At 56.5% G+C, this 57,671-nt stretch carries 47 protein-coding genes (2 of these 47 only partly in view); 27 read left to right on the top strand and 20 right to left on the bottom strand.

What is annotated here, in order from left to right; genetic code table 11:
* The 4 genes from RUDLU_RS0102495 to RUDLU_RS0102480 all read right to left on the bottom strand — a co-directional run.
* A protein-coding gene (locus RUDLU_RS0102495) for an AfsR/SARP family transcriptional regulator (protein WP_019986767.1) crosses the window boundary here: on the bottom strand, positions 1-596 show its beginning. The gene continues 877 nt to the left of window position 1, outside the view; the window shows 596 of its 1,473 coding nt (coding positions 1-596); its start codon is at positions 594-596; its stop codon lies beyond the left edge, outside the window.
* 61 nt (positions 597-657) lie between these two features.
* Positions 658-1,422: a malonate transporter subunit MadM gene (gene madM / locus RUDLU_RS0102490; RefSeq protein WP_019986766.1), complete on the bottom strand. Its 765-nt coding sequence runs from the start codon at positions 1,420-1,422 to the stop codon at positions 658-660.
* Complete coding sequence (gene madL, locus RUDLU_RS0102485) at positions 1,397-1,792, bottom strand: malonate transporter subunit MadL (protein WP_019986765.1); 396 nt, start codon at positions 1,790-1,792, stop codon at positions 1,397-1,399. The genes madM and madL overlap by 26 nt, the downstream gene beginning before the upstream one ends.
* A gap of 125 nt (positions 1,793-1,917) precedes the next feature.
* On the bottom strand, positions 1,918-3,408 hold the full coding sequence (locus RUDLU_RS0102480) for an acyl-CoA synthetase (protein ID WP_019986764.1): 1,491 nt from the start codon (positions 3,406-3,408) through the stop codon (positions 1,918-1,920).
* Positions 3,409-3,465: 57 nt separating this feature from the next.
* On the opposite strand from RUDLU_RS0102480, the gene RUDLU_RS0102475 reads away from it, so the two are divergent.
* Both RUDLU_RS0102475 and RUDLU_RS0102470 read left to right on the top strand, forming a co-directional pair.
* Positions 3,466-3,645: a hypothetical protein gene (locus tag RUDLU_RS0102475; RefSeq protein WP_019986763.1), complete on the top strand. Its 180-nt coding sequence runs from the start codon at positions 3,466-3,468 to the stop codon at positions 3,643-3,645.
* A gap of 10 nt (positions 3,646-3,655) precedes the next feature.
* Positions 3,656-4,012, top strand: coding sequence for a type II toxin-antitoxin system VapC family toxin (locus RUDLU_RS0102470; RefSeq protein WP_169578021.1), 357 nt, complete (start codon positions 3,656-3,658; stop codon positions 4,010-4,012).
* A gap of 10 nt (positions 4,013-4,022) precedes the next feature.
* Here the strand turns inward: RUDLU_RS0102470 and RUDLU_RS0102465 are convergent, their stop codons facing one another.
* The 4 genes from RUDLU_RS0102465 to RUDLU_RS0102450 form a co-directional block, all read right to left on the bottom strand.
* A complete protein-coding gene (locus RUDLU_RS0102465; protein WP_019986761.1) occupies positions 4,023-5,321 on the bottom strand; it encodes an MFS transporter in 1,299 nt (432 codons plus the stop codon).
* A gap of 48 nt (positions 5,322-5,369) precedes the next feature.
* Positions 5,370-6,479: a 5-methyltetrahydropteroyltriglutamate--homocysteine S-methyltransferase gene (locus RUDLU_RS0102460; RefSeq protein WP_019986760.1), complete on the bottom strand. Its 1,110-nt coding sequence runs from the start codon at positions 6,477-6,479 to the stop codon at positions 5,370-5,372.
* 481 nt (positions 6,480-6,960) lie between these two features.
* Complete coding sequence (locus tag RUDLU_RS0102455; protein WP_019986759.1) at positions 6,961-7,527, bottom strand: hypothetical protein; 567 nt, start codon at positions 7,525-7,527, stop codon at positions 6,961-6,963.
* A gap of 96 nt (positions 7,528-7,623) precedes the next feature.
* Entirely contained in the window at positions 7,624-10,032 is a 2,409-nt protein-coding gene (locus tag RUDLU_RS0102450) for a TonB-dependent receptor (RefSeq protein ID WP_157580071.1), read from the bottom strand.
* Positions 10,033-10,217: 185 nt separating this feature from the next.
* On the opposite strand from RUDLU_RS0102450, the gene RUDLU_RS0102445 reads away from it, so the two are divergent.
* Positions 10,218-11,477 carry an Hsp70 family protein gene (locus RUDLU_RS0102445; protein WP_019986757.1) on the top strand — a complete coding sequence of 420 codons (1,260 nt, stop codon included), beginning with the start codon at positions 10,218-10,220 and terminating at the stop codon, positions 11,475-11,477.
* Between the two features lie 171 nt (positions 11,478-11,648).
* On the opposite strand, the gene RUDLU_RS0102440 is transcribed toward RUDLU_RS0102445, so the two are convergent.
* From RUDLU_RS0102440 to RUDLU_RS0102430, 3 genes are all read right to left on the bottom strand, one after another.
* A complete protein-coding gene (locus RUDLU_RS0102440; protein WP_019986756.1) occupies positions 11,649-13,292 on the bottom strand; it encodes a M1 family metallopeptidase in 1,644 nt (547 codons plus the stop codon).
* Between the two features lie 279 nt (positions 13,293-13,571).
* Positions 13,572-15,788: a S9 family peptidase gene (locus RUDLU_RS0102435; protein ID WP_019986755.1), complete on the bottom strand. Its 2,217-nt coding sequence runs from the start codon at positions 15,786-15,788 to the stop codon at positions 13,572-13,574.
* 144 nt (positions 15,789-15,932) lie between these two features.
* The gene (locus RUDLU_RS0102430) at positions 15,933-16,817 is read right to left on the bottom strand and encodes an AraC family transcriptional regulator (protein WP_019986754.1); all 885 of its coding nucleotides are present in this window, start codon (positions 16,815-16,817) and stop codon (positions 15,933-15,935) included.
* A 173-nt stretch (positions 16,818-16,990) separates the two neighbouring features.
* On the opposite strand from RUDLU_RS0102430, the gene RUDLU_RS0102425 reads away from it, so the two are divergent.
* The 3 genes from RUDLU_RS0102425 (at position 16,991) to RUDLU_RS0102415 (ending at position 20,320) form a co-directional block, all read left to right on the top strand.
* Entirely contained in the window at positions 16,991-17,905 is a 915-nt protein-coding gene (locus RUDLU_RS0102425) for a dihydrodipicolinate synthase family protein (protein ID WP_027302688.1), read from the top strand.
* Positions 17,906-18,068: 163 nt separating this feature from the next.
* Positions 18,069-19,073, top strand: a complete 1,005-nt coding sequence (locus tag RUDLU_RS0102420; protein WP_019986752.1) for a 4-hydroxyproline epimerase — start codon at positions 18,069-18,071, stop codon at positions 19,071-19,073.
* Positions 19,070-20,320, top strand: a complete 1,251-nt coding sequence (locus tag RUDLU_RS0102415) for an NAD(P)/FAD-dependent oxidoreductase (RefSeq protein ID WP_019986751.1) — start codon at positions 19,070-19,072, stop codon at positions 20,318-20,320. Before RUDLU_RS0102420 ends, RUDLU_RS0102415 begins: the two co-directional genes overlap by 4 nt.
* Before the next feature lie 323 nt (positions 20,321-20,643).
* Here RUDLU_RS0102415 and RUDLU_RS30240 read toward each other — a convergent pair whose 3' ends face one another.
* Both RUDLU_RS30240 and RUDLU_RS26820 read right to left on the bottom strand, forming a co-directional pair.
* Complete coding sequence (locus RUDLU_RS30240) at positions 20,644-20,841, bottom strand: alpha/beta hydrolase family protein (RefSeq protein ID WP_245581613.1); 198 nt, start codon at positions 20,839-20,841, stop codon at positions 20,644-20,646.
* Complete coding sequence (locus RUDLU_RS26820; protein WP_245581612.1) at positions 20,829-21,623, bottom strand: alpha/beta hydrolase; 795 nt, start codon at positions 21,621-21,623, stop codon at positions 20,829-20,831. The genes RUDLU_RS30240 and RUDLU_RS26820 overlap by 13 nt, the downstream gene beginning before the upstream one ends.
* 176 nt (positions 21,624-21,799) lie before the next feature.
* On the opposite strand from RUDLU_RS26820, the gene RUDLU_RS0102405 reads away from it, so the two are divergent.
* The 3 genes from RUDLU_RS0102405 to RUDLU_RS0102395 all read left to right on the top strand — a co-directional run bounded on the left by RUDLU_RS0102405 (position 21,800) and on the right by RUDLU_RS0102395 (position 28,969).
* Positions 21,800-24,307, top strand: coding sequence for a glutaminase family protein (locus tag RUDLU_RS0102405; protein WP_019986750.1), 2,508 nt, complete (start codon positions 21,800-21,802; stop codon positions 24,305-24,307).
* Between the two features lie 472 nt (positions 24,308-24,779).
* Entirely contained in the window at positions 24,780-26,141 is a 1,362-nt protein-coding gene (locus RUDLU_RS0102400; protein WP_019986749.1) for a sigma-54-dependent transcriptional regulator, read from the top strand.
* 41 nt (positions 26,142-26,182) lie between these two features.
* Complete coding sequence (locus tag RUDLU_RS0102395; protein WP_019986748.1) at positions 26,183-28,969, top strand: PAS domain S-box protein; 2,787 nt, start codon at positions 26,183-26,185, stop codon at positions 28,967-28,969.
* 131 nt (positions 28,970-29,100) lie between these two features.
* On the opposite strand, the gene RUDLU_RS0102390 is transcribed toward RUDLU_RS0102395, so the two are convergent.
* The 3 genes from RUDLU_RS0102390 to RUDLU_RS0102380 form a co-directional block, all read right to left on the bottom strand.
* On the bottom strand, positions 29,101-30,297 hold the full coding sequence (locus RUDLU_RS0102390) for an efflux RND transporter periplasmic adaptor subunit (RefSeq protein WP_019986747.1): 1,197 nt from the start codon (positions 30,295-30,297) through the stop codon (positions 29,101-29,103).
* Between the two features lie 147 nt (positions 30,298-30,444).
* Positions 30,445-34,842: a CusA/CzcA family heavy metal efflux RND transporter gene (locus RUDLU_RS0102385; RefSeq protein WP_019986746.1), complete on the bottom strand. Its 4,398-nt coding sequence runs from the start codon at positions 34,840-34,842 to the stop codon at positions 30,445-30,447.
* A 180-nt stretch (positions 34,843-35,022) separates the two neighbouring features.
* Positions 35,023-35,409: a hypothetical protein gene (locus RUDLU_RS0102380; RefSeq protein WP_019986745.1), complete on the bottom strand. Its 387-nt coding sequence runs from the start codon at positions 35,407-35,409 to the stop codon at positions 35,023-35,025.
* A gap of 148 nt (positions 35,410-35,557) precedes the next feature.
* Between RUDLU_RS0102380 and RUDLU_RS0102375 the strand changes: the two genes are divergently transcribed.
* The 14 genes from RUDLU_RS0102375 (at position 35,558) to RUDLU_RS0102305 (ending at position 48,676) form a co-directional block, all read left to right on the top strand.
* Complete coding sequence (locus RUDLU_RS0102375; RefSeq protein ID WP_044129287.1) at positions 35,558-35,971, top strand: MarR family winged helix-turn-helix transcriptional regulator; 414 nt, start codon at positions 35,558-35,560, stop codon at positions 35,969-35,971.
* Positions 35,972-36,085: 114 nt separating this feature from the next.
* Positions 36,086-36,535: a DinB family protein gene (locus tag RUDLU_RS0102365; protein WP_019986742.1), complete on the top strand. Its 450-nt coding sequence runs from the start codon at positions 36,086-36,088 to the stop codon at positions 36,533-36,535.
* Between the two features lie 16 nt (positions 36,536-36,551).
* On the top strand, positions 36,552-37,511 hold the full coding sequence (locus RUDLU_RS0102360; protein WP_027302686.1) for a YheT family hydrolase: 960 nt from the start codon (positions 36,552-36,554) through the stop codon (positions 37,509-37,511).
* 157 nt (positions 37,512-37,668) lie between these two features.
* Entirely contained in the window at positions 37,669-38,208 is a 540-nt protein-coding gene (locus RUDLU_RS0102355; protein ID WP_019986740.1) for a DUF4442 domain-containing protein, read from the top strand.
* A 2-nt stretch (positions 38,209-38,210) separates the two neighbouring features.
* Positions 38,211-38,909, top strand: a complete 699-nt coding sequence (locus RUDLU_RS0102350; protein WP_019986739.1) for an alpha/beta hydrolase — start codon at positions 38,211-38,213, stop codon at positions 38,907-38,909.
* Positions 38,910-38,999: 90 nt separating this feature from the next.
* On the top strand, positions 39,000-41,435 hold the full coding sequence (locus RUDLU_RS0102345; RefSeq protein ID WP_044129771.1) for a heavy metal translocating P-type ATPase: 2,436 nt from the start codon (positions 39,000-39,002) through the stop codon (positions 41,433-41,435).
* Between the two features lie 147 nt (positions 41,436-41,582).
* Positions 41,583-42,335, top strand: a complete 753-nt coding sequence (locus RUDLU_RS0102340) for an acyl-CoA desaturase (protein ID WP_027302685.1) — start codon at positions 41,583-41,585, stop codon at positions 42,333-42,335.
* 176 nt (positions 42,336-42,511) lie between these two features.
* Positions 42,512-42,685, top strand: coding sequence for a cbb3-type cytochrome oxidase assembly protein CcoS (gene ccoS / locus RUDLU_RS0102335; protein WP_019986735.1), 174 nt, complete (start codon positions 42,512-42,514; stop codon positions 42,683-42,685).
* Positions 42,686-42,697: 12 nt separating this feature from the next.
* On the top strand, positions 42,698-44,896 hold the full coding sequence (gene ccoN, locus RUDLU_RS0102330) for a cytochrome-c oxidase, cbb3-type subunit I (RefSeq protein ID WP_019986734.1): 2,199 nt from the start codon (positions 42,698-42,700) through the stop codon (positions 44,894-44,896).
* 92 nt (positions 44,897-44,988) lie between these two features.
* Positions 44,989-45,159, top strand: coding sequence for a hypothetical protein (locus tag RUDLU_RS29985; RefSeq protein WP_019986733.1), 171 nt, complete (start codon positions 44,989-44,991; stop codon positions 45,157-45,159).
* Positions 45,160-45,169: 10 nt separating this feature from the next.
* Positions 45,170-45,994 carry a cbb3-type cytochrome c oxidase N-terminal domain-containing protein gene (locus RUDLU_RS0102320; RefSeq protein WP_019986732.1) on the top strand — a complete coding sequence of 275 codons (825 nt, stop codon included), beginning with the start codon at positions 45,170-45,172 and terminating at the stop codon, positions 45,992-45,994.
* Positions 45,995-46,007: 13 nt separating this feature from the next.
* Positions 46,008-47,495: a cytochrome c oxidase accessory protein CcoG gene (ccoG, locus tag RUDLU_RS0102315; RefSeq protein WP_019986731.1), complete on the top strand. Its 1,488-nt coding sequence runs from the start codon at positions 46,008-46,010 to the stop codon at positions 47,493-47,495.
* Between the two features lie 60 nt (positions 47,496-47,555).
* Positions 47,556-47,984 (top strand): FixH family protein, encoded by a 429-nt coding sequence (locus RUDLU_RS0102310; protein WP_019986730.1) that lies wholly within the window; start codon positions 47,556-47,558, stop codon positions 47,982-47,984.
* Positions 47,981-48,676, top strand: a complete 696-nt coding sequence (locus RUDLU_RS0102305; protein WP_019986729.1) for a sulfite exporter TauE/SafE family protein — start codon at positions 47,981-47,983, stop codon at positions 48,674-48,676. The genes RUDLU_RS0102310 and RUDLU_RS0102305 overlap by 4 nt, the downstream gene beginning before the upstream one ends.
* 310 nt (positions 48,677-48,986) lie before the next feature.
* Here the strand turns inward: RUDLU_RS0102305 and RUDLU_RS0102300 are convergent, their stop codons facing one another.
* Entirely contained in the window at positions 48,987-49,277 is a 291-nt protein-coding gene (locus tag RUDLU_RS0102300; protein ID WP_019986728.1) for a YbbN family protein, read from the bottom strand.
* Between the two features lie 184 nt (positions 49,278-49,461).
* Here RUDLU_RS0102300 and RUDLU_RS0102295 point away from each other — a divergent pair, with 184 nt between their 5' ends.
* The 4 genes from RUDLU_RS0102295 (at position 49,462) to RUDLU_RS26810 (ending at position 54,330) form a co-directional block, all read left to right on the top strand.
* Positions 49,462-51,066 (top strand): sensor histidine kinase, encoded by a 1,605-nt coding sequence (locus RUDLU_RS0102295; protein WP_019986727.1) that lies wholly within the window; start codon positions 49,462-49,464, stop codon positions 51,064-51,066.
* Complete coding sequence (locus tag RUDLU_RS0102290; protein WP_019986726.1) at positions 51,044-52,096, top strand: response regulator; 1,053 nt, start codon at positions 51,044-51,046, stop codon at positions 52,094-52,096. The genes RUDLU_RS0102295 and RUDLU_RS0102290 overlap by 23 nt, the downstream gene beginning before the upstream one ends.
* A 109-nt stretch (positions 52,097-52,205) precedes the next feature.
* Positions 52,206-52,616, top strand: coding sequence for a hypothetical protein (locus RUDLU_RS26815; RefSeq protein ID WP_019986725.1), 411 nt, complete (start codon positions 52,206-52,208; stop codon positions 52,614-52,616).
* A gap of 157 nt (positions 52,617-52,773) precedes the next feature.
* Entirely contained in the window at positions 52,774-54,330 is a 1,557-nt protein-coding gene (locus tag RUDLU_RS26810; protein WP_019986724.1) for a PAS domain-containing sensor histidine kinase, read from the top strand.
* A 237-nt stretch (positions 54,331-54,567) separates the two neighbouring features.
* Here RUDLU_RS26810 and RUDLU_RS0102275 read toward each other — a convergent pair whose 3' ends face one another.
* The 3 genes in view from RUDLU_RS0102275 to RUDLU_RS0102265 are tightly spaced (at most 3 nt apart) and all read right to left on the bottom strand, a layout consistent with a single transcriptional unit that may run on beyond the window.
* Positions 54,568-55,179: a biliverdin-producing heme oxygenase gene (locus RUDLU_RS0102275; RefSeq protein ID WP_019986723.1), complete on the bottom strand. Its 612-nt coding sequence runs from the start codon at positions 55,177-55,179 to the stop codon at positions 54,568-54,570.
* A complete protein-coding gene (locus tag RUDLU_RS0102270; protein WP_027302683.1) occupies positions 55,176-55,607 on the bottom strand; it encodes a response regulator in 432 nt (143 codons plus the stop codon). The genes RUDLU_RS0102275 and RUDLU_RS0102270 overlap by 4 nt, the downstream gene beginning before the upstream one ends.
* Before the next feature lie 3 nt (positions 55,608-55,610).
* Positions 55,611-57,671: the 3' portion of an ATP-binding protein gene (locus RUDLU_RS0102265; protein ID WP_019986721.1), read on the bottom strand. Its footprint extends 180 nt past the window's final position; only the last 2,061 of its 2,241 coding nucleotides appear in the window; its start codon lies beyond the right edge, outside the window; its stop codon occupies positions 55,611-55,613.

Below are 57,671 nucleotides of genomic sequence, written 5' to 3'. Positions count from 1 at the left end.
TTAGCGAGTGCGGGCGTGGGCGCAGCCCGGTGCGGGTCGATATTGGCCAGCCAGTAATCGAACCGCTGCTTGGCGTCGTTTTTTCGAATGATGGCGGGCGGCAGGTAGTAAGGGTTGGGGCGCACACCCGCCTGCGCGTACACGACCGGGTGCGAAAACAGGCCCAGCAGCAGCTGGTCTTCGAGCAGAATCGACTCGTTGTAGAGGCAAACGACGGTCAGCGCGGGCCGCTCGGCCAGTAACTGTTGCAGGGCTTCCTGAAGTTCGCGGAGGTAAATATCGCCTGATGGCGTCCGGACGGCCCAGGTCATTTCCAGAAAAACGGTCACTGGGCGGGCGGGTAGCTCGTCGAGCCGGTGGGCTAGGGCGTCCACCACGGGCCGGGCCCGCACTACCGACTCGCGCAGGTAAACCTCGGCCGACGACACCACCTCGACCGACCCACTTTCCGACTCGCCTACCGACAAGGCCGCCCGCACCTGCGGTAGGGTGTGTTCGTCGGTGATGTACACGGTTTGCCCTGTCGACAGCAAGGCCGTGACGCCCTGCCAGAGGGTTTCTTCCGATGCGGTAAACAAGCCGATAAAGCGCGACATGGCGAAGTTAAGCGGGTTTGTTAAGACGGCAAAGGTAAAAACGAGCGGTTCAATCCGTTCGTTACCCACCAAACACCAGGCGCATCAACAGGTACAGCACCGAGGGACACGACAGGCAACCCAGCCCGGTGTAGAACGTGGCTGTCAGCGCGCCGTAGGGCACCAGTTTGGGGTCTGTGGCGGCTAATCCGGCCGAGACACCGCTGGTGGTTCCCATCAGCCCGCCAAAAATCATGGCCGTGTGCGGATTGTTCAGCCCGATATTGCGGGCCATCAGCGGAGTGCCAATGGTGACTACCACGGCTTTTACCACACCGGCCGCAATGCTCAGGGCCATCACGTCGGAGCTGGCACCGATAGCAGCGCCCGTGACCGGCCCCACAATGTACGTACAGGCGCCGGCTCCAATGGTCGTCAGGCTAACGGCGTCGGTGTATCCCCATAGCAACCCCACCGCTACGCCACTTACAAATGAAAGGACAATACCCAGAAACAACGATAACGCACCCACCCAGCCGGTTTGGCGCATAACCGTAAAACTAGCCCCCATGGCCGTGGACACAATGGCAAAGTCGCGAAACATAGCTCCGCCCATGAGCCCGAATCCCGAAAAGACCTTCAGGTCGGCTACCCCTTTTTCGCCACCGGAGCGTAACCCGCCCCAGTAGGCGAGAGCGAGCCCGGCCACAATCGCAATGGCCGAGCCGGGTATCTTACGGTTGGTAAGTCGGCGGGAGAGCACCTCAGACAGGTACATGAGCAGACCGACGAGCAGAAACGCCACAATCAGCCCATTTTTTTCAAGAAACCGGGTGATAAGGTCCATGTTGTTCGGTGGTTTTGGGCGTAGTGAGTTTTGCAAGCAGCGGGATCACGGCCCCGCACAGGAGTACTGGAACAACGCCCGCCAGAACCGCAATCAGACCGCTCGAAACGGCCACCTTCACATTTTGGGTGGCCGACATCGCCACCACAATCGGAATGTACATCTGGCTCCAGAACTGAATGCCCCCCTCGGTCAGGCGGTCGGTGTAGCCTTTTTTGGTGAACCAGTCGTTGAACAGAATCAGCAGGAGCATGGCAAAGCCAACCCCGCCCACATTGGCATCAACGCCGATGAGTTGGCCCAGAAATTCGCCTGCCAGTTGCCCCATCACGTAGCAAAATGCCAGTACAGCAACACCGTAAATGACCATCAGTTTGGAATGAGTTTATGGTTTTGGGTTTATTGTTTTTGGTCAGTTGAGGATGGAAAAACCCGCATCCGGGTGAGCTTCGTGTGGGTTGCATACCCGTAAAACGCTAAACCCGCACAAGGTTTTTAAGCAGTTTGAAACAAGGGTTTGAGGTCGTTTTTGGTCACCTTCCCCATTGCGTTACGGGGGAGCTCATCCACGATTCGGTACTGCCGGGGAATTTTGTAGGCTGGCATCTGCTCCCGCAGCCAGGCATTAATGTCGGCCACCGAAACAGACCGATCCTTTAGCACCAACACGGCGCATACCAGTTCGCCCCATTCGTCGTTCGGAATCCCAACCACGCTGCAATCGCTCAGGGCGGGGTGAGTACGCAAAATTTCCTCAATCTCAAGAGCTGATATTTTGTATCCCCCCGATTTGATGATGTCGACCGAGTCGCGGCCGAGCATTCGGTAGTATCCGTCTTCAACCACGGCAATGTCGCCCGTTCGGAACCAGCCGTCGGGGGTAAAGGCGCTCTGAGTAGCTTCGGGCCGGTTCCAGTATTCCAGAAACACGTTGGCCCCCTTGATCTGAATTTCGCCCGGTTGCCCGGCGGCAACGTCGGCGTTGGCTTCATCTACCAGCCGAACGTCCACGCCCGGTAAGGGTTTGCCGATGCATCCGACCCGACGCTCGCCCGCGTAGGGGTTGCTGATTCCCATGCCTATTTCGGTCATGCCGTATCGTTCGAGCAGCGTATGCCCGCTGATGCCCTGCCATTTTTCGAGCACCGATACCGGCAGCGCAGCCGAGCCCGATACCATCAACCGAAACCGGGCCAATACGGCCGAAATGGCCTGCTGACGCGGAGCGGGTTGACTTTCCCAATACGAAATTAGTTTGAAATAGATGGTCGGAACGGCCATAAACACGTTGACGCGCCCTTCGGCGAAGGTGTCAAAAACGGCTTCGGCTGAGAATTGGGGCATAAACTGAACCGTAGCGCCCGACCAAAGCGCACACGACACCACGTTGACAATGCCGTGCACATGATGCAGGGGCAGCACGCACAGGGTATAATCGGCCGACGACCATTGCCAGGCGTCGACAAGGGTCGAAATCTGAGTTTCGAGGTTGGCGTGCGTAGTCACCACGCCTTTGGGCAGGTTGGTGGTGCCACTTGTGTACAAGATCATGGCCCGGCGCTCGGGTGTCAGGGTAGGCAGCGTTACGGGTTTAAGGACAGCTTCATTGTCACCAAGGATAATCAGCCGGAAGCCTTTCTCAGCCGACAAAGGGGCCAGGATTTGGCTGTGTGCCCGGTCGGCCACCACGATTTGGGCACCGGTGTCTTCGATTACGTAGCGCAGCGAAGGCAACGGGTACGACAGGGCCAGGGGTACCGCAACACCGCCCGCCCGCCAAACACCCCACTGCACCCGTACGTAGTCGAAGCCGGGCGTTATCATAAAAGCAACCCGGGCTTCGGCGAGGTCGTCAGTGCCGTCGAGGAGCTGCGCGGCTATGTCGGCCGAGGCATCGAGGAGCTGCCCGTAGGTGTAGGTATTGCCATCGGCGACAATTGCCGTAGCGGCCGGGTTACGGTACGCATTGGTAAAAAGTCCTTGCATGAAACGATCTTTTATGTGTCAGGTTGTCGTTGTATATTTGATTAAAACAAAAGCAACATGGTCATTCGGATTCCTAAAGATGCGCCAGCCTCCGCTGTGGATGAAGCGTTGAAGCAGATTGCCAGCCAGCCCAAAAAAGCCCGCAAAGGTTTCGACCCGAAGAAGTATGCGGGGAAAATTAAATTCCCCGTAGATGGCTTGACATATCAAAAACAAGTGCGGGATGAGTGGCAGTGATTCCATCGTAATGGATACGAACTCGCTGATTTATTTCTTTAATGGAAACGAAAAAGTAGTCGAGGCCATTGAGGATAAAGTCTTATACATTTCTGCTATTACTAAAATTGAGTTGCTCAGTTTTCCTCGTCTTGACGAAGAAAGTGAACAACAAATTCGGTATTTCATTGATGATGAAAACTGTCGACTCAATGAACTAATTCCTGCTATTAAGACGCAAACTATTCAACTTCGCAAAACACATCGCATTAAGCTCCCGGACGCTGTAATTGCTGCTACAGCACTGTTTTTAGGGATTCCGCTGCTCACATTTGATACAGACTTTGCTAAAATAAGCGGGTTAGATCTCATCTTACTGGAGCATTGATGCGGCTGTCTTAACTGACCTTTTTCGAGGAAATATACAGGGTCATAATGCCCGCAAAAATGGTCGGGACGGCGTAAATGAGGAAGTTGGTGACCATTGAAAGCCCCATCCCGATCAGAATACCACCCACTGCCGGGCCAATGATTCCCCCCAGTCGGCCCATGCCGATGGCCCAGCCCACGCCCGTAGTCCGAAACTCGGTTGGGTACATACGGGCCGCCACGGCATAAAGCCCCACAAAGCCGCCCTGAATCCCGAAGCCCAGCAGGCCAAACACCAGCAGCAGAGTATCTGAACCCATAAAAAACCGGAAGGCAATCATCACCACCCCGGTCATAATCAGGTAAAGCCCAATGGTGCGTTTCAGGCCAAACCGGCTCGAAAAATACCCCTGAATCGTAATCCCGAAAAACGCGCCTACGTTGAACACCGTGCCCGCATAAATGGCCAGTTTCATCGAGAGGCCCGCATTGGTCGCGAGTTTGGGGATCCAGCTCGTCAGAAAATACAGGGTAGCAAAGGCCAGAAACAGGGCCGACCAAAGCTGAATCGTCGGAACCTTGTAGTCGTTGGCCAGCAGCGACTTTACCGGGATCACAGCCTGCCGGGCGGGTTTGGCCGGTAATTGGCTGTACGTAGGTTGCCCCATCCGGGTCAGAATGGAATTGGCCTTTTCCAGTGCCCCTGCCGGTTGCGATTTGAGGTAAAATTCGAGCGATTCGGTCAGGAAAAGCCCGATCAGGGGCAGGGTTACAAACGTAGCCACACCCGCAATTTCAAAAATGCTCTGCCAGCCCAGATCGGGAATGACGCGGGCCGCTACCAACCCCGACAGAACCGCTCCCACCGGGTAGCCCGCAATGACGAAGCTCACCCAGAAATCGCGCGTTTTGTGAGGGGTGTACTCCGACGCCAGCGCGGCCGTACTCGCCAGCATGCAACCAATACCCAACCCGCTGATAAACCGGTAGATAATCAGGTGGCCGATACCCGTCGACAGGGCCGTGAGGTAGATACTAACTCCCATGATCAGCGCACTAAGCATAATCATGGCTTTGCGGCCAATTTTGTCGGCGTAAGGGGCCATAAATAAGGCCCCGGCGGTCATCCCGAACAGGCCTGAACTGAACACCGCCCCGAGGGCTTCGGGGCGCACGTTCCAGCTTTTGGCAATGGCCGGGGCCGCGTACGAAATCACCATGACATCCATGCCATCGAGCATGTTCATCAGAAAACAGATCCAGACGGTGGCGTACTGAAGCCGCGAAATCGGGCGCTGATCAATCAGCAGGGTAGGACTTACTTCCATAAATACGAGCCGGTAAGGGGGAATAAGGCGTTTAGATAGCTAAAGGCGTTAGGCCGTTCCCCATACCTTTCGGGCGGTATCAACCACCAGCTCGAGTTTGCGCCACTGATCGTCGGGCGTCAGGTCGTTGCCGTGGTGGGTCGATGAAAAACCGCACTGTGGGCTGATACACAGATTTTCGAGCGGCATGTATTGGGCCGCTTCGTCGATCCGGCGACAGAGATCATCCATGTCTTCCAGGGCCCGCACTTTCGACGAGACAATACCGAGCACTACCGATTTATGGCTGGGCACAAACCGCAACGGAGCAAAATCGCCGGAGCGCTCGTCGTCGTATTCCAGAAAATACGCGTCGACATTAATCGTGTTGAACAGCACCTCGGCCACGGGCTCGTACCCACCCTCGGCAAACCACGTACTGCGGTAGTTGCCCCGGCAGAGGTGAATGCCCACCGTGAGGTCGGCCGGGCGGTTGTCAATGACCGAGTTGATCAGGGCCGCGTACGTACGGGGAAGCTCGTTAGGGTCTTCGCCCCGCTCCACGGCGGCCGCCCGCATTTTGGGGTCGCAGAGGTAAGCAAGATTCGTATCGTCGAGTTGCAGGTACCGCAAACCGGCTGCGTAGAGGTGGTCAATTTCCTGCCGGTACGCTTCGGCCAAATCGGCAAAAAACTCATCCATGTCGGGGTACGACTGAATATCGATTGATTTACGGCCGCCCCGAAAGTGAATCATCGTGGGCGACGGAATCGATACTTTGGGCGTTTGTGTCGTTACAGACTTGAGGTAATTGAAGTCGGCCACCTGAATGTCTTTCACGTGCCGGAGTTTGCCCGTTACGCTCAGTACGGGTGGCTTAAACCCGTCTTCTGCCACCTTAGCCTGCGGGTTAGCCTCAATGCCACCCGTAACGCTCACGCCCGACAGTTCTTTCAAAAAGTCGAGGTGAAAATAATCCCGCCGAAATTCCCCGTCGGTAATCGACCGCATTCCGGTGGCTTCGAGCCGCCGAACGGTCTCGGCGATGGCTTCATCTTCGACCGCCCGCAACTCGTCGGCCGTGATTTCGCCTTGTTTCCACTTCTGACGGTTTTCTTTTACGGCCGGGGTACGCAACAGGCTGCCAACATGGTCGGCGCGGAAGGGGAGAGTTTTCATGCAAAAATGAATCAGGTAAGAATCGGGTTGTAAAGCGGTAAAGTGGCCTCGGACTGATGTTGCTCCGGGGCTCATTCGGCCAAAAATACTAAAAGCCCTTTACGTCTAAATGACGCAAAGGGCTTTATTCACTTTTTTAGGTAAAATATAATTTCCGGCAGAGCCGAAGAGGGCGGGTAGCGTCTGATGGTTCGACCACCCCTGCCCCCTCCTGATTTCAGGAGGGGTGGCTTAACAGGCTGACAGAGACAACGTCATTGTGTTTTTTGTTCGTCAGGGTCGGTGTTATCGTACGTAAAGCAGTAACAGATACCCGTACAATTGGTAAGTAGTAGCTATGTCTACGGAGCAGACACCAGAGCATCTAACCTTGCTGACAAACTGAAAAACAAACTGGTGTCTGTTTCTAAATTTTCAACAACGCACGTTAAACCCAAAACGATGAACCCAAAACCAGAGGGCCGCCATTATCGCTAACCCACTACTGCCGAATCGATACGTCGAAATTAACATCGAGGTCGGAGGTGCCGGGGGTAGCGGTGCCGTTTTTAGTGCCGGGCTGGTGGCGCAACACTACATTGAGTTTGCCCGAGCTGGCGGCACCGGTGGTTACGTCGGCCGTCAGACCAATGGGGAAGGGACCGGGAGCCGGGTTCGTATCGCGGTCGTTGGGGGTTACGGTCATGTTCAATCCGGTAGTGGGCCGGTACACCAGCAAGTGCTCGTTGGCTTCTTCTTTGATGTATGCGGTAACGTCGGCGGCTGGCGTTTTGCTCTTGTCGGCCAGCTCAATACGCATCGAGTAAGCCGCGTTGGGCTTCAGGATGAGGCTGGCTGCCAGAGTGCTGGGTTGGCTGCCATCGGCCGCAAGGCCATCCAGTACGGCCGTCACGGTTTCACTCGCATTGGCTTTGTTGGTGAGCCGCAGCGTCACGGTGGTGATGCGCTCGTTGTCCTCGTCGGGGGCAACGTTTTCTTCGTCGCGGTTGCATGCACCCGTCAGCAGAGCTACGGCAAGGAGGGGGAGAAACAGGCGTTTTGTAAACATGAAGGTAGATTGTTTTTAGGTGAATGAACTTGTAATTGAGCATAGTACTCCGAACCCCACCAACGAGGGTGAGTGGGAGACAATCGGTCAAGGGATTTAGATTGTTACTTTGAGTTTTAGGCTGAGATTACGACCCGGCTCGTCGGCGAAGTATCGGAACCGGTTGAGGTAATCGCGGTAGGCCGTGTTTGCCAGATTGGCACCGGTCAGAATCAGTTGCACCGGCTGGTTTCCAAGCCGCAGGGTCAGGCCCGCTTCGGCTCCGAGCAGCACATAGCCCGGTGGCGGAGGGGCAAAGTCGCCCCGGAAAATAAGCGTACCCTCGCGCATTTCGCTCGACACCGTTGGTACCCGGTGTTGCCGGGCTACGGCGAGCAAACTGGCCTGTAGGTACAAACCCGATACCCGCCCTCGATCGGCGAACTCGTACCGGATACTGTTGTCGGATCGTTGGGGAGGCACCAGCACCAGATAGTCGCGGGCGGTCTGGTTGTAGGCCCACAACGAAGAGGTTTTTGACGTAAACGTGAGGGGTTCGCTTAGTTTGTAGCTGATGGTGGCATCCACACCGCGAAACAGAGCCCGCACCTGATCGTAGCTGTAGGCCGGAAACGCCCCCCGCTGCCGGATAGTCGGTACCGAATCGGGCTTAAGGTAGATATAGTTGTTAATGAGGTTGTTGTAAATACCAATCTCAAACGATAATCGCTCCCCAGCATAGGCCAAAGCCAGGTTTCCGTTGTAGGCTTGTTCGGCTTTCAGGTTGGGGTTACCCCGCTCGTAGGCCACTGAGCTTTGGTGTAGGCCATTGGCGTACAGGTCACTGGCGTTGGGTGCCCGCCAGGCCGTGCTCAGGTTGGTGGTCAGCGTCAGGTCGGGGCGTAGCTCATACGAGACCCCGAATGAGCCGTTGGCATTATCCCAGTTATGTGAGCGACTAAAGACCCGGTCGGTGGTTTCGTCGAGGAAAAACGCCCGCAGGGTACGAACATCGTACCGGAGCCCCCCTTCAAACACCCAGCGGTTGTGGGCGTACCGTTCGATGATAAACCCGCCCAGCCCGTTGGCCCGGAAGTTTGGAATCAGGAACAAATACCGCCGGACGTTGCCCTGCGTGAGAGCGTTGACTCCCACACTGCCCGACCACACCCCGCCCGAGGGCGTACGCTTCACGGGGTGTTCCCAAATAAGATCGGCTGTTTGGGTGTTTAGTTTCAGGTACAATTCGGGCGTAGTCACCCGGCTGAACGACAACCGGTCGTACTCTTCCCGGGTGTTATGCTGGCTGGCTACGGTCAGGGTCAGTTCGCCAAATGACGCAGAGCGGTAGTAGGCCCGGCCTTTGAGCAATTGATGCTGAACATCCTGAAACGGGCGGTCGATGGTGTACGTAAATCCCGGTTGCACCAGCGGTTCCGGGCGGGCAATGGCCGCGTACAAGTCGCTCAGGCTGCCGACCTGCGCCCCCCTGAACATCCCAATCTGATTGTTAAACTGGCTGTAGTACACTTCGGCCCCCCAGTGCTTACGGTCGTAGTGGAGGTCGGCCGAGAAGTTGCGCTCCCGGAACCCGGTGTTTTCCAGAAAATAACCCGGCGCGCGGGCATTGCCGGCCCGTTTGAGGGTGCCTTGCACCCGCCAGCTGAGGCCCGTTAGTTTACGGTCGAACGCGCCTTCCAGAAAGCCCGAAATGGCCCCCATTCGCCCGTTGGTAGCACCCACGAGGTTGGCTTCGCCGTGAATCCCCGGTGCAGAGGGCATAGCTTTAGGCTCCACCAGAATAACCCCGCCAACCGCATCGGAGCCGTACCGGATACTCGCGGCCCCTTTGATGACGGTCAGTCGCGAGGCCACAAACTGATCTACCTGCGGAGCGTGTTCGCTACCCCACTGCTGGTCTTCCTGCCGAATCCCGTTGTTCAACACCAGAATCCGATTGCTGTACAGACCGTGAATCACGGGTTTGGAGATGGTAGGCCCGCTCTGAATTGAATAGAGCCCGGCAATGGCTTTCAGGCTTTCGCCCAAAGTGAGGCCCCGCGTTTGGTCGAGGGCTATCCCTGCCAGTTCGCTTTGTGTCTGTAGGATCTGTTTGGCTTCTGAACGGTGCTCGGTCACATCGACGCCGGGTAAGTTGCGGGCATCGTTGCTCAGGGTGATTTGCCGCACCGAATCCACAGGTAATCGTACCGATTCGGTTACGGACGTAAAACCCAGAAAACGGTATTCGACGGTGTATTGGCCGGGGCACAGGTTGTCGAGCCGAAACCGCCCCTCGCTATCGGTGAGGGCACCGCGTTGCAGCTCGCGGATATAAATAGTGGCACCGGGCAGGCCCGCGCTCGCTGGCGCACTCGTCAGAATCTGACCGGATAAGCTGCCCGTACAGGCTGGGGTCAGTTGGGCCTGAGCCCCGAGCGGCAACAGGAACCATGCCAGACTCAGCAGAGTGGTGAGTTGACGAAGGCAAGCATTGGCCCGGTTACTAATTGGAGACTGGATCATCATTCGTAGCCACAAAACTACAGCAGCCGCAACATTGTTGCAAAAACTTTCTGCAACAATGTTGTAAAAAGATGGGTCGTGGGTTTTGGTCAGTTGATAAAAGCAGAGTTTAGTGAAGGGGTTTAGGCAAAAAATGGTACTTTTGCGGCCTTTTTGCCCCGAAATGGGCCTAATACGTGAAGCAAATGAAACCCCTTTCCTGCGGCATCGACTTTGGTACGTCCAACTCCACCATAGCTATTGATCTAAACGGCGAAATCAAGCTGGTGCCGGTTGAACAGGACCACGTTACCATGCCGAGTGCCATCTTTTTTCGACAGGCTGATAACAAGGCGTTGTATGGACGGGTGGCCGTTCGGCGGTTTTTTGACCGGGAGCCGGGGCGGTTTATGCGAAGCCTGAAACGGGTGTTGGGAACCTCGCTCATGAAGCAGGGTACGCTCGTCAACGGGGCCGCCATGAATTTCGGGGTTATCATTACGGCGTTTCTCAAGAATCTGAAAGACGGCGCTGAAGCTCAGGCCGGGGCCACTATTGATAATGTGGTGATGGGGCGCCCGGTTCATTTTGTCGACAACGACCCGCAGGCCGACGAGCAGGCGCAGGCCGAACTCAGGACCATTGCCGGGCGGCTGGGGTTCAAACACATCGAGTTTCAGTTTGAGCCGATTGCGGCCGCCTTTGCCCACGAAACCGGCATTTCGGGCGAAAAGCTGGCCATCGTAGCCGATCTGGGTGGTGGTACGTCCGATTTTACCGTTATCCGTTTGTCGAACCGGTGCGTCAACAAGCCCGATCGTACGTCGGATATTCTGGCTAATACCGGGGTTCGTATCGGGGGCAATGATTTTGATAAAGCCCTCAGCCTGGCGGCTATCATGCCCGAAATCGGCTACCGGACCACCTACGGCCCCAAGAACCTGGAGGTGCCACTCAAGCCCTTCCACGATCTGGCGGAGTGGAGTAAGGTCAACTTCCTGTACACGCCCAAACTCATTATGCAGACCCGGCAACTGCTGCATGAGTCGCACGATAAAACCCGGTATAGCCGGCTGCTGGATGTGCTCGTGCGCGAAACGGGGCATATGCTGCTGGCGGGAGCCGAAGAAGCCAAAATCGCCCTTTCGGAGGATGAAACCCACGAAACCCATTTCGATTTTATTCAGGAGGGGTTTACCATTCCGGTAGATCGGACCGTGTTTGAAGAAGCTATTGCTGAGGATGTACGAGCCATTGAGACGTCGGCGCGGGCGTGCCTGCAAGCCGCGGGCGTAAGCCCCGAAGCCATCGAGCTGGTGATTCTGACGGGCGGCTCTACCGAAGTCAGATCGGTACAAGCGCTGTTCCGGCAGTTGTTTCCCAAAGCCGCCATTGCCGATCAGAACAAACTATCGAGCGTGGGGCTGGGGCTTGGTTATGATAGCCGCGCCCGGTTTGGAGCCTGAATGTGAGGGCGGTGTATCGTATCCGTAATTCTCAGCACTGGACAAAATGCACAAGTGTAGCTCTGGTCTTTGCGACAGGATTACAGGATATACAGGATTTTCTTCCGTAAAAATAATCCTGTACATCCTGTAATCCTCCGGGCCGCCGGGCGGTCAAAAAATAAACTTCTCCTATTTAGTTACCTCAGTCACCAGTACGTAATAGTCAGCGTCGGCGGTGAGGGTAGTGGCTTTGGTCGTCAATTTCTGCCAGCGAGTAGTGGGGTTGAGCGACTGCTGCGGTCCCGACTCGCCCAGGCATACTTCCAGCGGCATGTTGAAACCCTCCACGCAATTGGCCCAGCGGTATTCAAATCCGCCTTTTGTCCGGCGGTATTCGAGCGTAGGCAGGCGGGTGTCGCGCAGGTACTGGTCAAATACGTTGCTCAGGTCGCGCCCGGCCTGCTCACTCATGTACGCTTCAATTTGCCGACCCTCTACGGTTTGGTGGTAAAATGTTTTGTTCATACCCCGCAAAATCTGCCGCCATTTTTCGTCGTTGCCCACAATCTGCCGAATCGTGTGCAGCATATTGCCGCCCTTGTAGTACATATCGCCCGAGCCCGACTGGTTCACGTTGTACACGCCCACAATGGGTTTGTCGTTGCGGATCAGGTTGCGGCACCCGATCACATACGCAGCACCGGCCTCTTTGCCGTAGAGGTACTCGATGTACAGGTTCTCGGAGTAATTGGTGAAACTCTCGTGCACCCACATATCGGCCACGTCTTTGTAGGTAATGTTGTTAGCATACCACTCGTGCCCCGACTCGTGAATGATGATAAAGTCCCAGAGCAACCCCCAGCCCGTGCCAGAGAGGTCGCGGCCCCGGTAGCCGTTCTGAAACCCGTTGCCATACGTGACCGAGCTTTGGTGTTCCATCCCTAGGTATGGCGTCTCGACCAGTTTGTAGCCATCTTCGTAAAACGGGTAGGGGCCAAACCAGTGCTCAAAGGCCCGCAGCATGGGTTTGGCCTGGGCAAACTGTTTGCGGGCCATGTCTTCGTGATGGCGTAGGGCATAAAACGACAGGTCGAGCACGCCTTTTTCGCCCCGCAGCGTATCGGTCCACTGCACGTAGTCGCCGATGTTCAGGTTCACGCCATAATTGTTGATGGGGTTCACCACGTGCCAGTCAAACGTACGAGTACCGTCGGCGTTGGGCGTTGTTTGCCGGAGCCGACCGTTTGAAATATCCGTGAGCCCATCGGGTACGGTCACACTGATGCGCATGGAGTCGGGCTCGTCGTACATGTGGTCTTTGCAGGGCCACCAGGCACTTGCGCCCAGTCCCTGACAGGCCGTTGCGATAAACCGTTTGCCGGTTTCATCGCGGCCCCACACCATGCCACCATCCCAGGGAGGGCGTTTGGCCACTTTGGGCTTTCCGGCGTAATAAACCGTGATGGATTCGCTGCGGCCGCTTTGCTGGGGCTTCTGGAGCGTCACGAAGTAGGCATCGCCATCCTGCCGAAACGTCAGTGAGCGACCGTCCTGCTCTACTTTTTCGATGCGTAAGGGCCGTTGCAGATCAATCTGCATGGTTTGGGCGGGTTTCAGGACCCGGTAGCGGATGGTCGTGCTTCCGCTCAGGGTGCTGTCGGTGGGTTGCACCCGAACCTGTAGGTGGTAGTAGGCTAAGTCCCACCAGGCCCGCTCCGGTGTGATGGAGCCCCGGAGCGTATCGGCCCGGGTAAACTCGTACCGTTGTGCCCAGGCGGTGGTGGTCAGCAGCAGGAGTCCAGCCAGCCAAAGGGTTTTTAGTCTGTTTTGCATTCAGTAGATGGGTTTACCACCCCCCGGCCCCCTCCTGAAAAACAGGAGGGGGTGGCTTATCAGTCTGACAGCGAGAGGGTAATTATGACTTTTTATGAATCAACATTGACAGGGTTACATTCTCTCCTGTTTTTCAGGAGAGAGGTCTGCTAGGCTGAGAATGAGACGGAAGTTGTGCCTTTTGTGAATCAATATTGACAATTCTCAGCCTCCCCCTCCTGTTTTTCAGGAGGGGGTCAGGGGGTGGTCAGCCGGTGCCGATGGTAAAACCACCCCCGTTTATCGCGGACCCGGTGGGCAGTGTTCAGTCAGGAATTTGGTGTACAGCGTGCGCAGGTGTTCGGTGGTGCCTTCGCCTTCCGAGATGCCGTGGGTTCGGTTGGGGTAAGCCATAAACTGAAACTGCTTATTATGCTTCACCAACTCGTTGACGAGCACCTCGGCATTGTCGTAATGCACGTTGTCGTCGCCGGTACCGTGAATGTAAAGCAGGTTGCCGCGCAGGTTTTTGGCGTAGGTAATCGGCGATCCGGCCACAAAGTCCTCGCGGTTTTCCTGCGGCAGACCCATGTACCGTTCCTGATAGATGTTGTCGTAAAACAACTGGTTGGCAACGGCCGCAATGGCAATGCCGGTCTTATAAATTTCGGGGTACTGAAACAGCAGGTGCAGCGTGGTAGAGCCGCCCCCGCTCCAGCCCCAAACGGCTACGCGGCTGGTGTCGAGCCAGGCGTGTTGCTCAAACAACTTGCGCGCGCCCATAGCCTGATCCCGGATATTGAGTCGACCGATTTGCCGGTAGATGCTCTTGCGCCAGGCAGCTCCTTTGAGGTTAGGCGTCCCCCGGTTGTCGAGGGCTACGTAGCAATACCCTGCCTTAGCCATGTCGCCGGCAAACAGGTTGTTGCTGCCCGCCGAGAACACATCGTTGGTGGTCACGCTGGCAGGCTCGCCATACACATGAAACACCACCGGGTACTTCTTCGTACTGTCGAAGTTGGCAGGGCGTACCATCCAGCCGTCGAGCGTCACGCCGTCGGCCGTTGTAACGGTGAAGAAGCGCACATCCCGACCGGGCCGGGTTCCCAGATTGCCACCCAGTGGCCGGACTACTTTATGATCGGGCAGTTGCACCCATTCCCGCACGGGAGTCTGCTGGTGACTGTTGAACGAATGCAGGGCGTATCGGCCGTCGGGCGACACGTTGTAATCGTGTGTACCCACCTGCCCGGCCGGTGTCAGCCGTTCGTGCTTGCCTTTCCCGTCGAGCCGAACCCGGAACAGATACCGCTGAATGGGGTTTTCGGGCGAGGCCGTAAAATACACGTAACCGCCCGCTTCGTCGATGCGGTTAATTTTGGCCATGTCGTACTTCCCCGGCGTGAGCAGCGTTTCGGTTTTGCCGTTGGTTGTGATGCGGTAGAGATGCCGCCAGCCGTCTTTCTCCGAAACCCACAAAAACGACTTACCACCGTCGAGCCATTCCCAGCCGCTTGGGTCGCCCCCGTTCCAGCGGGCTTTGGCGTCGATCCAGGCTGCATCGGTTTCGCGGTGAATGGGCGTTACCGAGCCGTTGGGCTGTCCCAGAAACAGGATACTGCTGTTTTGCTTGCGGTTGAGTTGCTGAATGATAAGGGTATTGCCCGAGGGAACCCATTCCATCCGGGTGAGGTAGTGCTGTTGCGGGTCGCCCGGAATCTGGAGCCAGGTAGTGGCTCCGCCCGACGCGCTCACCACCCCGATCCGGGTGGGCGAGGGGGCTTCACCTACTTTCGGGTACTCGACCGGAATCACCCGCGAGTACACCGAATCGGTGGTGTTGATCATCAGGTAATCGCGGATGTTGGTCGCGTCGACCTGCCAGTACGCGATCTGCTTGCTGTCGGGGCTCCACCGGAACCCGTCGCGGCACCCAAATTCTTCTTCGTATACCCAATCAAACGTACCGTTGATGCGTTTGCGGGTGCCGTCGGTGGTCAGGGCGGTGGCTTTGCCGGGGTTGGCGGCATCTTCCACATAGATATTATTGCGGCTCACGTAGGCAACCCGGCTGCCGTCGGGCGAGAGTTTGGCGTACAGCAGCGACTGCCCCGGCTGACCGGCTCCTACCCGCCGAACCGTACCCGAGGCCCGGTCGAGGAGGTAGTAGTCTCCGCGTGAGTTGTACCGCCAAACCCGGGCCGTATTCGTAAATAGAAGCACCTTGCTGGAGTCGCGGCTGAACTCGAAGTCAGCAACAGGCAAGGGGGCCGGGGTATCGCCCGTCCGAACGTCGGGGCGTTTGAGCTGGGCAGCGGGTACCAGTACGGTCGATTGCCCATTGACAACGTCGGTGCGGACGATACCGTTGTTGTCAACGGCTACCAGGGTACGCCCGTCGGCCGACCAGCGTCCACCGGCGCCCCGGCCCTGTCCGAGCGATAAAAACGGCGTACTCACCAGACCCAACAGCAGGGCGGTGGCTACCCGTGGATACAAAAAAGAAGTAAAGCGCATTAGGCGGTATAAAGAGTAAAAGAGTGAATGAGCGAAAGAGTGCGGGGCCTACAGGTTCGCCCCCTTGTTTTTCTACACAAAAAAAGCCCGTTTGGTACATTTGCCAAATGACAATTACACGGATGGTAACGGTCGGCTGAGGGGCTACTCGTCGGTTTGCGGATGATCGTGCAGGGTGCGCAGATACCGGCTTGGGGTCATACCCGTAATCTGCCGGAACTGCCGGTTGAAATGCGACAGGTTTGGGTAGCCACAGGCGAGGGCAATCTGACTCACAGGCTGCGGGGTTTCCTGAAGCAACCGGCACGCGTGTTCGACCCGCACTTCGTTGAGGAGCTGCGAGTACGTTTTGCGGGTGTGTAGCCGGAAAAACCGGCAGAAAGCCCCCGGCGTCAGGTTTGCTTCGGCCGCTACATCGTCGAGCGTGATGGGCTGGGCGTAATGCCGCATGATGTACGCAAACACCCGGTCGAGCCGCTGATGGTCGTCGGGTCGGCGGGGCTTCTCGTAGGCTACGGCCGAGAGCATTTCGCGGCCGGGGTGGGTCGTTAACCCATCGAGAACAGTGAGGAGTTGGGTGAGTTGCTCAAAGGGGCGGAGGGTGTGCAGTTGTTCCAGCTTTTCGGTAAGGTCGCAGGCTTGCCCCATACGCAACCGAATCCCGTGGCGCGACTCGGTAAAGAGCGTGGTCAGGTGGTCGAGCTCAGGCAGGCCAAACAGTGGGCCCTGTGCCGGGTCGAAACGCAGGTACACCGAATACGAAAGCGATTGCAAGGAGGAGCCGGGCTCAAAATAAGCCGGATCGTTACGAAAAACGTGGGGTAGGTTGGTGCCCAGCAATAAGATGTCGAAAGGTCGAAACTGATCGATGCGGTCGCCAACCACCTGCGTGCCGGTGCCTTCCCGAATGAGGGTCAGCTGGTATTCGGGGTGGAAATGCAGCCGATCGTAAAAGTACGGCCCCCGGTCGACTTGTACCCGAAACGAGCGGGTATCAACCGAAGGAACCCGGAATAGTAGAGGCTTCATGGTACTAAAAATAAGGAGATGTGCCGATAGTTGAGTGATACTGGTGAAAATTGTATTAGAACCGGCCAAAGAAGGTGCAAGGCTACGGACCGAAACCGGCCGAAATTTGAGGCTATACTTTCGACCGCCTGACGGCTACCTCAAAACACGTAACGCATAACTCCGAACTAACTATGTCAATGCCTGTACAATGGGAAGGTGTGTACCCCGCCCTGCTGACTCCCTTCACCGCCGACGACCGGCTCGATCTGGCCCTTTTTGAAAAGAACCTGCACGCTCAGATCGACGCGGGCGTACACGGCCTCATCATTGGTGGCTCGCTGGGCGAAGCCAGTACGCTCACCCGCCCCGAAAAACTCGACTTGCTGGAGTGTGGCCTTGATGTAAGCGCCGGCCGGGTGCCCGTAATCATGAACGTGGTGGAGCAGGCAACCCGCGAAGCCGTGGCTTGTGCCCGCGAGGCCGAAGCCGCCGGGGCCCATGGCCTTATGCTGTTGCCGCCGATGCGCTACTTTGCCGATTCGCGCGAGACAGTCACGTTTTTCCGTACCGTAGCCGAGTCGACGTCACTGCCGGTGATGATTTACAATAACCCGGTCGATTACAAGATCATGACGACGATTGCCATGTTTGAGCAACTGGCCGAGTTACCCAACATTCAGGCCGTGAAAGAGTCGACCCGCGACGTGACGAACATTGTCAGGATGCGCAATGCCTTTGGCGACCGGTTCAAGATTCTGAACGGGGTAGACACCCTCGCCCTCGAAGCCCTCGCTGTGGGTGCCGACGGCTGGGTGGCAGGTCTGGTGGATGCGTTCCCAGCGGAAACGGTGGCTTTGTACGATATGATGAAAGCGGGTCAGCTCGAAGCTGCCCGCGCGCTCTACGGCTGGTTTATGCCCCTGCTCGAACTGGATATTCTGCCCAAGCTGGTGCAGTACATCAAGCTGGCCGCTACGGCTACCGAAATTGGTTCGGAGTATGTGCGGGCTCCCCGCCTGGTGCTCGAAGGCGAAGAGCGTGAGCGAGTTTGGGCGATTATTCAGAAACAGCTGGCCGTACGCCCAAACCTGACTGTTGCTCAGTAGGGGAGGCTAAATGAATGGATAATGTACAATGGATAATGAATAATGAATAATGGTGCTGATTATCAGTTTATGAATTATAAATTGTTCATTGTTCATTGTTCATTGTTCATTGTTCATTGTTCATTAACTCCTAAACCCTTAATCACTTCATACTGCATTAGCAATGCCAGATTACCATTTTTTCTGCATCGACGCGCATACCTGCGGCAACCCCGTTCGGGTCGTTACGGGCGGGAGTATCCCGCATCTGGTGGGCAACTCCATGAGCGAAAAGCGGCAGCATTTTCTGCGGGAGTACGACTGGATTCGGCAGTCGCTCATGTTTGAGCCGAGGGGTCACGACATGATGTCGGGCAGTATCCTGTACCCACCTATCGACCCGGCCAACGATGCTGGGGTGCTGTTTATCGAGACGTCGGGTTGCCTGCCCATGTGCGGGCATGGCACCATTGGTACCGTAACTGTAGCTATTGAGCAGGGGTTGATTGTGCCGAAAACCCCCGGTGTACTCAACCTCGAAGTGCCGGCCGGGCTGGTGCGGGCCGAGTACGTTCAGGAAGGGAAAAAGGTGAAGTCGGTGAAGATCACGAACATCAAGTCTTACCTGGCCGCCGAAAAAATTGCAGTGGAATGCCCCGATCTGGGCGAGCTGGTGGTCGATGTGGCCTATGGCGGTAATTTTTACGCTATTGTCGATCCGCAACCCAATTTTCCCGGTCTGGAGCATTTCAATGCGAGTCAGCTCGTCGACTGGGCACGGGTGATGCGGCAGCGGATCAACGCCGAGCACACGTTTGTGCACCCCGAAAACCCGACCATCAACGGGCTGAGCCATGTACTCTGGACAGGCACACCTATTCAGGAGTCGTCGACGGCCCGCAACGCTGTTTTTTACGGTGACAAAGCCATCGACCGTTCGCCCTGCGGCACCGGTACCTCGGCGCGTATGGCGCAGTGGTACGCACAGGGGCGGCTCAAACCGGGCGAAACCTTTGTACACGAAAGCATCATCGGCTCCATTTTCAACGGACGCATCGAAGCCGAGACCACGCTGGCCGGAAAACCCGCTATTGTGCCGAGTATTGAAGGCTGGGCCATTATTCATGGGTATAATCACCTTATTTTGGATCAAAACGATCCGTACCGCTTTGGTTTTCAGGTAGTATGACACACGTAGGTATCATTGGCGGGGGCATAGTCGGGCTTAGTTCGGCTTATTACCTGCACCGGGCGGGTTACCGCGTTACCGTTTTCGATCAGAACCCCATCACGGATGGGTGTTCGTTTGGCAACGCGGGTATGATTGTCCCAAGCCACATTATCCCGCTGGCTCAGCCGGGCATGATTGCGAAGGGAATGCGCTGGATGCTCCGGTCGACAAGCCCGTTTTATGTGCGGCCCCGGCTGAGTGCCGACCTGCTGCGGTGGGGCTGGTTATTTTACCGGCATGCCAACGCCCGGCACGTCGAACGGGCTATTCCGGCCCTGCGCGACCTGAGCCTGCTGAGCAAGAAACTCTACATCGAACTGGCCGGTTCGGCGAGCCCGCTGGCCGATTTTGGCTGGCAGGAGCGAGGCTTGTTTATGCTCTACAAAACGGCATCGGCCGAGCATGAGATGGCCGAAGAAGCCGAGGTGGCCAACCGGGCGGGTATCGAAGCGCAGGTGCTCAATGGCGCGCAGGTGCAGGACCTGGAACCCGACGTCCGCGTGGATGTGCGGGGGGCGGTGTACTACCCCGGCGATGCGCACCTGAACCCCGGCGCGCTGGTGCGCGCTCTGCTCGATTACCTGCGTGGGCAGGGGGTCGGGTTTGTGACGGGCACGGCTGTAACGGGTTTTGGAACGAGTGGCAACCGGGTCACGACGGTGCAAACGGCTGGTGGTGAAATGCCTGTGGATGAGGTGGTAGTTGCGGGCGGAGCCTGGTCGCCGGAGATTGCCGCCCGGCTGGGGGTGAGCCTGTCGTTGCAGGGAGGCAAAGGATACAGCTTTATGCTGCGTGGGCTTACACCCAACGTGCGCGTACCGGCCATCATGCTCGAAGCGCGCGCCACGGCCACGCCGATGGGTAGCGACCTTCGGTTTGCGGGCACGCTCGAAGTGGCCGGCACCGACCTGACCGTGAATCTGAACCGGGTGCGAGGCATTGCCGAGTCGATTAATCAGTACTACCCCGAACTGCCTGTACAGATGCCCGCCGTGGATGCCGTATGGCGTGGACTGCGGCCCTGCTCGCCCGATGGCCTGCCGTATATTGGCCGGGCGGGCCGGTTCGACAACCTCACGCTGGCCACCGGTCATGGCATGATGGGGCTGAGTCTGGGGCCTGCTACTGGTCTGCTGGTCGCCGAAACCGTGGCCAACCGTCCAGAAAGTATGGATCTTACGCCATTCCGACTTGATCGGTTTTAAGCAGGGCGACGAATGAAATGAATTGGGACGCGAATGGCGCGGATCAGGGTGATTTTCACGGATTAAAAGTAATCAGCGTAAATCCGGCAATTCGCGTCATTCGCGTGCGATTATTTAAATGAATTGGCACGCGGATGACACGGATTAAGCTAATTTTCACGAATTAAGCATCAAAACTATCAGCGTCAATCTGCTTGATCTGTGTCATCCGCGTGCCATTTAAATCCAAACAAATTAGTCTGCGAACGGCGCGGATAAAGCCCTTTTTCGCGGGTCAGGTGATACTGAAACCATACCATTGAGGGCAAAACTAAAACCCCAGACTACTTTTTTAAGGTCTGGTTCAGAAACCCGGTGATGTGGTTGAGCGTCGGGGTAAACCACGGCTCGAAAAAGAGGAACGTGTGGGGAGCGTCGGCAAAGGTGTGTACTTCGGTGTAAATACCAAGTCCGTTTAGCTTTTTGATCAGATCATCCCGCCCGGCATGCATCCGCTCCACGGAGCTATTCAGAAACAACATAGGTGGGGTGTGGGCCCGGCCTGATGCAGGGCCGAAGCCTCGTTCCAGAGCTCTGGTTTTTCGGATTTAGAGTACCCAAACCAGTACGTAGCCGCCGAGGTCGACCGGGTGTCGTTGCCTTCGCCCGACTCAGGGTGGATAAACGCCAGAATCCCGTCAATATCAACCACAGCCTGCACCCGGCTCGATTGAGTCGGATGCCCACCCGCACCTTCAAAGGCCGGATTTTCGTTGGTACTACCGATGAGCGCGGCCAGTTGCCCACCCGACGAAAACCCCAGCACCGCTATCCGGTTCGGGTCGATCTGGTAGCGTTTGGCATTGGCCCGCATCCAGCGGAGGGCCGCCTTCACATCATGTACCGAAGCCGGGTACAGAGCCTCCGTCGACAGCCGATATTCAACCGGAATAGCCACAAAGCCCCGCTCGGCAAGTCGCCCGGCCAGGGTATTGTTGTGCGAGCGGTCGCCAGAGCGCCATCCGCCCCCGTGAATCATCAGTACGGCCGGGTGCTGGCGCGTACGGCTCCGAGGGGGCGCGTACACGTCGAGGACGAGGGAGCGGCCGGGTGTCGGGGTGCTGTACGGAAGGTTGCGTGTCACGCGCACACCCGACGGCAGCGCAGAGTCGACGAGGGTAATGTTCGGGTGCCGTTTCTTCTCCTGAATAAACGATTTGCGTACCGTAAACGAGGTGTCGCGGCCACCCGTAGGGCCGATCTGAGCGGAGGTTAAGGAAGAGCCGAGTAGGAAAGCTCCCAAAAAGAGCAAGGCGCGTAGCATATTGTGTCGAAAAGGAGAGTTCGAACCGTAAAGGTACACGGCGAGCCGTTTGGCGGTTTTCGTTGCGGGGTCAGTTGGTTCGATTAACGAAATTTCAGGCCCCAATTAGTAGACACTCCCCCGTTTTATGTCTTTATGAAGCGGCTGGCGACTCACCGGCTGCTAACTGTACACGAATGACCAAACTATCTCTTCAACTTATCCTGCTGGCCTCGGCCCTGACGGTTGGTCCGGCACAGGCCCAAACGCTCCGGCCCCCTTCGTACCCGCTGGTGACGCACGACCCTTACTTTAGCCTCTGGAGCAATACCGACAACCTCAACGATAGTCCCACCCGCCACTGGACCGGCAAGCCACAGTCGCTCGAAGGCGTGGTGCGCGTCGATGGCAAAGCGTATGGGTTTCTCGGAGCCCCTCCAACCGTGTACAATGCCTTATTGCCCACCGGCGAAGCGAAGCCCTACATGGCGCAGTACACCTTTGAGCAGCCACAGCCGGGTTGGCAGCAACTCGATTACAAGGCTGAGGGCTGGAAAACCGGCCCCGGTCCGTTTGGCAATACCCCCGATGCCCGCACGGTCTGGAACAGCAGCCGGTCCGATAAAAACGGGATTCATGTTCGGCGTGAGTTTACGTACGACGGTAAAACCGACCCCTCGAAACTCTTGCTGGCTATTAGCCACGACGACGATGTGGAGGTGTATCTCAATGGCGTGCAGATTCTCCAGAAAAAATGCTGCGCGGGCGACCATATCTACCTGCCGCTCTCGGCTGAGGGGCAGAAAGCCCTCAAGCCCGGTCGAAACGTGCTGGCTGCGCATTGCGTGAGCCCAGTCGGTGGGGCCATTATTGATGTGGGGTTGGTGAGCCCGGCCGAGGTGCCCACGCTCGCCAAAGCCACCCAAACCGACGTGAAAGTGACGGCCACCCAAACCGAATACACGTTTACGGCAGGGCCTGTCGACCTGAAGGTCAATTTCCTGTCGCCCCTGCTGCTGGAAGATCTGGAGGTGGTAGCCCGCCCGGTTACATATGTGACGTTCAACGCCCGTGCGCGCGACGGTAAAGCCCACAAGGTGGAAGTATTCTTTGGCGAATCGGCTGCGGTAGCCACCAACACCGCGGGGCAGGGCGTGGTTACAGATGCGGGGCAGTCGGGTAATTTCCGCTGGCTCACGGTGGGGACGCAGGAGCAGCCCGTTCTGAAAAAGAAAGGCGACAACGTGCGCATCGACTGGGGGTACGCGTACCTCGCCGTACCCAACGGGGCCGGTATGCAGCTGGCTACGGGCTCGCTGGAGACGCTCAAGCAGGCGTTTGCCGAAAGCGGTAAACTACCCGCTGGCGCGCTGGGTGGTAAGAAAGGGGCAGCCGCCGAACTGGCCATGGCCGTAAATCTGCCGATGGGTTCGGTGGGGGCCAGGCCGGTGCAGAAATACCTGATGCTCGCCTACGATGACCTGTACTCGGTGCAGTATTTCGGGGAGAACCTGCGGCCCTGGTGGCGCCGGGATGGTAAAACAACCATGAACGATCTGCTCCTGACAGCCGGTAAAGAATACAATCAATTACGGCAGAAAAGCACCGCTTTCGACGCCAGACTCCGGGCCGATGCCCAAAAGGCTGGTGGTAAGGAGTACGCCGATTTGTGTGTGCTGGCTTACCGGCAGGCCATTGCGGCCCATAAAATTGTGGCAAGTCCGACCGGCGAAGTCCTGTTTTTCTCCAAAGAAAATTTTTCAAACGGTTCCATCGGTACCGTCGACGTGACGTACCCTTCGGCTCCGCTCTTTCTGGTGTATAACAACGAGTTGGCCAAGGGCCTGCTCCGGTTTATATTTGAGTATAGCGAGTCGGGGCGTTGGAAAAAAGATTTCCCGGCCCACGATGTAGGCACCTACCCGCTGGCCAACGGGCAAACCTACGGCGAAGACATGCCCGTGGAGGAAGCCGGTAATATGGTGATTCTGACGGCAGCTGCCGTGCAGATGGACGGTAAGCCCGACTTTGCCCGCCAACACTGGCCCACACTAACCAAATGGGTTGGCTTTCTGAAACGCGACGGTTTCGATCCGGCCAATCAGCTCTGTACCGACGACTTTGCCGGTCATCTGGCCCGCAACGCCAACCTATCGGCCAAAGCCATTATGGGTATTGCCTGTTACGGTCAGATGGCGCAGGCTCTGGGCGACCAAAAAACCGCCGACGAACACCTGACGCTGGCCCGCGAACTGGCCCGCAAATGGATGCAGATGGACGACCTCGGCGACCGCTACGCCCTGACGTTTGATAAAACGGCGGGAAGCTGGAGTCAGAAATACAATATTGTGTGGGATAAGCTGCTCGGGCTAAACGTGTTCCCGAAAGAGGTGGCGCAAAAAGAGATTGCCTTCTACCTTAAAAACCAGCAACCCTACGGCCTCCCACTCGATAGCCGGAAAACGTACACTAAATCGGACTGGATTATGTGGACGGCCACCATGGCCGACTCTGACCGCGATTTTCAGGCCCTGATTACGCCAATCTGGAAGTTTGCCAACGAGACCCCGAGCCGCGTTCCCCTCACCGACTGGCACGAGACCACCAACGCGAAGCAAGTGGGCTTTCAGGCCCGCTCGGTGGTAGGCGGGTATTTTATCAAGATGCTCGAAAGCCGCATTGGTCCCGGCAAGGCAAAAAAGTAAGTTCTGCCCCGTTACGGAACACCCTTTCAAAGCCCCTGTCTGAATGCATCGGACAGGGGTTTTCGTTTACTACAGGGATACTTCGGTACGGGTGGAAGAACAGGAACTAACGTTTCAGCTCGTCGACATCGATACCACCCGATAGACGTTGCCCAGTGTGCATAGGCTGGTGGTGATGGTATCGCCTATCGGCTTGTATTTCCTGAGTATAACTACAGTCTTTACTGCACAAGTTGGGGGCACAATCGGCTACACAGCGCCGATTCAGGTGAGTCATTCGTTGCTGCAAAGTTATAGGGTGGTTAAGAAGTTGGGGGTAACTAATTGATAATGAAGACTAGGTTTTAGATCGGTGTATTAAATAGTGCTAAATATTACGAAGCTTAGGTTGTAGAAAACAAAATTTTATCATATTTGCTTTGTTCATATGTGTTAAATTGTAAGTATTTTTTTTGGCCAACCCATAGATTTTATGAAGGAGTCGGGTCCTTACCGCATTTTCATTGTTGAGGATGATCCCTGGTATGGCGAAGTGCTGAAATACCATCTGTCGTTAAATCCAGACTACGAGCTTCACCGAATTGCAACGGGTGAAGAGTGCCTGAATCAGATCGCTCTGAACCCACCTCACCTGATTACGATCAACTACTCACTGCCCGATACCGACGGTGCACAACTGTTTGCGCGGATTCGGGAGCGGCTTCCGCACACGCCAGTTATTGTTATTAGCGAGCAGCAGGACGTTGAAACGGCCGTGGCGCTTTTGCAGGCTGGCGTACATGATTATTTTGTAAAAGACCACCGAACCAAAGACCTGCTCTGGAAAGCGATTCTGAAAATCAGGGAAGAGCAACCCGTCCGGTCGGAGGTGGTGCCCGATCCGCTCGACAGTGTTTCAGCGGATTGTCCGCTCATCATTGGCAACAGTCCTGCTATTCGGAAAGTGTTTGCCCTGATCGCGAAGTCAGCCCGAACAAATATCAACGTGTCGATCACGGGCGAGACCGGTACCGGCAAGGAACTCGTTGCCCGGGCCATTCACGACTATTCGGACCGGTGCAAACGACCGTTTGTGGCCGTCAATATGGCGGCTATTCCGCGCGAACTGGCTGAGAGCGAGTTGTTTGGTCATGAAAAAGGGGCCTTTACCGGGGCCACTAGCCGCAAGATTGGCCGGTTCGAAGAAGCGAACAAAGGCACGCTGTTTCTCGATGAGATTGCCGAAATGGATCCATCGTTGCAAAACAAGCTGCTGCGGGTGTTGCAGGAACGCGAACTGGTACGGGTAGGCGGCACCGAGCGCGTGGGACTGGATATTCGGTTGGTGGTGGCCTCACACAAAAATCTGCTCGAAGAAGTTCGGCAGGGACGTTTCCGGGAAGATTTATACTACCGGCTCATGGGCCTTCCCATTGCCCTGCCCCCCCTCCGCGACCGCCCGGAAGACATTATGTTGCTGGCCCGGCATTTTCTGGAGGCCTTTTGCCACGAAAACCGCATGACCCCGCCCACGTTTGCTCCCCCGGCTACGGAAAAATTGCTCCGGTATGGGTTTCCGGGTAACGTTCGCGAGCTGCGGGCGCTGGTGCAGATGGCCGCGGTCATGGCCGAAGGACACACAATCGGGCCTGATGATTTGCTGATGACTACCTCCCCGGTTACCCACCTCTCTGTAGAACCCGAAGGCGGTACACTGCGTCAGTACATGATTCAGATTATTCGGTCGCACCTGAAACGGTACGATAACAATGTGGTGCTGGTTGCGGCAAAGCTGGATATTGGAAAATCGACGATTTACAAGATGATTCAGAATAACGAACTTTCGCTTATTTGAAAAAACAATTACCTTTCCATATTCCCCAACACTGATCAGGTATGAAACAGCCAATGGCTTCGTTTACAATACCTTCTGCCGACCCTTCAGTGGGTATGCCCATGAATGAGATTGACCATTTACTGGCCCAGCAAAAGCAACTTGAAGCGCAACTCAAAGCGCTTGAGGATGAAAAAAACAGGCTTGATACGCAATGGCAATCACTGTTTGACGGGCTTGGTGAGGCCAACTGGTCGTTCGATCTGCTGTCGGACCAACTGCAACGATCACCAATTTATTACCAGTACCTGGGTTACCCTTCCGACAGCCTGCCGCCCGCCGACTGGCATACGCTGGTGCACCCGCAGGATTTACATACCTGGCTATACGAGCAGGAAGCCTGCCGGTTGGGCCGGCAAGTTCATTTTCGGGTTACGTACCGGGTACGCGGCTACAATGGCGGCTATTTCTACCTCCTCGACCGAGGGCGGGTGTTTGGCTATTCGGCCGAGGGGCAGCCGCAGTTGCTCCGGGGGGTATCGACTATTCTGACCGATCACCATCAGCAGGAACACCGCCTGAGCCGGCAGGCGAATCGGCTGGCGAATCTGGTGGCTCAGTTGCAGGAGGGGGTGCTGCTCGAAGACGAACACCGGATGGTGGTGGTGGCCAATGGGAAATTTTGCGAGATGTTCCAGTTGGCCGAGTCACCGGATGAACTCACAGGGCTCGACTGCCGGTCGTTGGTAGAGCAGTACAAGTCGCTTTTTCGGATGCCCGACACGTTTGTGAGTCGGGTAAATCAGATTCTGACCGAGCGATTACCGGTACTGGGCGAAGAAATGGAACTGGCCGACGGCCGGACCTTTGAGCGGGATTACATTCCTCTGATAATTGACGGTGCGTTTGCCGGTAACCTCTGGAAATACTCCGACATTACCCGCCGGAAACGGGCCGAAGAGGCTACCCAGCGGCAACGCGAAAAGTACCAGCGGATTATCGAAAACATGAATCTCGGCCTGATTGAAGTTGATCTCGACGAGCGGATTGTGTACACCAATCAAAGCTTTTGCACCATGAGCGGCTACGAACCCGATGAGTTGATTGGTCGGGTTGCCAGCGAGATCATGCTGGGTGGGCAGTCGACCGATTTTATGAAGTCGAAGAACCAGAGCCGACTGCGGGGCGTGATGGATACGTACGAAGTGGCCGTGCACAATAAGCAAGGCGAAGCGTTGTGGTGGTTGATCAGCGGAGCGCCCATGTATGCCGATACGGGCGAGGTAGTTGGCTCAACGGGTATTCATCTGGATATTACAAAGCAAAAGCAGCTGGAATCTGAATTGCGCATTGCCAAGCAGCAGGCCGAAGACTCCGCGCGGGCTAAAGAACTGTTTCTGGCCAATATGAGCCACGAGATTAGGACGCCAATGAATGCGATTCTGAGCCTGGGGCAGCAACTGACCAAAACGACCCTCACCGAAGGCCAGCAGTTTTTGCTGACAACAATCAACACGGCGGCCAGCAACCTGCTTGTGATTCTGAACGATATTCTGGATTTTTCGAAGATTGAAGCCGGCCAGCTTTCGCTCGAACAAATCGGGTTCAATCTGCCTGAGTTGGTAAAGGGGGCGGTGCACGTGCTGGCACATCAGGCCGAAGAAAAACAACTCGAACTGGTTACGCGCATCGATTCGGGCATTGCGCCGGTGTTGCTCGGTGATCCCTATCGGCTCAATCAGATTTTGGTTAACCTGCTGGGTAACGCCCTGAAATTCACCGATCAGGGTCGGGTAACGCTGGCCTGCCTGGGCTGGCAGAAGGAGGGTGTGCAGGAGGTAGAGTTGCAGGTAATTGATACAGGTATCGGCATTGATCCCGACTTCAAAGAGAAGATTTTTCATACATTTACGCAGGAAGACGGGAGTATTGTCCGCCGATACGGCGGAACCGGGCTGGGGATGAGCATCACGAAGCAACTCGTGACACTTATGGGCGGAACAATCGCCGTGGAGAGCAGCCCGCAGAAGGGTACGACCGTAACGGTTCGGGTGAGTTTCCCGATTGGACACACGACGGATATGAATAAGCAGGAGCAGGGGAACCCGCAGGAGGGCTTTTTACCAGGCAAACGGATTCTGCTGGTTGAAGATAACGAGATGAATCGGCTGGTGGTGAAAATGATTCTCAAGCCGTACAACGTACAGGTAACCGAGGTTGTTAACGGCAAACAGGCCGTCAGCACCCTGCTACAGGAGTCGTTCGACCTGGTTTTGATGGACGTGCAAATGCCCGTAATGGATGGGCTGGAGGCAACCCGGCTTATTCGGCGCGACATCAGTTCCACGCTGCCCATTATTGCCCTTACCGCCAGCGCTATTCGTACCGAGAAAGAAGCCTGTTATGGGGCTGGTATGAACGATTTTCTGGCCAAACCCTTCGATGAACGCGACCTCCTGAATCAGCTCACCCGGTGGCTGGGCCCAGGTCGTTCGGCTCCGGGCGAACCACCCCCGCCGGTGCTTTACAGCCTAACAAAACTAGAGGCTGTGGGTCGCGGAAACCGTGAGTTTATCGGTCTTATGGTCGAGTTGTTTTGCCGGGAAACGCCCGCCATTGCGTCGCGTATGATAACAGCCTACGATAACGGCGACATGAAAACGGTACGTGAACTGGCGCACCGGATTAGGCCATCCATTGATAATCTGGAAGTAAAAGGACAGGGGGAAGTCATTCGGCAGATCGAAAAAATGGCCCAAACCGACACGAAATCCACAGAGCTTGAAACACTTCTCCACGAATTTGAACAGTCGATTCGGGCTGTAGTACAGCAGTTGAAGATGCTGTGAGGAATGGGAATGCGTAATGGATAATGAGGAATGGATAATGCGTAACGCGTTTGACCTGCCCAGTCAGGCTACGCGCCCCGCTCATTCACTCAATAAAGCAACGCACTCCACTCTTTCACTCTTTCGCTCTTTCACTCTTCCTCCCCTCCGCCTTTCCATTGCGAGAGAATGGCGTAGGCACCTTTGACAACCACGGGTGTTTGGGCCGGGTCGAAACCGGCGGGTAGCACCACGCCCGAATACCCATCTTCGGTAACGCCCCGGCGAATGGGCAGGGCCTTGTAAGAGGTATTGTTACCGTGCGGAGCCTGTGCGACAAAAATATACTCCTTCCCCTCCGACGACACGATGGCACCTTCGGGGAGAGCGGGTGAGCGGTTGGCTCCCAGCTCCACAACGGCCTGTAAAAACGCGTTGGGCGGCATGGTGGCGGCCGCGGAGCCCCCCTCAAACCGGGCCAGCACCCGAACCGAGCGGTCGGTGTCGATGCTGCGGTTGATGAGATAAATCCGGGCCGTTTGTTCGCCCCGGCCTGCCCCCGCCAGTCGCACGCGCACCCGTTGGCCCTCCCGCACAAGGGGTAGGTCTTTTTCAAAAACTGTCAGTTCAGCAAACAATTGATCGGTGCCGACCAGCTGCGCTAGTACGTCGGCGGGTTGTACGTATTGGCCCAGATTAGCCGGTACCTCGGTCACAACGCCGTTGACGGGTGAGCTGACGGTATAGGTACTCGTAAACTGCCCTTTGGTGGCCGATTCGGGCGAGAGGCCCAGCCGACGGATGCGCAGGGCCAGGGCGCTCAGGCGGGCGCGGGTCGCGTTGAGGTCCGAACTAGTTTGCTGAAATACTTTCAGGGCCCCCACGTTTTCGCGGCTCAGTTCCTGCTGCCGGGCGTATTCGGCTTCCAGATAGGTCAGGCGGGCGCGGTTTTCGGCGTAGTCCTGCTGCACCTGAATCAGATCAGGGTTTTCGACCCGAGCGAGCACTTGTCCTTTCCGAACCCGTTGGCCCGGCAATAAGGTAATCTGACGGACAAAGCCGCCTTGCAGGGCCGAAATAGAGACCCGATTTTGCGCACTGGCTACCACCCGGCCGTTCAGGGCGAGGGTTTGGCTCAGATTGCGGTACTCAACCAGACCCGTGGCGATACCCGCGAGCCGAATCTGATCGGCTGTCAGAAGTACTTCGTCGGAAGGGGCCTCGGCCGAATCCGCCGGGGTTTGGGCAGTGGCTTCGGTTGTCGGTTTATCGGTACTCTCCCCCGACTCAGTTTTCGGCTTACAGGCGAAGGGAAGGGTAAGTATCAGGGCAATGGCTATATAGTTCATGGACGGAATTGTTCGTAATGGATAATGGGTAATGGATAATGAACAATGAGTAATGGATAATGCAGAATGAACAGTGAGTTTGATGCACTCAATCAGACTGCGCGCCCGCTCAATCGCTCAATCAGGCTGCGCGCCCCGCTCAATCATTTACTGCCCCAGCAGCCCTTCGAGCGTGATCACGGCCTGATTGTAGGCGTTGATTGTGTCGAGGTAATTGGTGCGGGTTTGGTAGGAGCGGGTGAGGGCCTGTGAATACTCCAGATAGCCAATCTCACCCGCCCGAAATGCTTTGCGGGCTCCTTCAGCCAGTTGTTGGGCGGTGGGGAGGCCCGTTTGTTCAAAGTACGAGAGGCTCGCCTGTTGCTTCCTGATCTCCTGCACGGCCGAGGCCAGGCTACCCTGCAACACCCGTTGGTTGTACGTCAGCGTAGCCTCAGCAACCTGTTGCTCGAGCCGGGCCGTAGCCACACGGGCACGGCCGGCTTTGGCAAAAATTGGAATCGAAACCCCGGCCTGCACGCCCTGAAACCGGGTGCCGCCCCCGTACAAACGCTCCTGACCGGCATCGGTGGTTTGCGGTCCCCGCAGCGACTGGTTAAAGTAGCCCACGGTCAGGTCGGGCCGGAGCCGGGCCTGTTCTACGCCAATTTGTTGCTGGGCAATGGTTGTCTGTTGCTGCAAAAGGGCCAGTGTTGGGTTTTGAGCCAGGGCTGAGTCGGACAGGGGCGGAATGGCCCGGCGGTTCAGTACGTTGTCGGCTACGGTGAGCGGGGCATCCGTGTGGAGCAACGTTTGCAGATCGTTCCGGGTAATGGCCTGATCGGCCGTTGTCAAGGCTACCAGATTCCGAACTTCACCCAGCAGGTTATCGGCCGTGGCAACCTCAAGCGCTGTACCCTCGCCGGTCCGTCGGCGGACATCGGTAGCCCGCCGAAACTCTACCAGCAGGCTATCCTGCTGACCCAGTAGTCGGGCGCGTTCGTTGAGGTACACCAGCTGGTAATACACCGACCGGACCTGCGTGCGCAACTCGTTGCGGGTGACCTGGGCGGCCAGCTCGCTACCCCGAATGCCTGCATCGGCCAGTTGACTCAAGCGGTTGTTGAGCCGGAAGTTGGGTAGTGTCTGGCTGAGGGTCAGGTTGTTGTCCCAGCGGTAGCTGTTGTATTGACCACTCAGGAGCGTGACTTCGGTACGGGGTACAACCAGAGCCGTAGGTCGGGCGGTTCGTTGTAAGGCCACCTGTAGCTCGCCGATTCGGGCGGCCCCGTTATTGACCAGTGCTCGATCAATCGCCTGTTGCAAGGTTACCGGTGCGGGCGTTTGGGCGGTCGCTTTCGGAAGGCTAGGCCCCACCAGACCCAGCAGCAACAGTACGGCTACTGTACCGGCCGGGGGCGTTGGGGTGGACCGTTGGTTCCGAAATCCGTTTTGCTCCCACCAGTACAGGCAGGGTAGCACGAGCAGGGTGAGCAGGGTGGCTGAAATAAGGCCGCCAATCACGACGGTGGCCAGCGGTTTTTGCACTTCGGCTCCGGCCGTTTGGGAGAGAGCCATCGGCAAAAAGCCGAGCGACGCAACCAGGGCCGTCATCAGCACCGGCCGTAGTCGAGTGGCGGTACCCGCCAGAATACGGTCGAAAAGCGACAGGTTGCCTTCTTGCCGGAGATGATTGAACTCACCGATGAGCACAATCCCGTTGAGCACCGAAACTCCAAACAGGGCAATAAAACCCACCCCGGCCGAAATGCTAAACGGCATGTCGCGTACCCACAGGGCCAATATCCCCCCGATAGCTGCCAGCGGAATAGCCATGAAAACCAGCAGCGCCTGCCGGAGTGAGCCGAAGGTGAAGTATAAGAGCAGGAAAATAAGCCCCAGGGCCACCGGAACCGCAATAGAGAGCCGTTTGCGGGCTTCTTCGAGGTTCTGGAACTGCCCCCCAAATGTCACATAATAGCCTGCCGGGAGTTTTACCTCTTTATCGAGCCGGGCTTTGAGATCGTTCACAACCGATTCTACGTCGCGGCCCCGTACGTTGAAGGCAACCGTAATCCGGCGTTGGGCGTTGTCGCGCTGAATCTGGTTGACACTGTTTTCAAAGCGGACATCGGCCACCTGCCCAAGCGGTACGGCCTGCCCGTTGGCTCCGCTCAGCAAAAGGTTTTGCACATCGTCGAGTTGCTGTCGGCTTTGCTCGCGCAGGCGCACCGCCAGCCCGTACCGGCGTTCACCTTCGTACACCATGCCCGCATCGGCACCGGCAAAGGCGGCCTGTACCAGTCGGTTAGCGTCGTTGATGGCGATACCAAAGCGGGCCAGAGCCGCCCGGTCGAAGCGGATCACGATCTGCGGCAAACCCGACACCTGTTCGACGTACAGTTCGGTGGCACCGGGTACGCTACTGACCACGCGGCCAATCCGGCGGGCATATTCGGAGAGTTGAGCGAGGTCTTCGCCGTACAGTTTCACAGCCACATCCTGCCGGATGCCGGTCATCAGTTCGTTGAATCGCATTTGAATCGGTTGTTGAAAACTAAAGCTGACGCCCGGCAAGCGGGAGAGTTCGGCGTGCATTTTCTCGGCCATGTCGTTCATCGTGGTGGCCGATGTCCATTCGCTCGGGTCCTTCAGAATCACCATCATGTCGGCCGCTTCAATGGGCATCGGGTCGGTCGGAATCTCACCCGCGCCAATTTTGCCCACAATCTGTTTCACCTCAGGAAATTTAGCCTTGAGCATGCGTTCGGCTTTGAGCGTCGCGTCGATGGATTCAGAGAGTGAGCTGCCCGGAATCAGGCGGGTATCCACAGCAAAGTCGCCCTCGTCGAGTTCGGGTATGAACTCGCCACCGAGTCGGGAAAAGAGCATCAGTGACCCGACGAAAGCGGCTACAGCAGTGCCCACTACCAGCCCCCGGTGCGCCAGTGTCCAGCGGATCGTGGGGTCGTAGATGCGGTGGAAAAAGCCCATGATCCGGTCCGAAATGGTCTGATGACCTTCGGGCTGGACTTTTTTGCTCAGCAGCAGGGCCGACAGCATGGGTACGTAGGTGAGCGACAGGATGAACGCGCCCAGAATGGCAAAGGCTACCGTTTGGGCCATCGGCCGAAACATTTTGCCCTCTACACCCACCAGCGCCAGCAAAGGCAGGTACACGATCAGAATGATGAGCTCGCCGAACGCGGCCGACGACCGGATCCGGCTGGCCGATTCAAACACTTCATCGTCCATCTCGGCCTGCGTGAGCGTGGCCCGGTGGCCCAGCGCCCGGGTGCGTAGGGCCAGGTGATGGAGCGTGGCTTCGACAATAATCACGGCCCCGTCTACAATCAGGCCGAAGTCAATGGCCCCCAGGCTCATCAGGTTGCCCGATACCCCAAACAGGTTCATCATCGACACCGCAAAGAGCATGGCCAGCGGAATCACCGAAGCCACCACCACGCCCGCCCGCCAGTTGCCGAGCATGAGCACCAGCACGAAAATAACAATGAGTGCCCCTTCAATCAGGTTGCGCGATACCGTGCTGATGGCCCGGTTGACAAGGTCGGTCCGGTCCAGGAAGGCCACAATCTCGACACCTTCGGGCAGCGACTTCTCGATCTGCGTAATCCGTTCTTTCACGTTGGCAATCACGCGCGACGAGTTTTCGCCTTTCAGCATCATAACCACCGCGCCCACCACTTCTTCTTCGCCGTTGCGCGTGACGGCGCCGTAGCGCACGGCGTGGCCAATCTGCACCTCGGCCAGGTCGCGTACGAGCACCGGTACCCCTTCGCCCGTTCGTTTCACCACCACGCTGCCCACATCGCCCAGGCTGGTGAGCAGGCCTTCGGTTCGTATAAAAAAGGCATTCGGCCGCCGGTCGATGTAGGCCCCTCCGGCATTCTGATTATTCTGGTCGAGGGCCGTAAACAGCTCGTTCATGCTTACACCCGCAGCCGCCAGCCGGGCCGGGTCGACGGCCACTTCGTACTGCTTGAGGTACCCGCCAAACGTGCTGACATCGGCCACGCCGGGGGTGCCCAGCAGTTGCCGCCGGACAATCCAGTCCTGAATGGAGCGGAGTTCGGTGGGGGAGTAACGGTTTTCAAACCCCTTTTTGGGCTGCACCACGTACTGGTAGATTTCGCCAAGCCCGGTTGTCACGGGAGCCAGTTCGGGGTCTCCGGCTGAGGGCGGTATTTGCGAACGGGCCTTCGCCAGCCGCTCAAAAACCTGCTGCCGGGCCCAGTACACGTCGACGTTTTCTTTAAACACGATGGTGATCACCGACAACCCAAAGCGCGAAAACGACCGAATTTCGACCAGATCGGGCAGGGTAGCCATCGTTTGCTCGACCGGGAACGTGATAAGCCGCTCCACGTCGGTAGCCGACAGGGCGGGGCTACGGGTGATGACCTGTACCTGATTGTTGGTAATATCGGGCAGGGCGTCGATGGGGAGTTGCGTGAGCGAATAGCCTCCCCAGATAACGAGGGCTGCCGTAAAGAGCCCGATAATCAATTTGTTACGGATGGAAAAATAGATAATGCGATCCAACATGGGATAAGCGGGAAGGGCGACCTGTAATCGCCTGTTCGGAAGGGGAATAAACGGGAAAAGGAGTCGAAGAGCCGACGTGTAGAAGCCTACGGCCCGAAACGCGCAAAATGCCCAAAACTGGGTGTTAGGGCCCGGTTACCAAAAAAGTACGGGCATAGGAATCCAGCCGAAGAACCCGAACTAACGTCGGGGGGGATTAATGAGGGAGAATACCCCCAGAAACGAATAAAGGTCGTTCTGGCGTTTGAAAAGAGCCTGTGCGAGGGGTATGATCTGCACAAGCGGGGAGGCACTGAAACCCAGAATAGCGGGCGGAAAAACCGGCACCGAATGGCCCACGAGCGGCATGTCGTGGTGGCAGTGGTTGGGGTGTTTCTGGTGTTCAGAATCAGCCCCGTAGTGCATACTCAGGAAATCGATAAAGCCGAGTTGCGGGTTTTCCTGCTGATGCTGCTCGTAGTGACGGAGCACCTGCGCCCACCGCGCCGATTGATCGATGCTGAATATGGGCAGCGTACTGCTTCCCAGAATCAGCGTGGCCAGTAAAAGGGCGACAATCGACTTCATGCGGTTGGAGATGATACTTCGGTAACGTTCGGCAAATGTAAAAATTCCCCACCAAATCCCTTGTTATCTAATTTAGAAGTAGTCCAACAATTTAGTCCGTCTACACCACAATAGTTGCATATACAACTTTACCCGTTACCTTTACGGCGTGGAAACAGAAAACTACTGCGTTGCGGGTCGGTTGCGTATGTTGGCGCGGGTAGTGACGATGCGCTACAACGACGCGTTTACGGGGGAGGGGGTTACGATGGCGCAGGCTGCTTTGCTGATGCGAATTTTTGCCCAGCCCGGCATTCGGCAGGTGGCCCTTTCAAAAGCGTTGCTGATTGAGAAGTCGGCCATGAGCCGCGATATTCAGTTGCTGCACCGTCACGGCTGGCTCGATGCGAATGTGCGGGCGGGGCTGCACCTGACCGAGTCGGGGACCCTGACAGCCAAACGCTGTCATAAAATCTGGAAACAGTTGAACGCGTCGCTCCGGGAAGACCTTGGCCCCGAAGCCATTGATGGTCTGAGTGTGCTCTCGGCCCGGCTTCAGCAAATGAGCAGCCCGGAGCCCTGACCCCGTGTGGCGCTCAAACCGAATGAATAACCGGGCCTTAGCCGGGATGCTGCCTAATGGAAACGGCTGTAGCCTCGTTTTTTTCAACCCAAAATCACAAACCAACAACCCTTTATGACCGGACACCTACTGGCAAACCTGTGGCGCATCAATCAGGCGAGTGCGCAGGGGCCTATCAACAAACTGACGCCCGAAAATTACCAGAATCGACTGACGCCCGAAACGGCTACGGCCGGGTTTATTGCTCTCCATGCGGCCGAGGCTATACACAACTTTGCCCAGATCATGTTCGGTAGGCCCGTGACCATCGAGACCCGGGCCGTGGGTGGGGTGTCTGATACCGGGCAGCCCATTGATCTGGATGAGCTGAAACAGTTTGTGTCGGATAGTTTCGCCATGATTGCCGGGCAGATTACCGCCCTTCCCGACGAGCAGTGGACAGAAGAGATTCAGACGCCTTTCGGGGTATCGACGCGCATGGGTGTGCTGGCGTTTCTGATGCACCACAATTCGTATCATGCCGGTCAGATTGCGCAGGCGGCCAAGAAAGGTAGCCGGTTTTAACTCTTTCGCTTACACCATGCCCTACGTTACGCATGACCGGGTGAAGCCTCCGGTTTACCTTTGGAATGGACATCTGCAAACCATCTGGCCAAGTATGGCCCGGCGGATCGACGGGGTTACGTACCAACGCGAGCGCATCGATACCCCCGACCACGATTTTCTGCTGCTCGATTGGTCGCGCCGGGGAAATCGACGGTTGGGAATTGTGGCTCATGGTCTTGAAGGCGACGCCCACCGCCCGTATCTCAAAGGTATGGTAAAGGCGCTGAATGGGGCCGGTTGGGACGCCCTCGGCTGGAATTTTCGGAGTTGCGCCGGGGAGCAGAATCGGCTGCGCACCTCGTACCATATCGGCAAGTCCGACGATCTGGACCTGATAGTCCGGCGGGTGGTAGCGAGTGGAGAGTATGATGAGGTGGCCTTGCTGGGGTTTAGTGCCGGGGGCAACATTACGCTTAAGTATGCCGGCGAGCAGGGGGCCGACATCCCGACTATCATCAAGCGGGTGGTCACGTTTTCGGTGCCGCTCGACCTCGATGCGGTGGCCAATCATTTCAAGCGGCTGAGTAATCGGATTTACGACAAGCGGTTTCTGAAAACGCTGATTGCCAAGGTGCGCGAGAAGGCAACGCAGCACGACATTGACCTGTCGTACATCACCCGTATCAAAACCATGCGCGATTTCGACGAGTATTACAGCGGCCCTATTCACGGGTTTAAGGATGCCGACGATTACTACGCGCACAATGCGTCAATGTACTTTCTGGACAAGATTACTGTGCCGACCCTGATCCTGAACGCCCAAAATGACCCGTTTCTGCCCCAGGAGTGCTACAACCCGGCGTTGGTGGCCAATGCCCCGGCCGTGACCCTCGAAATTCCCCGGCACGGCGGGCACTGTGGGTTTTCGCATCATTCGCTCAACCGATGCTGGGCCGAAGAACGGGCCGTGGCGTTTCTGGATTCGGGCGTGTAGAGAGCCTCTCTGACGGGATAATGACAACCAAGATATTCAGTACTGGACTTCGGACTTCAGACACTGGACGTTAGACATACTACCTTTAGACATGGAGGTCTAACGTCTAATGTCCAATATCTAATGCCCAGTACTGAGACCAAGACATCAGCACAAAATGGCTAAGCGACCTCAATTTTTAGAAACCCACCGGCGCGAATCGTTTAAAACCTGGCGGTTTCGGACGATTATGAACTGGTACCCGATGTATTTCGGAACGGGTGGCAAAATCCTATTCTGGTCGGGCGATTGGCGGGAGGTGCACTTGCGGCTCCGGCGCAACGTGTGGACCTACAATTTTGTCGGGACCATATTTGGTGGGAGTATGTTTGCCGCGTCGGACCCGTTTTACATGCTCATGATCTTGCAGGTACTGGGTAGTCGGTATGTGGTTTGGGACAAAGCGGCCAGTATCCGGTTTCGGAAACCCGGCCGAACAACGCTCTACATGCGCTACGAACTGACCGACGATGTGCTGGCCCGGATACGGGAGGAGGTAGCCCAAAAGGGGCAGACCGAATACCCGTTTACCCTGCAATGGGTAGACAAGGCGGGTGTTGTCCACGCCGAAATCGAACGGATATGCTACATTGCCGATAAAGCCCATTACGAAAAACGCAAAGGCGAACGGCAGTCGTCGCGCTTTCAAAACAGCTAATCATGGCGCAGGAACACCATCTGACCGTCAGCCGAACGGCCCGGTACTACACTCTGGGTGGCGAGGCCCCCGAGCAGGTCACCGACCTCTGGTTTGTGCTGCACGGCTACGGCCAACTGGCCCGCTACTTTATCCGGCGGTTCGATGTGCTCGACCTCGACCATACCCTCGTGGTGGCACCTGAGGGGCTGTCGCGGTTGTACCTTGATGCTGAATACGGCAAAATCGGGGCTTCGTGGATTACCCGTGAAGACCGAGACCACGAAATTGCCGACTATACGGTGTACCTGAACACCCTGTACGATACCGTGCTGGCTCAGTACAACCTGACCGATAAACCCCTGCGCGTCACCTTCTTCGGTTTTTCGCAGGGAGCCGCAACGGCCTGTCGGTGGCTGGCCAACCGGCTGGGCGCGGGTAGGGGCGGAGCCGTGGTGCGGCTGGTGCTTTGGGCGGGTTTCTTCCCCAACGGGCTGGCCGATGTGATTGACCCGGCGGCCCTGGCTCCCCTCGAAACGCTGTACATCTACGGCCGGGCCGACGAATACATTGTGCAGATGCCTGACCCCGAAGCCTACATAGCCCGGCTGCAAGCCGATTTGCCCACCTTGCAGGTAGTGCCTTTTGACGGTAAGCATGTGGTTGAACGCGAGGTGATTAAGCGGTTGTTCGGGCGTGGGCTGCCGGGTGCTGCCGAATAGGGCTGACGGGAATCAGAACGGGTAGTGACGGGAGTCATGCCCGTTTGGGCGTCGAAGCGTGACCTTGCAGGTACGTTCGATAGCATTCTCATGGTTACTACTGCCACCTCCTGCGATCACTGCGGCAACCCCTGTCCCGAACAGCCCATCACGTCTGGCGAAAAAAACTTTTGCTGCGACGGATGCCGCACGGTCTATACTATTCTGAGTGAACACCAGCTTTGCCAATACTACGACCTCAACAATCGGCCGGGTATTCAGCAGGCGCGGCCGCAGGCAATTGCCCGATTTGCGTTTCTGGACCTGCCCGAAGTACAGCAGCAACTGGTGGAGTTTCAGAATGAGACGCAAACCACGGTCACGTTTTACGTACCCACTATTCACTGTAGCTCGTGCCTGTGGTTGCTGGAGCACCTGTACCGCATCAATCCGGCTATTCGGCAAACCCGCGTCGATTTTCTTAAAAAGCAGGTACACCTGACGTTTTCGCACCCCGACCTGTCGTTACGCGAGGTAGTTGAGCTGCTCAGTTCGCTCGGCTACGAGCCGCTTATCAGCCTCAACGATGTGGTCAAAGATGCGCAGAAACCCACGTACCGCCCCTTGCTGTACCGCCTGGCCGTGGCCGGTTTTTGTGCGGGCAACATCATGTTGTTCAGCTTCCCCGAATACCTCGGCCTCGAAGACTCCACGTTTAAGCAGTGGTTTGGTATTATCAACCTGATTCTGGCGACGCCCGTGGTATTTTTTTCGGGCTCGGGCTATTTCCAGTCCGTTTGGCAAAGCCTGCGCCGGGGTATCATCAACATCGACTTTCCGATTTTGCTCGGTATTCTGGTGGCTTACTTCCGGGGTACCTACGAGGTGTTTGCCCTCAACGGTGCGGGGTATTACGACTCCGTTACGGGTCTGATTTTCTTTTTGTTATGCGGTAAATGGTTCCAGCAACGCACCTACGACTTTCTGTCGTTTGAGCGCGACTACAAGTCCTATTTTCCGTTGGCCGTCATGCGGCTCGAAGCCGACCGCGAAGTGCCGGTGCCGGTGGGTAATCTCCGCAAAGGCGACCACATCCGGATTCGGCACGGGGAACTGATTCCGGCCGATGGGATGCTCTACCGGGGCTCGGGCCTGATCGACTACTCGTTTGTCACGGGTGAGTCGGAACCCGAACGCCGGGAGCCGGGCACGCTGTTGTTTGCCGGTGGTCGGCAAACGGGCGAAGCCATCGACCTCGAAGTGGTGCGCGAAACCTCGCAGAGCTACCTGACCCAGCTCTGGAACAACGACACCTTCCGAAAAGCCGAAACAAAGAGCGAAACCCCCAGCCCTACCGGACGGTTTACCACCTTTGCCGATTACGTAGGTAAGTATTTCACCATTTCGGTGCTGACGATTGCCCTGCTTACGGGGCTGTACTGGTACGCGTATCGGGGCGATGCGGGCACGGCCGTCAATGCCTTCACGGCTATTCTGATTGTTGCCTGCCCCTGCGTGCTGTCGCTTTCGTATCCGGTAGCACTCGGTCACGGCCTGCGGCTGCTGGGTAAGCGGAAGTTCTACCTCCGCAACGCCGACGTGATCGAGCAAATGGCCGCCTGTGATACCGTTATTCTGGACAAAACCGGCACCCTGACCACCACAACCCCGGCCAGTGTGCGCGAAGAGTTTGCGGCCGAATTGACCACTTATGAGCAGTCGATGGTGAAATCGCTCGTTCGGCAGTCGGCACACCCGCTGAGCCGGCGGCTCAACACGCATTTTGACAACGTGCACACGCTGCCTACCGAAAGCTTTACGGAAGTGGCCGGGCAGGGGATTCTGGCCCTGGTAGATGGATGGATGGTGAAACTCGGTCGGCGGGAGTTTGTCGGCGACGAAGGGGCGGGGCAGCCGGTCAACACGGGCGATTCAGTCGTACACCTGAGCATCGAAGGACACTACCGGGGCTGTTTTCGGTTCCCCGGTCAGTACCGGCCGGGTATCGAGTCGATGTTAGCCGAATTGGGCAAAACCCATACGCTACACCTGCTCTCGGGCGACCATGCCTCGGCCCTGCGCAGCTCAACCGGGCTTCAATTGAGCCGTTGGTTCCGCAAAGACCGGATGGTGTTTGAATGCAGTCCGCAACAAAAGCTCGACGTGGTGCGGCAGCTTCAGGCCAAAGGCCACCGGGTATTGATGGTTGGTGATGGCCTCAACGATGCGGGGGCTCTCAAACAGGCCGATGTGGGGATTGCCGTCACCGACGATACAGTGCAGTTTACCCCCGCGAGCGACGGTATTCTGGAAGCAGGTGCCCTGCGCGAGTTGCCCCAGTTCCTGAGCTATAGCCGCTTCGGGATGCGGCTCATCCGGTTCAGCTTCATGATTTCGCTCCTCTACAACTTTGTGGGCCTTAGCTACGCCCTCACCGGCAATCTCTCGCCGGTGGTTGCCGCCATCCTGATGCCCCTCAGCTCAACCACCATGGTCCTCATCGCAACCATCGGGATGCGGGTGAATAAACAATTGGTGAAAGAGTGAAAGAGCGAAAGAGTGACGCACGCGCTCTTTCGCTCTTTCACTCTTTCACTCTTTGCTTCTGTTCCAAATCAGCTCCTTGTTTGATCTTCGTCATGCCTGCAACCGGGGGGCGGGGTCAATTTTGCCTTGCCATTTTTCATTTGTACTATGCTTGTTATTATCCTCTTCTTTCTGGGTCACTGGTACCTCTCCATTTTTACGCAAACCTTCTTTTTGCATCGCTACGCGGCCCACGGTATGTTTACGATGAGTCCGCGCTGGGAGAAATTCTTTTATATTCTAACGTTTATCGGGCAGGGTTCGTCGTTTCTGAGCCCCCGCGCGTATGGAATCATGCACCGCCTGCACCATGCCCATGCCGATACCGAGTATGACCCGCACTCACCCTCGTACTCGAAAGGTATTTTTGATATGATGTGGAAAACGCGCCTGTTCTATAACGACATCGTCAACAACCGCGACCATATTCCGGCCAAGTTTAAGAAAGGAGTTCCCAACTGGGTATTTATGGAGTGGCTCGGCGACCGGTGGCCCGTGCGGCTGGCCTGGGGCACGCTCTACACACTGGTGTACATTGCCTTTGCGCCCTCGCCCTGGTTCTTTCTTTTGCTGCCGATTCACTTCCTGATGGGGCCGATCCACGGGGCTATCATCAACTGGTACGCACACCGCTACGGATACGCCAATTTTGAGTTGGAAGACACCGCCAAAAATCTGCTGCCGTTCGATTTTCTGATGATGGGCGAATCGTACCATAACAACCACCACAAATTTGGAGGCCGGGCCAATTTTGGCGGCTTCCGCTGGCACGAGTTCGACCCGACCTACCCGATTATCCGGCTCATGAACGCCATCGGAATCATCCGGCTCAAGGCGAATAATGATTTGAAATACATGTAGGAGAGCGAAAGAGTGAAAGAGTGAAAGAGCGAATAATCCACTATTCCACTCTTTCACTCTTTCGCTCTTTATCTCTTTTTGGCCTGCGCCTGAACTTTATCAACCTGCTGCCTGATAAACCTCATGCCGTTCCAACTGGTGGGGGGGCACTTTTGCATAACCAAAGATCGACGGTTATGCACATTATCTTCTTTATGATCGGAGTCAGCCTGATGATGGCCCTGGGGTTTCTGGGCGCCTTTTTCTGGTCGATGCGCAACGGTCAGCACGACGACCTCTACACCCCCTCGATGCGTATTCTGCTCGATGATACCGACTCAGCTTCTACGACCGACGTACCCAATAACTAGTCTGTTACCTTTATGAATGTTTCGCAGCAACCCCCTACGATCATCTCAGCCGACCGAACCCAGCTTGGGCGAGGTCAATCTCCCGACGTGGAGCATTTCAGCTACGACAACGCCATTGTCCGCAATTTCGCCATTGCCACCATTATCTGGGGTATTGTCGGAATGCTCGTGGGGGTGCTCGTAGCGACGCAGTTGTTTGCACCAGCGGCCAACCTCGGCAATCAGTACACCACCTTCGGGCGGATTCGGCCGCTGCACACCAACGCGGTCATTTTTGCCTTTGTGGGCAACGCCATTTTTATGGGCGTGTACTATTCACTTCAGCGGTTGTGCAAGGCCCGGATGTTTTCGGACCTGCTGAGCCGGATTCACTTCTGGGGCTGGCAGGCCATTATTGTGGCGGCCGCCATCACCCTGCCGCTCGGCCTGACTACCTCGAAAGAATACGCCGAACTCGAATGGCCCATCGACATAGCCATTACGCTCATGTGGGTGGCTTTCGGGGTCAATATGTTCGGTACCATCATCAAACGCCGGGAGCGTCACCTGTACGTAGCCATCTGGTTCTACATCGCTACGTTTATCACGGTGGCCGTGTTGCACCTGGTGAACTCGATGGAGATGCCCGTGAGCCTGTTCAAAAGCTACTCGCTTTACGCCGGTGTGCAGGATGCGCTCGTGCAGTGGTGGTATGGTCACAACGCGGTAGCGTTCTTCCTGACTACCCCGTACCTGGGCATGATGTACTACTTCCTGCCCAAAATGGCCAACCGCCCGGTGTATTCGTACAAACTGTCGATTCTGCACTTCTGGGCCCTTATTTTCATCTACATCTGGGCCGGGCCGCACCACCTGCTGTATAGCTCACTGCCCGACTGGGCGCAGTCGCTCGGTGTGGTGTTCTCGATTATGCTCATCGCGCCATCGTGGGGGGGTATGATCAACGGTCTGCTCACGCTGCGGGGTGCCTGGGACAAAGTGCGGGAAGATGCCATCCTGAAATTCATGGTGGTGGGTCTGACGGCCTACGGTATGGCCACGTTTGAAGGCCCGATGCTGTCGCTCAAAAACGTGAACGCCATTGCGCACTTCACTGACTGGGTGGTGTCGCACGTACACGTAGGCGCCCTGGGCTGGAACGGCTTCCTGTCGTTTGCCATTCTGTACTGGCTCATTCCACGCATGTACCACACCCCGCTGCACTCGAAAAAACTGATGAATGTGCACTTCTGGATTGGTACGCTGGGTATTCTGTTCTACGCCGTGCCGATGTACATCTCAGGCTTCACGCAGGGTATGATGTGGAAAGAGTTTACGCCCGATGGCGTGCTCAAATACCCAAGCTTCCTCGAAACCACGCTTCAGATTCTGCCCATGCACAAAATGCGGGCCCTGGGTGGCGGTTTGTACCTGATCGGGGCTATCGTGATGGCGTACAACCTCTTCAAAACGATGGCTGCCGGCTCGCTGACGGCCAACGAACCCGCCGAAGCCCCCGCTTTGGCCAAAGCGTACACCCCAACGGGTACCGATACCTACTGGCACCGTTGGTTTGAGCGTAAGCCTATGCCGCTGCTGGTTGGCTCACTCGTGATGATCCTGATTGGCTCACTCGTCGAACTCGTGCCCACCTTCATGGTGAAGTCCAATGTGCCCACCATCGCGTCGGTACAGCCGTACACACCCCTTGAGGTGCAGGGCCGCGACCTGTACATCCGCGAGGGGTGCGTGAACTGCCACAGTCAGCTGGTGCGGCCATTCCGGTCAGAAACCGAACGCTACGGCGACTACTCGAAAGCAGGTGAGTTTGTGTACGATCACCCCTTCCTGTGGGGCTCGAAACGCACCGGACCCGACCTGCACCGCGAAGGAGGCAAGTACCCCGACTCGTGGCACTACCACCACATGCGTGAGCCCGAGTCTATGTCGCCCGGATCGGTTATGCCCGCTTACCCGTGGCTGTTGACCCAGCAGCTCGACGTATCGACCACCTCGGCCAAGATGCGCGGCCTGAGCAAAGTAGGGGTGCCGTACGATGATACCGCCATCGCCCACGCCAACGCCGACCTGAACAAGCAGGCGCAGGAAATCAGCGACCGTCTGGCCAAAGAAGGCATCAAGGTGCAGTCGGATCGGGAGATCGTTGCCCTGATTGCATACCTGCAACGGTTAGGTACTGACATTAAGAAACTCGAAACCGCCAGCAATTAACGAATGATACGGGATGAGCGATGAGTGGTTTGTGGCGGACACTTTCCGGTCATCGCTCATCAATCATCGTTCATTACTCCTCATACAAAGCCATGTTTAAGCAATTCATTTCCAAGATGCCCGGTGCCGACGTTTACCTCGTCACTTCGTTTCTGATCTTTCTGGTCTTCTTCATACTGGTGGGGCTGTACCTGTTTTTTATCGACCGCAAGTACGTAGACCATATCAGTCGCTTGCCACTGGACGATTCTCTCGATGCTTAACCTTCAAATTATGAATACCCATTTGTTCAATAGCCTGGTGCTGATGGTGGCACCCGAGACGTCGTCGTTCTGGAAACTGCGCGATGGCGAAGACCTGCTGATGGTTACGATTCTGCTGCTGGTACTGGCCGGTTGCGTGGTGCTGGCGGTGGTGTCGCTCATGTTGTTCTACAAAATTCGGGCGATGCTGAACCCGGCCGCCGAGGCTCAGGAAAGCAAAACGTTCTGGCAACACCTCACCGGCCTGAAACCCCTGAGTCAGGAGCGCGAGCTGATGATGGAACACGCCTACGATGATATCCATGAGCTCGACAACCCAACCCCGCCCTGGTTTATGTATCTCTTTTACGGTACCATCGGATTTGCGGCTGTGTATCTGGCCATTTTCCACGTCTTCAAAACCGGCGACGATCAGTTGCAGGAGTACACGCAGGAGGTTGCTATTGCCGAGCAGCAACGCGAAGAGTACATTAAGAAAGTAGCGGGTTCAATCAACGAAAATTCGGTGACGGTACTCAAAGATGCCAAAAGCATTGGCGATGGGCAGGTGCTGTACACCCAATACTGCACGGCTTGCCACGGTGCGAGTGGTGAAGGTAAAGTGGGGCCGAACCTCACCGACGAATACTGGCTGCACGGCGGCAGTGTGAAAGCTATTTTCCACACGGTAACCGAAGGGGTACCCGAAAAAGGCATGATTTCCTGGAAAAAGCAGCTGAATCCGCTGCAAATCCAGCAGGTTTCGAGCTATATCCTGTCGTTGCAGGGAACCAAACCTGCCGGTGCCAAAGAGCCTCAGGGCGAAAAAGAAGCGACACCCGTTGCTATGAATTAACCACTCAACAACCATGGAAAGTAACGTAGTACCTCCTCCTCAAAGCTTCCGCGACCGGGTGCCCATTGCCGATTCGAAAGGCGAACGGCGCTGGTTGTACCCTCGCGCACAGAGTGGCCGGTTTACCCGCTGGCGTACCGTTGTTGCCTGGGTACTGTTGGCTGCTTTGTTTGCCGGACCGTTTATCTGGGTCGACGGACACCCGTTGTTCCTGTTCAACGTGATGGAGCGGAAGTTTATCTTCTTCGGGGCTACGTTCTGGCCGCAGGACTTTCACCTGGTTGCGATTGGGTTGCTCACGTTTATCACGTTTGTGGCCTTGTTTACGGTAGTGTATGGTCGGGTATGGTGCGGTTGGGCTTGCCCGCAGACCATCTTTATGGAGATGGTATTCCGCAAGATCGAACACCTGATCGAAGGCGATTACAAGGCCCGGCAACGGCTGGATGCCGGGCCCTGGACGCCCGAGAAAGTTCTCAAAAAAGGACTGAAACACAGCGTCTTTTTTCTTATTTCGTTTATCATCAGCAACACCTTTCTGGCCTACCTGATCGGGCGCGACGAGTGGTTGAAGCTGATCACCGACAACCCAGCCGAGCACCTCGCCGGTTTGTCGGCCATGCTCATTTTTACGGCGGTTTTTTACCTCGTATTTGCCAAGCTCCGCGAAATCGTTTGCTCCACCATCTGCCCCTATGGCCGGTTGCAGGGCGTTTTGCTCGACAAAAGCTCGCTCGTGGTGGCTTACGATTATATCCGGGGCGAACCCCGTGGCAAAAAGGAACGAGCCACCTCGCCCGCACAACCCGACGGCTGGAATGCTGTAGAAGAGGCTCTCAAATTGAAAGCAGGAGCGGCCCCTACAGCGCCCGCTTCGACACCCAAAGCCAAAGGCGATTGTGTCGATTGTAAGTTGTGTGTTCAGGTGTGCCCTATGGGTATCGACATTCGCAATGGTACGCAACTGGAGTGTATCAACTGCACACTTTGTATTGACGCCTGCGATCAGATCATGGACAAGATTGAGCGCCCCCGGGGCCTCATCCGTATCGACTCGCTCAACGGCATTGAAAAAGGTAAGCCTACCCGGTTCTCGGGCCGTATGGCCGCGTACACGGGCGTGTTGCTCGCCCTGATTGGCGTACTGGTGTACCTGATGGTAAGCCGCACGGCCCTCGAAGTAACCGTGCTGCGCGCACCGGGTCAACTCTATCAGCGCGAGGCAGGCAACCTGGTGTCGAACCTGTACCTGGTTGAGCTGGTCAACAAAAGCTACGACGCCCGGACGGTACAGTTTCGGATCACCAACCCCGACGCCAAACTGCGGTTTGTGCAACCCATAACCAAAGCCCCCGCCAACGAACTGGCCAAGGGAACCTTCTTTATTCTCTTGCCGGAGTCATCGATTCAGATGGCGAGCACTCCGCTCCAAATCGAAGTGCTGTCGGACGGCGAAGTTGTTGATACGATAAAAACGACCTTCCTGGGTCCAATGAAATAAAACACCGGCTGGCGGGGCTGCGGTACTACCGGCCCCGCTGGTCATTACCACAACAAACCTATGAACTGGGGAAAAAGCATTGTGCTCACCTTCGTTGTGTTTGCCGGTTTTATCGGTAGCATGGTTTTCTGGATGACCCGTCAGCGCGTCGACCTCGTTCGCGATGATTACTATCAGGATGAAATAAAATACCAGCAGCACATTGATCGGGTGGCCAACACGGCCCGACTGGCGGCTCCGGTTAGCATGACCTACGAGGCCACCCGGCAAGAGGTCGCGTTTACGCTGGCTGCCGCCGTCAAAAAAGGCGAAGTGACCTTTTACCGCCCCGCCGACCGTCGGCTCGATGTGCATCAGACCCTCATGGCAGGCCCTGCCGGTGCCCGAGCGGTATCGACCGCCAGGCTGGCGAGCGGCTTCTGGAAAGTGCAGATCAGCTGGTCGGACGGTGAACATGAATACTACGCCGAAAAAGAACTGGTATTATGAGTACGTGGTGGTGGGCAGCGGCATTCCTGACGGGCCTGGCGGGTAGCCTGCACTGCGTAGGCATGTGTGGTCCACTGGCGATGGCCCTTCCGCTGGGGCGGTTGCCGCAGCACCAACGGCCGTGGGGTTTGCTCACCTACCAGCTCGGCCGACTGTCAGCCTACGGGCTGTTGGGTGCCGTAGTCGGTCTGGTGGGGCAGGGGCTCTGGCTGGTCAATCTGCAAGGCCCCGTGTCGATCGGATCGGGGCTACTGCTGTTGATCTGGGGGTTCAGCGGTCGGGCACACGGGGGCGTAGCGAGTTCGCTTACGCACAGGCTGGGGCTGTCGGTGCTGATGGCCCGGTTGCTTACGCAGCCACGCCTGGGGGCGTTTCTGGGGCTGGGTTTCCTGAACGGGCTGTTGCCCTGTGGGCTCATTTACACCGCACTCACCGGCACACTTGTGAGTGCAAGCCCACTGGCAGGCATGACCTATATGCTTCTTTTCGGCCTCGGTACGTTGCCGGCCTTGGTGGGTATCCGCACGCTGACGGCCTATCTCACAGTGCCTCTACGTCAGCGACTTACCCGCGCCCTGCCCGTTGCTACTATTCTGGTGGGCGTGCTTTTGCTCATTCGGGGACTGAGTGTGTACCCGCACTGGATCGACAAAGCCGCCCCTGATAAGCCCATTCCTGTCTGTCACGGTTGAGTGACGGGGTGGGGGCGCGGTTGGCCGACGCCGAAGGTTGGCAGAAAAGACGTATCCGGCCAATATCAGAGCCCCAAAGGGGCGTAACTTGTTTAGGGTTACGCCCCTTTGGGGCTCTGATATTCGGTTTAGTTTCCGGGTTAGCTACCCACACTGAGCCCCTAACGGGGCATTCAAGGGGGAACTTGGGTCAAAATCATCAAGACCTTGAAAGTCCAGATTGTCAAGCCAAACAACGGAGCGTCGGCCGCTAAAAACCACAAACCACAAACCACAAACTATAAACCATAAACCATAAACTAAGCCTTCCTCAAACCACCGAGGGGGAGGTGGTTTCGGGCAGGCCTTCCTGCCGCCATAGTTCGATGCCCTGCCGGATCAGGACAAAGGTGGGTAGTTGCGTAATCTCAAAGCTCCGGAAAATGTCTGGATGAACGGCCTCATCGAGCTTCATCACCCGAACTCCAGTGCCCAGATGCCCGCGTAGCCGCTCGATCAATACCTGCACCGATGGGCGTAGAGTCGCATCGACAGGCATAAAAATCAGCAGAACGGCCGCCGAGGTATCCGAAACATGCGTTTTTTTACGGTCTGGATTCATGGGAAATCAAAGCTACAACCCGGGTTCGCCCGGGCGAATTCAGGGATAAAAATACGAGCCAGGGTAGTTTTGGGTATATGACTTTTATCAGGCAATTGACTAATCGTTTCCCCGGTGACCAGATTCGGCGTAATTTGCAACCTCAAACACTCAGTTGATTACTCACAGATACCGCCTTTACAGTATGCTTACTGGCTTGTACACCAATACATTGACCGATCTGTTGTTTGAGCAGGAAGATGATTTTCTGGGCGTATTTGACCTGGAGCAAAACCGGTACGTGCGTATCAATCAGGCGGGTATCCGGTTGTTGGGCTACCCCTCAGAGGAACCCTTGCTACAGCAGACCGGGCCCTGGTTCCGGCAGGAGCCCCTCTCGGCAGAGGGGCAGCACGAGGCCCTGGCCCGATTGCTTCAGGTGGGTGCACACGAAGAAGAAGCCGAGATGGTGCGGCACGACGGGTCTACGTTCTGGGCGCGGCTTACCATCACCCTGTTTCCCGAAGGCAAGCTGGCGCTGGTCCGACTCGTAAACCGCGAGCAACTGCACCGCACCGAGCGCGAGCTGAACCACAGTGTCCGGCGCTACGAGGCTATCTTTTCAAACGCGACCATCGGCATCATTGTCTCCGACCAACAGGGGCGGGTTGTGTCGGCCAATCAACTGGCGGATCAACTGTTTGGGTACGAAGAAGGCGAGCTCGTAGGCCTATCCATTGAGCAACTTGTGCCCGATTCAGTGAGTCATCAGCACGAAAATCTCCGCAAGTCGTTTAACCGTAACCCGCAGGTTCGGCCCATGGGGCACAACCGCGATTTGCACGCGCAACGCAAAAACGGCACGCTGTTTCCGGTCGAGATTAGCCTCAGCTACTTCCGGCTCGATCAGGCCCTGTACGCCGTGGCCTACATTATCGACATTACGTTTAAGCGCGAAGTGGAGCGGCAACTGCTCGAACAGAAAAGCCAGGTGGAGCGGCTCAACGCCGAACTGGAACAAAAAGTGGCCGACCGCACGCACGCGCTCATGAATACGCTCGAACAGCTCGAACAATCGAAAGATGAGCTGGCGCAGGCTCTCAAAACGGAGCGCGAACTGGGCGAGCTGAAATCGCGCTTTGTCTCGATGGCATCGCACGAGTTTCGCACGCCACTCACGGCGGTACTCAACGCCACCACCCTGATTGAAAAATACCCCGAGGGCGATCAGCAGGAGAAGCGGCTCCGGCATCTGCACCGGATTCGGGCGTCGGTGAAGCATCTCAACGATATTCTGGAGGAGTTTTTGTCGGTCGGTAAACTCGAAGAGGGTAAAATTGTGGCCCACCCGGCGCGGGTCAGTCTGCCCCAACTGGTTACCGAAACCGTAGCCGATATGCACAGCATGCTCAAAACCGGGCAGGTAGTGCATACCGACCTGGACTGCCCGAAACCGATCTGGCTCGATCCTTCGCTGCTCCGCAAAATGATTGTCAACGTGCTGTCCAACGCCATCAAGTACTCAGGCGAAGGCTCCGAAATCGCTATTCGGGCAACCTGCCAGGAGGGGCAGCTGACCATGACGGTTACTGACCAGGGCATTGGTATTTCGCCCGATGACCAGCAGCATCTGTTTGAGCAGTTTTTCCGGGCCAAAAACGCAATTAATGTGGCCGGTACGGGCCTTGGGTTGCATATTGTGGCCAAATACGCTGAACTGATGCAGGGCTCGGTGCAGTTGCAGAGCGAACTTAACAACGGAACGACTATCACCCTTATTCTCCCTTATGAAGACCATCCTCTTGATTGAAGATAACGAGGCTATACGCGAAACCACCGCCGAAATTCTGGAGTTAGCCAACTACAACGTGCTCACGGCCGAAAACGGTAAGGTGGGCGTAGAAAAGGCTCTGGCAACCCGGCCCGACCTGGTTATCTGCGACATTATGATGCCCGTGCTCGATGGCTACGGGGTATTGCAGATCTTTAATAAGAACCCGCAGCTGTCGGGCGTGCCGTTTATCTTTCTGACCGCCAAAACCGAGCGTACCGATTTCCGTAAAGGGATGGAACTGGGGGCCGATGATTACCTCACCAAGCCGTTTGAAGAAAGCGAACTCCTGAGCGCCATTGAGGGCCGGCTAAACCGGTTTCAGCACATGCGCCCGGCTTACGATCTCCAGCAAAACGGCCTCGACCAGTTTCTTGACGATGCCCGCAGCACGGCCAATCTGGAAAGCCTTTCGGCCGACCGTAAGGTGCATGCCGTTCGGAAAAAGCAGTATCTGTACACCGAGGGCGACGAACCAACCCGTTTGTATTTCCTGAAATCAGGCAAAGTAAAAACCGTACGGACCAATGCCGACGGTAAAGAGCTCATTACGGGAATCTATAACGCGGGTGAATTTTTCGGATATCTGGCCCTGCTCGAAGACCGCGAATACACGGAGTCGGCGGTGACCATCGACGACTCAGAGCTGGTGTATATTCCGCAGGCCGATTTTCAGCAGCTTTTGCTGGCCAATCAGGACGTTAGCCATCAGTTTATTCAGTTGCTGGCCGGGCGCGTGGGCGAGCGGGAGCAGCAGCTGGTGGGCATGGCGTACCATTCGCTCCGTCGGCGGGTGGCCGATGCGCTCCTGTGGCTACACAGCCGGCAGCCCCAGTCGGGGCCGGGCCTGATTCAGCTCTCACGCGACGATCTGGCTTCGCTTGTCGGTACGGCAACCGAGTCGCTTATTCGCACCCTGAGCGAGTTTAAGCAGGATGGCCTGATCGAAATGGTGGGGTCGAGTATTCGGGTGGTGCAGGCTGAAAAGCTCCGCCGGGCCAACTGGTAAGCTAATTTTTTACCAACCTGACCAACATCAGGTCAGAACCTAATCGGTCTCATTCGGGCAGCGGATGGGGCCGATTAGTTTTGTGGGGTAATTAATCGTCAACCGGCGCATGAAGACTGCCCTCTATCTCACGAATTGTACAGCCGATGCCTCGCAGATCCTGCATCGCTGGTCCTCGACCGACGAGCCCGTGCGGCTCACGGTTGTGTATCCGTACACGATCGAAACAGGTCGGGCTTTGACCAAAGATTCGTTTCATCAGGCTAAAAATCAGGCCGAAACCCGCCTGCAAGGCTGGGCCACCCAACTGCCGCAGGTATGGCCGGGTGAGGTGCGTACCGAAACCCTGCTGGCCGAACCCGAACTGGCGGCTACCCTTCATCTGCTGCTGCGGGGCTACGACTATATGCTTGTCGACGATGAGCAGCTGGGCCTTTCCGAGGCTGCATCGGCACTGTTAACCCAGACTCAGACGCAACTTTGCCAGCTATGCGGGCAGCGTACGTATGCTGCCGTATAGAGGGGAAAGTAGATCGCCGAAGGGTCGATAGACCCGTGTGTTGACCCCAAAGTAGTTTTAGCGCACGAATCCGGGCGAGTGGGTAGGTAAAAAATCCCGTGCTCCTTATATTGTCGATCAATTTGGAGCCAACAGCGATAAACCGACTCAACGATCCTTGTTATTCAACCAGACTCACCGACACGCTGACGGTGAGAACATACCAAACCAACGGGCTTCTTTCTCGTCAGCGGGGCTGATCGGAGGGATTTTCGACGCTACCCCGGGCTATATAGCGTACTGTGAACCGGTTGATGGCCCGGATACCGGGGCGATAGACGACTGGGTTGTTCGGGTAGCCAACGCCCGGTTCAGCACGCTCGTGAGTTGGGTTGAGGGGCCGGTAACGGGGCAAACTCTCCGGGATTTGTTTCCCAATCTGGTACCCGCAGGTCATCTGGCACACTACACCGCTGCGTTTCTCCAGAAGCAAGCCGTCTCCTTCGAGTTTTCATACACGATCGACACCGAAGAAACCTGGTTTCTGGCCGGGGCTGAGCCATTTGGTAATGGGCTGGTGCTGTCGTGGACGGATATCACCTCCCAGAAAAAAGCCGCTGCCGATGGGCCGCTTTCGCCTGTTGTGCAGGCAATTCTGGATTATTCGCAGACAGCCGTCGCCCTGCACGAAGCCGTGTACAACGATGATTCTCAAATTGTTGATTTTCAGACATTACAGGCCAACGGGCAGGCCTTGGTTAACTGGGGCGAACGAGGGCAGGCCCGGCTCCGTGAATCCCTGTTGACGATCGAGCCCGAAGCCCGCGAATCGGGTGAGTTCGATCGGCTGGTGCGGGTGGCTACCACCGGCGAACCCGAATCGTATGAACTGGCTTACAACGACCGGCTGTATGCCGTGACCGTTGCCCGCGCCGACAAAGGTGTGGTGACCTCTGCCGTCGATATCACCATCGACCGGCAGTACCGGCATCAGCTTGAGGCCATGAACCAAAGCCTGCGGCAATCCAACGAAAACCTCCAGTCGTTTGCTTACGTGGCTTCGCACGATTTGCAGGAGCCCCTGCGTAAGATTCAGACGTTCAGCGATATTCTACAAAATCAATTTGAAGATAACCTGTCGGACGGTGAGCGCGACATGACCCGCCGGATTCAGAAATCAGCCCGGCGGATGCAGATGCTCATCAAAGACCTGCTCGCGTACTCGCAGTTGGCGGGTCGGCGGGAAGCCCATCAGCCTGTTCGGCTCAATGAGATTGTTAACGAGGTCGTGAGTGATCTGGAAATAGGTATTTCGGAGAAAAAAGCGACGATAGAAGTGGCGGCTTTGCCCGTGGTTCGGGGTAGCGCCTTCCGGTTACGCCAACTGATGCAGAACCTGCTGGCCAATGCGCTTAAGTTTGCCGGGGCCAACCGCCCGCCCGTGGTACAAATAAAAGCCCGGCAGGCCACACCCGCCGACCTGCCTGACGATTTGCCCCGTTCCAACTCGTACTGGCTCATCACCGTGACCGACAACGGTATCGGGTTCGACGAGAAGTACAAAGGTCGTATCTTCCAGCCATTCCAGCGGCTACACGACCCGGCCGATTACACAGGTACGGGCATTGGGTTGGCTATTTGCCAGCGGGTGGTCGAAAGCCACGGTGGGGCAATCGACGTGAGCAGCATTCCAGACGAGGGTACCACGTTTAAAGTATTTCTGCCTGTCGATTAAGTGAAAGAATAATGTACAATGGGTAGTGAATAATGAAAATTCAGTATTGGACATTCGGACTTCAGACACTGGACGTTAAACTCACTACCTTTATATATGGAGGTCTAACGTCTAATGTCTAACATCTAATGTCCAGTACTCAGTAATGAATAATGGAAAAAGGCTCAATGTGCTGGTTGTCAGCCTTTCACTATTCATTCTACATTGTACATTATACATTTGATTTTGATTCAGCACTTAACACACGCTGGTATCGGCTGGGAGATGGCCAAATACCTGAGGGGCTGTATACCCAAAGATTTTGCGGTAACAATCAAAAGCCTGCTGGGCAGCGGCTACAACGGCATCGGCATCGGGGGCACCTTGCGCAAAGGCAAACTCGCCAAACTCACGCCATAACGGCCCCGTATGCATACCATAGCCCCGGTAAAAGCGGGCACTGTGGAGCAGGGGTTGCAGGGCTTCGCTTTGTTCCAAATAATGCCAGACCGTTTTGCCGCCCAGCATGGAGCCTTCGCCCACATACGCAGCTCCGAGTAGTTGAACCGGGCTCCAGCCTGAGAATACCGGTTGGGGAAAAGCAGGTAGCGACAATTGAACGGTTTCCAGATCGGCCCGAAGCCACTCTGTTTTTCGGCGGGTATCGGGCCGGTAGTCCGAGAAAAAAGCCGGCTCGTTGTCGATGGCGGCTTCGAGCGCCTGATGAAAAACGCCGTGGGTCAGCAACAGGTGCCGGTACTGATCGGTCGACAAGGTGCCCGACCGGAGCGCATCGGTATAGAGCAGTTGTTCGGTTTCGATATGGTGTGGGCGCGTTTCGTCGCGCAGACGCAGGAGCAGCTCGTTCATGGGTGGTCAATTTGGGCGTTATCGTCCAACCAAAAATGGCAGAGCCGCCGGAGCAGGGCCCCGGTTTCAGGATAACTGCCCGGTTTTACGATGTAGGCGTTGGCCCCGGCTTCGTAGGCCTGCCGAATATCGCTTGGGTTGTCGGAGGTACTGTAGGCAATGATGGGCAGCAGGCGGGTGCGTTCGTCGGTACGCGCCCACCGCAGCACGTCAATACCGCTGATACCCACCAGATTAATGTCGAGCAACACCAGTCTAGGTAAAGACATAGTTCGGTGAGGCTCTGCCCCCTCGGCCGAGAGGTACCGGATCGCGTCCGAACCGCTTGTTAGAATTGTGTACTGAAGCGGACGCTCCAACTTGTTCAGCAATCGTCTGAAGACCTCCACGTCGTCGGGATTGTCTTCAACGTATAAAATGTCGGTCATAACTTACTGAGCCTGAGCGCCAGGTAACGAAACAAAAAAAGTGGCTCCCCGATTCAACTCACTGTGGTACCATATTTTGCCGCCGTGCCGATTGATAATCCGCTTCACGATGGCTAATCCCACGCCCGTGCCTTTGTACGGACGCGCGTTTTCGAGCCGTTTGAACAAGTCGAACATTTTGCCCGCTTCTTTCATATCGAAGCCAATTCCGTTGTCGGAAACGGTATAGATCACTTCGCCGTCGACCTCGTGCCCTTTTACGTGAACCAGTCCCGACGGAACCGACCGGGTGTATTTGGCGGCATTGGAAATCAGGTTGGTAAACAACTGGGTAATCATCACCGGGTCGGCGTGCAGAGGTGGCGTTTCGCCGATCAAAATGGCCAGAGATCGGTCTTTTTCCACAACCAGAATCTCCTCCCGGATGGTTTGCAAGAGGCCGTTGGTGTTGATTGGCTGCTTTTTAATATCGACCCGGCCCATGCGCGAGTAGTACAGAATGTGCCGGATCAGGGCCCGCATCCGGTCTGTCGAGTCGATTACCTTCTGAAACAGCACCTGTGCGTCGGGGTTAAAATCGGCGCGGTACTCTTCGAGCAAAATTTCGGTGTAACAGCGAATCGACGAGAGGGGTGTCCGCAAATCGTGCGATACCGTGTAGCTAAACGCATCGAGCTCTTCGTAGGCTGCCTGCAAACGCTGGTTCAGTAACCGGATCTCGTTGGCCTGCCGGGTTACAATTTGTAGAATGTCCTCGCGGAGTTTGACGGCGGCTGCTACCTCGGCCTCGGTCCAGGGTTCCGAGGTGTTCCGAACCAGTTCGGTCCAGGCTTCAAAGCTCTTGCGGGGGCTAATCTGATGTTGCCCGTTGGGGTTTACGGTGACGGGTTTGTCGGGATTCCCGGCCCATGTCACCTGCTGAATCTGTTCGGGCTTAAACCAGAGCAGGTATTCGTTCATTTCTTTCGACAACACAATGGCCAGCATACCGGCGCCCGTGTCACGAAACGTTTCGGCGGGCGGATACAGGCTGGCTAAGTGATTGGTTTCCAAAAATGAGTCGGTTTCGATCGACTTGAGCCACTCTGTCAGGTTGTTGATGGCGGCCTCATCGGGTGTTTGGCCGAGCCGGTACTGCTGGTTGTTGAACAGCAGCACCGCACCCGTAGCCGAGGTGAGGTCGAGGGCCGTAACCGGGTGCCGGGTCAGGGCGCGTACTACGTCTTCGTCGGACCGTAACTGACTATTCAGATGTTGCCCGTTTTGTCGGCTTAGTTTGAGCAGTTGGCTGTCTTCCTCATCTTTCCGAAACTCCAGGGCGGCCGAGAGCAACTGACTCACAAACCTGGCGGCTTGCCGCGCGCTGAAGTCCACAAACCGGGGTGAGTAGTGATGGCACGACATAAGGCCCCATAGCTCGCCCTGATACAGCAGCGAAATACTCATCGACGCACCCACGCCCATGTTTTTGAGGTACTCGATGTGCACGGGCGATACTGCCCGCAGCACCGAATGAGTTAAGTCGACGGGTTGGTCGGCGGGCCACTCAGGCAGCGACAGAATAGGGGCGGGGCTGCTACCAACATCGGCAATGATCCTGACCAGATTGGTTTTGTAGAGTTCGCGGGCCTGCCTTGGTATATCGGAAGCCGGATAGTGGAGACCCAGAAAGGGCTCCAGATGCTCTTCTTTTTCTTCGGCAACCACCTGACCGTGCCAGTCGGGAGCAAACCGGTACACCATGACCCGGTCGAAGCCGATGATGGTTTTTACCCGCCGGGCGGTATTCTGGAGCAACTCAATCAGTTGGCGGCTCGATTGCATCTCGGTGAGGGCCTCGGCAATGAGTCGCTGATTCATAATCTGCTGGGTGCTCTCACCCACGGGCTCCCATTCGAGTAAAATCAGGCCGTTATGTTCGTGGACGATCAGGTTCCAGGATCGCCCGCTGAACTGAAGCCGGTAGGGATTAATGGTATCCCAGGCTTTGTTACGCTGCCCCACATTGAGCAGTTCGATCAGGGTCGAGGTGGGTAAATCGGTATGGGCCAGCAGGGTGTCAAT

This window comes from Rudanella lutea DSM 19387, assembly GCF_000383955.1.
Taxonomy (GTDB): Bacteria; Bacteroidota; Bacteroidia; order Cytophagales; family Spirosomataceae; genus Rudanella; species Rudanella lutea.
Note: the sequence above shows the minus strand (reverse complement) of the source record. Positions and strands in the feature narration are given on the sequence as shown.

Bases quoted from the DNA above. Each gene is read 5' to 3' on its own strand.
- madM (WP_019986766.1), bottom strand. From the start codon at position 1,422: ATGGACCTTATCACCCGGTTTCTTGAAAAAAATGGGCTGATTGTGGCG.
- madL (WP_019986765.1), bottom strand. From the start codon at position 1,792: ATGGTCATTTACGGTGTTGCTGTACTGGCATTTTGCTACGTGATGGGG.
- RUDLU_RS0102480 (WP_019986764.1), bottom strand. From the start codon at position 3,408: ATGCAAGGACTTTTTACCAATGCGTACCGTAACCCGGCCGCTACGGCA.
- RUDLU_RS0102475 (WP_019986763.1), top strand. From the start codon at position 3,466: ATGGTCATTCGGATTCCTAAAGATGCGCCAGCCTCCGCTGTGGATGAA.
- RUDLU_RS0102470 (WP_169578021.1), top strand. From the start codon at position 3,656: ATGGATACGAACTCGCTGATTTATTTCTTTAATGGAAACGAAAAAGTA.
- RUDLU_RS0102465 (WP_019986761.1), bottom strand. From the start codon at position 5,321: ATGGAAGTAAGTCCTACCCTGCTGATTGATCAGCGCCCGATTTCGCGG.
- RUDLU_RS0102460 (WP_019986760.1), bottom strand. From the start codon at position 6,479: ATGAAAACTCTCCCCTTCCGCGCCGACCATGTTGGCAGCCTGTTGCGT.
- RUDLU_RS0102455 (WP_019986759.1), bottom strand. From the start codon at position 7,527: ATGTTTACAAAACGCCTGTTTCTCCCCCTCCTTGCCGTAGCTCTGCTG.
- RUDLU_RS0102450 (WP_157580071.1), bottom strand. From the start codon at position 10,032: ATGATCCAGTCTCCAATTAGTAACCGGGCCAATGCTTGCCTTCGTCAA.
- RUDLU_RS0102445 (WP_019986757.1), top strand. From the start codon at position 10,218: ATGAAACCCCTTTCCTGCGGCATCGACTTTGGTACGTCCAACTCCACC.
- RUDLU_RS0102440 (WP_019986756.1), bottom strand. From the start codon at position 13,292: ATGCAAAACAGACTAAAAACCCTTTGGCTGGCTGGACTCCTGCTGCTG.
- RUDLU_RS0102435 (WP_019986755.1), bottom strand. From the start codon at position 15,788: ATGCGCTTTACTTCTTTTTTGTATCCACGGGTAGCCACCGCCCTGCTG.
- RUDLU_RS0102430 (WP_019986754.1), bottom strand. From the start codon at position 16,817: ATGAAGCCTCTACTATTCCGGGTTCCTTCGGTTGATACCCGCTCGTTT.
- RUDLU_RS0102425 (WP_027302688.1), top strand. From the start codon at position 16,991: ATGTCAATGCCTGTACAATGGGAAGGTGTGTACCCCGCCCTGCTGACT.
- RUDLU_RS0102420 (WP_019986752.1), top strand. From the start codon at position 18,069: ATGCCAGATTACCATTTTTTCTGCATCGACGCGCATACCTGCGGCAAC.
- RUDLU_RS0102415 (WP_019986751.1), top strand. From the start codon at position 19,070: ATGACACACGTAGGTATCATTGGCGGGGGCATAGTCGGGCTTAGTTCG.
- RUDLU_RS30240 (WP_245581613.1), bottom strand. From the start codon at position 20,841: ATGTTGTTTCTGAATAGCTCCGTGGAGCGGATGCATGCCGGGCGGGAT.
- RUDLU_RS26820 (WP_245581612.1), bottom strand. From the start codon at position 21,623: ATGCTACGCGCCTTGCTCTTTTTGGGAGCTTTCCTACTCGGCTCTTCC.
- RUDLU_RS0102405 (WP_019986750.1), top strand. From the start codon at position 21,800: ATGACCAAACTATCTCTTCAACTTATCCTGCTGGCCTCGGCCCTGACG.
- RUDLU_RS0102400 (WP_019986749.1), top strand. From the start codon at position 24,780: ATGAAGGAGTCGGGTCCTTACCGCATTTTCATTGTTGAGGATGATCCC.
- RUDLU_RS0102395 (WP_019986748.1), top strand. From the start codon at position 26,183: ATGAAACAGCCAATGGCTTCGTTTACAATACCTTCTGCCGACCCTTCA.
- RUDLU_RS0102390 (WP_019986747.1), bottom strand. From the start codon at position 30,297: ATGAACTATATAGCCATTGCCCTGATACTTACCCTTCCCTTCGCCTGT.
- RUDLU_RS0102385 (WP_019986746.1), bottom strand. From the start codon at position 34,842: ATGTTGGATCGCATTATCTATTTTTCCATCCGTAACAAATTGATTATC.
- RUDLU_RS0102380 (WP_019986745.1), bottom strand. From the start codon at position 35,409: ATGAAGTCGATTGTCGCCCTTTTACTGGCCACGCTGATTCTGGGAAGC.
- RUDLU_RS0102365 (WP_019986742.1), top strand. From the start codon at position 36,086: ATGACCGGACACCTACTGGCAAACCTGTGGCGCATCAATCAGGCGAGT.
- RUDLU_RS0102360 (WP_027302686.1), top strand. From the start codon at position 36,552: ATGCCCTACGTTACGCATGACCGGGTGAAGCCTCCGGTTTACCTTTGG.
- RUDLU_RS0102355 (WP_019986740.1), top strand. From the start codon at position 37,669: ATGGCTAAGCGACCTCAATTTTTAGAAACCCACCGGCGCGAATCGTTT.
- RUDLU_RS0102350 (WP_019986739.1), top strand. From the start codon at position 38,211: ATGGCGCAGGAACACCATCTGACCGTCAGCCGAACGGCCCGGTACTAC.
- RUDLU_RS0102345 (WP_044129771.1), top strand. From the start codon at position 39,000: ATGGTTACTACTGCCACCTCCTGCGATCACTGCGGCAACCCCTGTCCC.
- RUDLU_RS0102340 (WP_027302685.1), top strand. From the start codon at position 41,583: ATGCTTGTTATTATCCTCTTCTTTCTGGGTCACTGGTACCTCTCCATT.
- ccoS (WP_019986735.1), top strand. From the start codon at position 42,512: ATGCACATTATCTTCTTTATGATCGGAGTCAGCCTGATGATGGCCCTG.
- ccoN (WP_019986734.1), top strand. From the start codon at position 42,698: ATGAATGTTTCGCAGCAACCCCCTACGATCATCTCAGCCGACCGAACC.
- RUDLU_RS29985 (WP_019986733.1), top strand. From the start codon at position 44,989: ATGTTTAAGCAATTCATTTCCAAGATGCCCGGTGCCGACGTTTACCTC.
- RUDLU_RS0102320 (WP_019986732.1), top strand. From the start codon at position 45,170: ATGAATACCCATTTGTTCAATAGCCTGGTGCTGATGGTGGCACCCGAG.
- ccoG (WP_019986731.1), top strand. From the start codon at position 46,008: ATGGAAAGTAACGTAGTACCTCCTCCTCAAAGCTTCCGCGACCGGGTG.
- RUDLU_RS0102310 (WP_019986730.1), top strand. From the start codon at position 47,556: ATGAACTGGGGAAAAAGCATTGTGCTCACCTTCGTTGTGTTTGCCGGT.
- RUDLU_RS0102305 (WP_019986729.1), top strand. From the start codon at position 47,981: ATGAGTACGTGGTGGTGGGCAGCGGCATTCCTGACGGGCCTGGCGGGT.
- RUDLU_RS0102300 (WP_019986728.1), bottom strand. From the start codon at position 49,277: ATGAATCCAGACCGTAAAAAAACGCATGTTTCGGATACCTCGGCGGCC.
- RUDLU_RS0102295 (WP_019986727.1), top strand. From the start codon at position 49,462: ATGCTTACTGGCTTGTACACCAATACATTGACCGATCTGTTGTTTGAG.
- RUDLU_RS0102290 (WP_019986726.1), top strand. From the start codon at position 51,044: ATGAAGACCATCCTCTTGATTGAAGATAACGAGGCTATACGCGAAACC.
- RUDLU_RS26815 (WP_019986725.1), top strand. From the start codon at position 52,206: ATGAAGACTGCCCTCTATCTCACGAATTGTACAGCCGATGCCTCGCAG.
- RUDLU_RS0102275 (WP_019986723.1), bottom strand. From the start codon at position 55,179: ATGAACGAGCTGCTCCTGCGTCTGCGCGACGAAACGCGCCCACACCAT.
- RUDLU_RS0102270 (WP_027302683.1), bottom strand. From the start codon at position 55,607: ATGACCGACATTTTATACGTTGAAGACAATCCCGACGACGTGGAGGTC.